Here is a 56334-nt window from a genome sequence, read left to right as displayed (position 1 = left end):
CGGCGTTCTGCACGACGAGGACGAGGACCTGCATGACGAGGCCGAGTCCGGCGCCGAAGACGAAGAAGCAGAGGCTCATCTCCCAGGTGGAGCTGGACGGGGTGAGCCGGTGGAGCAGGAGCAGGCCGGCGGCGGTGAGGGCGGTGCCCGCGAGCGGGAAGACCTTCCAGCGGCCGGTGCGGCTGACGATCTGGCCGGAGGCGGTCGAGGTGAGCAGCAGGCCGAGGACCATCGGCAGCATGTGCACACCGGACATGGTCGGGGTGATGCCGTGGACCACCTGGAGGAACGTCGGCAGGTAGGTCATCGCGCCGAACATCGCGAAGCCGATGACGAAGCTGATCACGGCGACGAGGCTGAAGGTCCTGACCCGGAAGAGTTTCAGCGGCAGCACCGGTTCCGCCGCCCGCCGCTCGACGGCGACGAACGCGATCAGCAGCACCACGGCGAGCACCGCCAGCGCGATGATCTGCACCGATCCCCAGGCCCAGGTCGTGCCGCCGAGGGACGCCACGAGGATCAGGCAGGTGGCGACGGAGGCGATGAGGAAGGTGCCGAGGTAGTCGATGGTGTGCTTCTCGCGGTGGACCGGGATGTGCAGCACGGCCGCGATGACGAGCAGCGCGACGACGCCGATCGGCAGGTTGATGTAGAACACCCAGCGCCAGCTGAGGTGCTGGGTGAAGAACCCGCCGAGCAGCGGCCCGAGCACGCTCGTCGCTCCGAAGACGGCGCCGAACAGGCCCTGGTACTTGCCGCGTTCGCGCGGTGTGACGAGGTCTCCGACGATCGCCATCGAGAGCACCATGAGCCCGCCGCCGCCGAGCCCCTGGAGAGCCCGGAAGCCGATGAGCTGAGGCATGTTCTGGGCCATGCCGCAGAGCGCGGAGCCGATCAGGAAGATGACGATCGCGGTCTGGAAGAGCTTCTTGCGGCCGTACTGGTCGCCGAGCTTGCCCCAGAGCGGTGTCGCCGCCGTCGCCGCCAGCAGGTAGGCGGTGACCACCCAGGAGAGGTGGTCCAGGCCGCCGAGCTCGCTGACGATGGTCGGCAGCGCGGTGGAGACGATGGTCTGATCGAGTGCCGCGAGCAGCATGCCGAGGAGCAGTGCGCCGATCGCCACCAGGACGGTCCGGCGGGACTGTCCCTCGCCGGGGACCACGGGCGGGCTCAGCTGCTGGGCCATGGGCGTCTCCTCGGTCCGCTGCGATCCACCGCAGCCCGATCCACTGCGATCTGCTGATCCACTACACCCCCATCCTGGCCGTTCTGCCCTGTTATGGCCTGCCGAGCGCCGCCCGTGGTCCGTCGCGGGCCGGTGGGGCATTGGGGTTCGCCGGAGCGGGCTGCATAATCGCAGGCAGTTCAAGGGGAGGGGACCCACGATGACCGGACACGCATGCCCGGAGTGCGGCAGACGGACGGCAGGCGAGCCCGGCACGGAGCACCGGGTGCCCTGCCGGTGCGGTACGGACACGGGCGCGCCGCAGCTCACCGGGGACGAGCTGCGCGCCGCCCGCTCGGCGGAGATGGCCGCGGCGGAGGACTTCGACCCGCTGCGGATCAGGCCGTACGTGACGCTGGGAGACGGCACGGGGCCGGAGGGCCGGGACGGCTCGGAGGGGCCGGCGCGGGACGCTTCGGGCGATGCCGCGACGACCATGCCGCTGCATCCGGGCGGTGGAGTGGATTCCCGTACGGGAGTGGGTGCGGGACCGGGACCGGGAGCCGGCGCGGACTCCCGTACGAGTGTGGGTACGGGCTCCGAGTCCGGTGCCGGGCCGGCCTTCGGTACGGGACCCACCTTCGGCGCGACCTCGGGCGTCCACGCCACCGCGCCCCCAGGAGCCGCCGATCCCGTGCAGCCGCGCCGCAGGCGTCCCTTCGCGGCCCTGGCCGTAGGCGCGGCCGTGGCGGCGGTGGTCGGGACGGCGGCCTTCGCCGGCGGGCTCTTCGACCGGGACGGGAGCCAGGACGAGGCGGTGCCGGAGGCGACCACGAGCGCCCCGGACACCGCGGACGAGCCCGCCGCCTCCGTGGCCCCGGCCCCGTCCACCTCCTCCGCCTCGGCCGCTCCGTCCCGTACCGCATCGGCCTCGCTCACCCCTTCCGCCTCCGCCTCCCCGTCACCTTCCGTCTCGCCCTCCGCCTCGAAGAGCGCCGAGCCGAGCCCGACCGCCTCCGCCACGGCGACGCCGTCGCCCGACGCGCCGTCCGCCTCGGCGACCGGTGAGGCGGCGCCGCCGTCCGACGCGCCGCCGGCCGAGCTGGCCCCTTCCTCGCTGCGGCGCGGCGACCAGGGCCCACAGGTGGCCGTGTTGCAGAACCGGCTCCAGGAGGTGTGGCTCTACCACGGCGACGCGGACGGGAACTTCACCGACCGGGTCGAGAACGCCGTACGGATCTACCAGTCGTACAAGGCGATCGAAGGCGATCCGGCCGGTGTGTACGGGCCGAACACCCGGCGCGCGCTGGAGGCGGAGACGAGCGGGCGAGGGCGCGGCTGACCGGTGGCACGGCGTTTCCGGGCCGGACGGGCCGGCGGGATTGGCTTTCCGGCCCAGGTTTTTGTATCTTCGTGGAACAAAGTAGCTCCCGCCCGCACTCCCTGACCGGCGGGCGGGGCTGCTCTGGTCCTCAGCACCGCCGTACCACCGCACCACCATCCCCCCGCGCTCTGGAGCCAGCCGATGTCGGCCACCGTCCTCACCGCAAGCGCCCTCCTCCTGGACATGGACGGCACCCTCGTCAACTCCGACGCGGTCGTCGAGCGCTGCTGGCGCCGGTGGGCGCTCGAGCACGGACTGGATCCCGAGGCCGCTCTCCAGGTGGTCCACGGCCGCCAGGGGTACGCCACGATGGCCGTCCTGCTCCCGGACCGCCCCGTCGAGGAGAACTACGCCGACAACCGCTTGATGCTCGCCGAGGAGACCGCCGACGTCGACGGCGTGGTCCCGGTCGGCGGCGCCGCCGCGTTCATGGCCACGATCGCCGACCTCCCGCACGCCTTGGTGACCTCGGCCGACAGCGCGCTCGCGACGGCCCGGATGGGCGCGGCCGCACTGCCGATGCCCGCCGTCCGCGTCACCGCCGAACAGGTCGGCGCCAGCAAGCCGGACCCTGAAGGCTTCCTCAAGGGTGCGGCGGAGCTGGGCTTCGGCGCGGCGGACTGCATCGTGTTCGAGGACTCCGAGGCGGGCATCGCGGCGGGCCGTGCGGCCGGTATGCGGGTCGTCGGCGTCGGCCCGCGCGCCGCGGCCCTGTCGCCGGACGCGCACGTCGAGGACCTGACGCGGATCCGGGTGGAGGCGGCCGAGGACGGCACGATCCGCCTGCACATCGGCGCCGCCTGAACCTCCACGAGCGCCGGCGCTCACGCCCGGTGCAGCCACCCGCGCGCGACCAGCTCCAGCACCACCGCGACGGCCACCACCTGCACCGCCATCAACGCCACCAGGACGAAGAGCTGCACGGCGCCCGCCTCCACCGGTGAGGCGCCGCCCAGCAGCATGCCCACGAACGCTCCCGGCAACGTGACGAGCCCCACCGTCCGCGTCTGGTCGAGCCCCGGCAGCAGCGCGTCCGACGCGGCCGGCCGTACGATCTCCAGCCGCGCGTCCCGGTCGAGCAGCCCGAGCGCCATTCCCGCCTCCACCTCCCCGTAACGGGTGGTGAGTTCGTCCAGCGCGCGCCGCCCGCCGAGCACGGTCGCGGTGAGCGCCCCTCCGATGAGGATGCCCGCCACCGGGATGAGCGCCAGGCCCCGGACCGGCACCAGCCCGGTGGCCAGCAGCAGCCCGACCACCGGCAGCGCCCCGGCCCCGATCGGCACGGCCGCCCACCACCAGGTGCGGTTACGGGTGAGGCGGCGGCCCGCCGTCCAGGCGGCCACGGCGAACATCAGCACCAGGAACCCGAGCAGCGGCCCCAGCCGCTGGGCCACCCAGCCGATCAGCAGCGAGACCGCGGCGAGTTGGGCCGCGGCCCGCACCCCGGCCACCAGGATCTCGCGCGACCGGCCCAGCCGGGCCCACGCGGCGACAGCGGCGGCGAGGACCGACAGGACGACGAGGACGACCCCGAGGGCCGGCGTGACCGGTAGCAGCACGAGGCAACGATAGAGCCGCCGAGTATCGCTCCGCCCTCCGCACCGAAGCACCCCGGAGCCCCTGGCCGCGCAACTCCCTTCACGCACCGGGCAGTCGGTTCACTCCCGCACGCCCCGTCACACCTCTTGATGTGACGTGCACATGTCGCCACTCTGTTACCTGACGCCCACCCCCAGGAAACCTGGCGCCGCCACGCTGGCCGGGCTCCACCCGCCGCCCGCCCAAGCACCCCCCACCCCAAGGGAGTTCGCATGTTCGGTATCTACGCGCGTCGCTCGGCCGTCGCCGCCGCCACCGCCACCCTCGCCGCCACCTCCGTCCTGCTCACCGCCCCGACCGCCCAGGCCGCCCTCCCCACCCCGGTCAGCGCGGCGACCGCGCGCACCTACCTCGGCCAGCTCACCGTCGGCGCCGAGGGCTCCTCCAGCGGCTACAGCCGCGACAAGTTCCCGCACTGGATCACGCAGTCCGGCGCCTGCAACACGCGCGAGGTCGTCCTCAAGCGCGACGGCACGAACGTCCAGCAGGACGCCTCCTGTGCCGCCGTAAGCGGCAGTTGGTACTCGCAGTACGACGGCGCCACCTGGAGCGCCGCCTCCGATGTGGACATCGACCACATGGTCCCGCTCGCCGAGGCCTGGCGCTCCGGCGCGAGCGGCTGGTCCAACACCCAGCGCCAGTCCTTCGCCAACGACCTGACGCGTCCGCAGCTCATCGCGGTCACCGACAACGTCAACCAGGCCAAGGGCGACAAGGACCCGGCCAAGTGGATGCCGCCGCGCGCCGCGTACAAGTGCACCTACGTCCGCGCGTGGGTCCACGTGAAGCACCACTACGGCCTGAGCGTGGACTCCGCCGAGAAGTCCGCCCTGCAGACGGCCCTGAACGGCTGCTGACCCCGCGACCCCGGCCGCTGGAACACGTGCGCCCTCCTCCGTCGTTCTGTACGTTACGGAGCCCATCCGTGACACAGGCGCTAGAAGGGCACGACATGGCCGAACTGCTGCTGGGGCCGCTGCTGCGGTACGTCGACTGGGAGTCCGGTTCCACCGCGACCGTCTGGGTCGAGGCGAGCCGTCCGTGCACGGTGGAGATCCGGTGCGCGGACGGTGCCTCGGGCTCGTCCGCGACCTTCGCGGTGGCCGGACACCACTACGCGCTGGTGGTCGTGGAAGGGCTGACACCCGGCACGACGACGGCGTACGAGGTGCTGCTCGGCGACCGGCGCGTGTGGCCGCCCAAGGACGCACGCCTTCCGCCGAGCACCATCACCACGCCTCCGGTGGGCGCGGCCGCGGCGGAAGGGCACGGCGTACGGATCTCGTTCGGCTCGTGCCGCTGGGCCGCGGCCCCGGGCGGCGGGAACGATCCGGTGGGCCCGGACGCGCTGGTCACCCTGGCCGCCCATCTCGCCGCCGACCCCGCCGCCGAACGGCCCGACGTCCTGCTCCTGATCGGCGACCAGGTGTACGCGGACGAGACGTCGACGGCGACGCAACGGAGGCTGGCGACACGGCGCGATCTGCGCGAGCCGCCGGGCACGGAGGTCGCGGACTACGAGGAGTACACCTGCCTGTACGACGAATCCTGGCGCGACCCCGAGGTGCGCTGGCTGCTCTCCACCGTGCCGAGCTGCATGATGTTCGACGATCACGACGTCATCGACGACTGGAACACCAGCGCCGCCTGGCAGGAGGACATGCGCGCCACGCCCTGGTGGCACGAGCGGATCGTGAGCGGGCTGATGTCGTACTGGGTCTACCAGCACCTCGGCAACCTCTCCCCCGCCGAGCTGGCGGCCGATCCGGTGTACGCCACGGTGACGGCCCTCCCCGACGGCACCGAGACGCTGCGGCGCTTCGCGGCGGAGACCGACGCGGATCCGGCCCGGACGCGCTGGAGTTACCAACGTGTTTTCGGCCGAGTACAACTGCTGATGGTGGACACCCGCGCGGCCCGCGTCCTGGCGGAGGAGCGCCGGGCGATGCTGGACGACGGTGAGGCCCGCTGGCTGCGCGAGCGCGTGCTGGAGGACCCCTCCGCGTACGACCATCTCCTGATCGGCAGTTCGCTGCCGTGGCTGCTGCCGCCGCTCGTCCACGACGTGGAGACCTGGGACGCGGCCCTGTGCGCGGGTGCTCGTGGTGGCCGCTGGGCGCGGATCGGCGAGAAGCTGCGCCGGGCGGCCGATCTGGAGCACTGGGCCGCGTTCCCGGAATCCTTCGGCCGGTTCACGGAGTTGCTCCGCCGCGTGGGGAGCGGTCCGGACGCTCCGGCGACGGTATGTGTGCTGTCCGGAGACGTGCACCACGCCTACATCGCCGAACCGCACTGGCCCGACTCCACTCCTGGCGGCGCCCCGGAATCCCACGTTCTCCAGCTGACGTGCTCGCCTGTGCACAACTCGGTCCCGCGCTCGATCCGGCTGGGCTTCCGCTTCGGCTGGAGCGGTGCGGGCCGGCGCCTCGGCCGGCTGCTGACCCGCCATGGGCGTACGGAACCGTCGCCGGTCACCTGGAGCAGAGCGGGCGGACCATGGTTCGGCAACCAGCTGATGACGTTGACCCTGGATGGCCGGAACTCTGCGCTGACATTGGTCCAGGCCAAGTCGGTCGGCGGCGACAACCAGCTCGTGAGTGTTCTTGAGCGTTCACTCACCCAGGAGACCTAGTCGACTTTCAGCCACGCGACAGAATGTTGAACTTGCAAGTACTAATGAGGTTTCCCTAACCTGAGGCGCTCAGTCGGTTCACGCCCCCACCCAGACCGAGGAGCCCACCCCCCATGACCCTTCACCTGAACAGAGCCCAGCCCTATGCGCTCGGCCTCTTCCGCTTCGTCGTCGGCCTGATCTTCGCCATCCACGGCGCCTCCAGCCTCTTCGGCGTGCTCGGCGGCCGCGATGTGACGGCCGGCACCTGGCCGGGCTGGTACGCCGCCCTGATCCAGCTGGTCTGCGGCACCCTGGTCGCGCTCGGCCTCGGCACCCGTATCGCCGCCTTCATCGCCTCCGGCTCGATGGCCTACGCGTACTTCGTGGTCCACCAGCCCGAGGCGCTCGCTCCGGTGGGCAACGGCGGCGAGACGTCGGCCCTCTTCTGCTGGGCGTTCCTGCTGCTGGTCTTCACCGGCCCGGGCGCGGTGGCCCTGGACCGCCTCTTCGGCTCGCGCACCGAGCACGCCCCGGCCGAGGACTCCCGCCACGAGCCCGCCACGCCGGTCTCGGTCTGAGGCTCGCGGGCCTGGCCCCGGACGGTACGGTGCCCCGCTCCCACGACCCGACGAGACGGTCGCGAGGGCGGGGCACCGCCGTACACCGTTGGCCTAGGACGAGAACGGCACCGTGAAGCAGGCCACCCGCTTGCCCGCGCCGCCCTGCGCGTCGTGCACGATCACCGACCGCGCCCCGCCGTCCCGGAACCCCCACTCGTGCCGGGCCTCCGCCTCACCGACGCCGTTCCGGTCGGTGCGGAAGTCCAGCCACACCTCGTTGACCGGGTCCGCGGTGGCGGAGGCGCGGTGCTGGTAGTGCGGCCCGGCCGAGGCGGGATCGGCCGCACAGGGCGAGGTGTGCACGTGCATCCCGTACGCACGGTTCGGGACGAGGCCGCGCAGCCGGGTGCCGACGCGGTGGCTGGTCCGGTCCGCGTACTGCGTGATCTCGATCCGCGCGGCGGCCGGTACGAGGACGGTGTCGTACGTCAGCGCGTCGGACGGGACGAAGGAGCCGGGCGGCGAGAACACCCCGTCGGCCCGCATCCAGAACCCGCCACTCCGCGAGGCACCGCCGACCGGGCCCGCTTCCGCCGTACCACCGGCGCCGGTGGTGTGGGCCGCGTGGCCTCCGCCGTCCGGAGCGGGCACGCCGTCCGGCCCGTCCGCCGCGCCGTGGGCGAGGGAGACGCCTCCGACGAGCATCACCAGGGCCGCCGCACCGACCAGGACCCTCCGCCGTACGCTCCCGGGCGCCCGCACCGACGAGACCTCTGCTGTCCCCGCTGTCTCCGCCATGCCTGCTGTCCTGTCCACCTGTGGCTCCTCGCTCGTGCCGGTCGCTTCGGCCTGCCTAACGCCCGTACCGCCGGCGAGGTGTACAGGACCCGCACAACATCACCCGACCCTGAGCCATCTGCGCGGAACCCTCACGCGTACGCTGTACAGCTGAACCTGCCGCCCATGCCGCTCCCCTGCGACGTCGCGGCGTTGACACGATCGGGGAGTCGACGGGTGCTTGAGAGTGTGGCCGCACTGACCAGCAGCCCATGGATCTACGTGGTGGTCGCGGCCTCGGTGCTCCTGGACGTCTTCCTCCCTCTGCTGCCCAGCGGTGTCCTCGTGATCACCGCCGCCACCGCGGCCGCCGCGGGCTCGACCGGCGTCAACGGTTCGGGCGACGCGACCGGTGAGGTGCCCTCGCTCGTCGTCCTCATCCTCTGCGCGGCCACCGCCTCGGTGCTCGGCGACCTCGTCGCCTACCGCCTCGCCTGGCGCGGCGGCGACCGGCTGGACCGGGCGATCGCACGCTCGCGCCGCCTCACCAAGGCGCAGGAACGTCTCGGCGCGGCGCTGAGCCGGGGCGGCGGGGCGCTGGTGATCATCGCCCGGTTCGCCCCTGCGGGCCGCTCGGTGGTCTCGCTCGGCGCGGGCGCCGCCCACCGCCGGAAGCGGGACTTCCTCCCCTGGTCCGCCGTGGCGGGCCTGGTCTGGGCGGGCTACAGCGTCGGGCTCGGCTACTTCGGCGGCCGGTGGCTCGGCTCGACCTGGTTCGGGACGGCCGTCTCGGTGCTGGCCCTGTTCATGGCGGGCGCGCTGGCGGCGTTCGTGGTGAAGCGCCCGAAGACGGCACCGGAGGCGGTGGCGGTTTCGGCGGAGGCACTGCAGGCATCCTCCGTACCGGCAGACGCATCCGGCTCCGCCGCCTCGGCCACCAGACCTCAGGCCGCGCCGGCCCCTGACGCGATTCCCGGCCGGCCGAACGGCCCCGCGCCGGTCACGTCACCGGCACCGGTCTCTCCCTGAGCCGTCACGCGCTCAGCTCTCGACGGCGCTCCGGGCGGCGGCCGAGCCCCGTATCTCCAGGCCGTCCAGCAACTTCATCGTGGCCTCGGTGATCTCGTCGACGGCACGGTCGAACACCTCCCGGTTGTGCGCGGCGGGCGCGCGGAAGCCGGACACCTTGCGTACGTACTGAAGGGCGGCGGCCCGCATGTCCTCCTCGGTGGCCTCTTCGGGGAGGGCGGGCGGGCGAAGGGTCTTGATGCTGCGGCACATGAGTCCAGTGTGGACCGCACCACTGACAACGGCCCGGCGTCGCGACCGGCTCAGCCCCTCCTCCCCTCCTCCCCTTCGACCCGCTCGATGACGGGGATCTCGTAACTTCCGTCGAGGACGGCGGCACCTGGCGTGTACATCCGCAGCATGGGCCGGAAGTCTCCGGCGGGCGCGGGGAGCCAGTTCGCCGCGTGGGCGAGGTCGGCGGGCCGGTCGTGGGAGAGGTGGAGAGTGAGCGAGCCGTCGTCGGCGTGGACGAGGCCGGACGTACGGTCTCCGATCGAGTAGCGGCGGGCCGTGTTGTCGACAAGGCGGTAATCCGGCGTGCTGTACATCGTCACCGACCAGAACGACTCCACGGGCGGCGGCTCCGGGAAGCGCAGGAGATAGGAGTGCGCCCCGTTCAGCTGCCGGCCCTCGCTGTCCTGGAAGGTCTGGGCGTACACCGCCTCGTACCCGTGGTTGCCCCACAGTCCGATCCGCGCGGCCACCGCGCGGGCCAGGTAGGAGGCGTTCCGGTCGGCGATGCGCCACTGCGGCGAGTCGATTGTGCCGACGCCGAAGTGGTCCAGGTTGTAGTCGAAGAGGTGCGGGTCCAGCTCCCAGCTCCCCGGCCTCCGCACCTCGCCGCCGCCCGTCCCGGCACGACTGACCCCCTCGACCCGGGCCCGCCCCCGCTCCAGCCCCTTGGCCAGCGCGTCGGCGAGTTCCGGGTCGGCGGCGACGTACGGCGAAGGCCCCTCCTCCAGCAGCCCGAGCGGCTGGAACCGGTCCTGGTACGCCTGGTCGGCCGAGGACGGCGGGAAGTCGGCCATCCACACCCGCAGCTCCTCGAAGAACCGCAGCTCCTCCGGTACGCCGGGCTCCGGCGCGGGCAGTCCGGTGGGGTGGGGCCTGCCGTCGAGCGGGGTGAGCGTGAGCCGCTCCTGGAGCGCTCGGACGCGTGGCAGGTCGCCGGGGCCGTCGCAGGCGTAGCGCCCGACGACGGTCACCACGGAGGTGGGTGCGTCGATGACCCCGCGCAGCCCGTCGGGGACGCTGCCGGCCCAGCCGGGCGGCACGATGAGCCACTCGCTCGCGCCGGTACCGGTGGCGCGCCGGCCGACGTACGCGAAGTTGTCCGTCCAGGCGTCGACGAACTGGAGCACGTAGTACGCGCCGCCGGTGTCGGGGACACGGAGGCGCAGCGGCCCGCCGGAGAGGTCGAGCTGGGCGATGGAGTAGACGGTGTCGTTGTTGACGGAGACGAACTCCGTACGGTGGTCGGCGAGGTGCTCGGAGTGGGCGAACCGGTTGAAGGGTTCGGCGGCCATCCCGCCGAACCCTTCACGGAGCGATCTCCCGACCATGGCGAGGTCGTACACCAGGGGGTATCCGTAGACGTACGCTTCGGCGGCGAGGTCCACGAGCTCCGTCCCCGCGCGGTCGGTCACCTCAGAGCACCGGCTTGGAGCGGTCGGTGCACAGGGCCCAGATGATGAAGACGTCGATGGCGATGGTGACGACGGCCCAGATCGGCGTGTACGGGAGCCACATGAAGTTGGCGATCAGGTTCAGCGACACGAGGACGATGCCCACGACCCGGGCCCAGGGCGCGCCCTTGAGGATGCTCAAGCCGACGAAGATCAGGAGCACGCCGAGGATCAGGTGGATCCAGCCCCATGCGGTGACGTTGAACTTGAAGACGTAGTCGTTGACGACCGTGTACACGTCGTTGGTGGCGATCCCCGCGATGCCCTTGATCACTCCGAGGACACCGTCGACGAAGAGCAGGAAACCCGCGAACAGCGTTCCGCCGCCGGCCCACGGATTACCGGCGTCGTCGCCGGGTGCGGCGGGGCGGGAGGTGCTGCCGGGCGTCGGTGCACTGGGCTGGGACATGAGAACTCCTCGGCCGGGCAGGCGCGCGCCTGCGATTTTGACCTGCGCTGATGGTGCGTGCAGATCAGCTCCGACGTTCCCTGCGACCGGCCCGGCCAGCCACTCGGACGCACCCGTTCGGGTGACGGCTCACGCGCACTCACCGGTTACGACTCAGTGGCCGGGCTCCAGGTGTCGAGGTCACCGCCGCGCCATTCGATCAGCCCCGGCCGGTCCAGCTCGACGGCCTCGTCCGGCCCCGGCGCGAACCCGGCGGCCCGCAACAACGCGGCCACCTCACCCCGCCCGTGCGCCAGCCCCACGATCTGCCCGTGCACGGTGACCCGCCGCGCTCCGGTCGCGGAGGGCGGGTAGACGATCACAGGCGGGTGGGCGGCCATGTCTCCACGGTGCCTTGGCGCTCGCGGGAGCGCATCCCGGGAGGACACGGCGGTGGTGGACCGGCGCCATCACGCCGCTCCGAAAAACGCCGAGCCTCTCGGCCGGAACGAGAGAGGATGAGCCATGGACCTGCGCATCCCTCGCCTGCGCCGCAAGCTGGCCGCCATCCCGCTCCAGCCGCTGCGCAGCCGCTCCTTCGGAGAAGAGCACCACATGTTCCGCTCCGGCCCGAAGCTGCCGGGAGCACGCGTCGCCGCGATCGAGGCCGAGCGCGGCATCGTCCTTCCCGATGCGTTTCGGCAGTTCGTCATGTACGTCGGCGGCTCGGGCGCGGCACCTTTCTACGGCCTCTTCCCGCTCGTGCGGTGTCGCCTGCTGGTCATGGAGCCGCTCGGAGAACCAGGAGCCCCCCGAGGCTTCGAACGAGCGGACGGAACGCCGGGCCCGAACGACCTCTTCCTGCACATCATCGAGATGGGCTGCACCGACGTCTGCGTCCTCGCGCTGACCGGCCCGCTGACCGGCCGCGTCCTCACCGGCAACAGCGACGGGCACTGGGGCCCCGACACCTCCCCCGCCACCGACTTCCTCGACTGGTACGAGAGTTGGCTCGACGGCATGAGCGACAGACGCACGGACAGAGCACTGGAACTCACCTCGCCCGGCTCTCCGCCCCCGTACCCGGCAATCACGGTCAGGGCCCGGTAGCCCCAGCCGACCGGGCAGCCGCCTGTCGCCCGTCTTCTACCGGCCGAGCAGCAACACCTCCGAGCCCACCGGCCGGAACCCGGCGGCCTGGAACGCCCTGATGCTGCGCGCGTTGCCCGCGGCCTGCTGCGACCAGAGAGGCTCTCCCTCGGGCACCAGGTGGCGGGCGGCGGTGGCCAGAGCCCGCCCGAGACCCCGGTGCCGGGCCTCCTCGTCCAGCTCGACGGCCACTTCCCAGCGCCCCGCCACCCCACGCCCGAGAACCAGCACCCCGCCGTCGACCGCCCACACCCGCACCCCGTCACGCCGCCTGCGGGCGCTGACCACCCGGGGATGAACGGGATCGGTGATCTCCCGCAGGTCCAGCGGAGGATCGCCGGGAAGAGCGGGCGCGACCGTGAGGAGGTCGATCGTGTCGGTGGTCCGGCCGGTCCGCTCCAGGAGCGCGTGCAGGAAGCGCGGGTGCATGGTGGCGGCCAGCGCGTCGCAGTCGAGGGACGCCAGGGTCGCGCGGACCCACGCGGGATCCTCGTCGGTGAACACCACCGAGTGCGCGGTGAAGGCGATCACCCCACTGTCCCGCCCACTCGGCGCCTCCACCACGGTGGTACGTCCGTCAGGCGCCGGAAACCGACCGCACGCGGCCCCGTCCAGGATCTCCGCGAGTGTCTGCCCCATACCTGTCCCTCTCCCCGCCCCTGCACGACTGCACGACTGCACCCACAGGAGCTGCCACCCATCATGGAGTACGTCCCGCGCCACGGTCCGCGGCGGGGGACGGGGACGTACGCGACCTGCGTCCATCGACAACTGGGGGAGGCGGCCGGTGATTGCTCAAGGGGTCAAGGTCACGGCGCGGTGCGACGAGTGCGGTGGTGTGCTGATACGGGACATGGGCCAGCGCATCGATCAGGGGCAGTTGTGGTGGGGTACGGACGGTTCCTGCTCCGCCTGCCCCAACGCCTGGTGCGAACAGGAAGCCTCCGGGGCAGCTCCTGAGGCGATCCGGCAGGCGTTACTCGCCGAATACGGCGCCGCCCGACTCCGCCTCGCGGAGCACGGTGCGAGCCTCGCCCCCGTACTGCGGGTCCTGCGGGAGGTGTTGGACCTGCCGCTCAGTGAGGCACGGGCGATGGCCGACACGCTCACGAGGACCGGCCTGCTCGGCACATGGGTCGAGATGGAGTTTTTCGCCGACGCGTTGCGACGCCGATCAGTGGCGACGACCGTCGAAACGGGGCTGACATGACGGTCGGAACGAGCCTGACACCGACCGGCCGTCGGCGCACCCCCACGGACCCGGCCGACACGCTCCCAGGCCCTACCGCACGCTCAACGGCGTCGCTCCGTACTGCCGTCCGCGCAGCCGACACAGGTCGTAGCCGCCGGCCGTACCTCCAGCCGAGCGGCCGGAATCGCCTCTCCGCACACCTCGCAGCGCCCGTAGCCGCCGCTCGCCAGCCTTTCCACGGCCAGGTCCAGCTCGGCCAGGTGCTCCCGCGCCTGCGCCAGCAGGGCGGCGACGTGGGCCCGCTCGAAGGCGGTGCTCGAACCCTCGGGGTCATGCTCGTCGTCGACGGCGACCAGGGCGTTCGCCTCGACGATCGCCTCGAAGTCACGGCTCAGCGCCGCCATGCGCTCGCTCGTGTCGGCGTGTTCCGCCACGAGCCGCTGCCATACCGCTTCCTGCTCGGACGGCGGGACATACGGATCACCACGGCTGTTCTCGGTCACCCACTCCACAACGCCGGGCCGGGAGCGCCCATTCCATGCCGCCCCTCGGCGGGTCCGCTACGAACCCTCGCTGAAGCGGACGGCCCAGGCGTAACCGCTCAAGGTGTCGTGCGGGACCTTCCGGACCTCTCTGACCTGGCAACCGTCGTGGGCGTACTTGAGCGCGAACCGGTCGAGAAGCTGCGCGTCGGTGAGTTCCTCCATGGACAGCGGCGCCCCGACCACGAGGTCCTCGTGGAGGACATCACCGGGTGCGGTGCCGTCCGAGCATGCCGAGCAGTGATGCGTTCTGGGTAGGGCCATACCGCCAGTGTGCGCCCTGCCCGGACACTCCGGTCACCATGGGAGGCCGCCCCCCGCGTGAGCACTGCGGAAACTCGTCCTCTGACGTCGTCGGAAGGGGGCCGGTGACGTCGTCGGAAGGGGGCCGGGCGGAGACCGCCGCTGCAACCGAGGCGCAGCGGCCGCCCGAAGCCGTGCCTGCCGGGTCTGGCCCGCTCCATCCGAAGCCGCCCTATCGGTTCACTCTGTTCCGGTCGGTGAGCGCCGGACGGCATCCAACCAGCACGTACACACCTGGGCCGACAGTTCGCACCCGGACGCGCCCTTGTGGCGCCCAGCTCTTCACAGCACGGTTTCGTTGAACGCCGCTCGGCGCTCAGGCGCCGGCCGGTTGGCCGACCTGATCACCAAGCCGAACGCTGATGACCGATCGCAACCACCTGCCGGAAGCAGACGCCGAAGGCCCTCAACCATGATCGGTTGAGGGCCTTCGTACTTCGCACTGGTGGGCGCGGACGGTTTCGAACCGCCGACATCTGCTTTGTAAGAGCAGCGCTCTACCCCTGAGCTACGCACCCGTGGATGAGGCAACAGCGTACATGGACCGGACCTCCCGCTCATAAACGGATCGGGAACCGCTCGGAGCGGCCCCGAACCGCAGGTACTGGTCGCGAGCGCTGGTCGCAAGCACCCGTCCGGAGGCGCGAGCGCCGGCCCCGGGCGGGGGTTAACCCCACCCCCGAGACGGTAGCCGTCCGGATGCCCCCGACCCGGCCCCGGTACATACGGTTTGCAGTACACCGGCAGCGACGGCCGGTGGCACCGTCCGGCTGTATCTCCTGGGGGACCGATCATCGTGGACATCCGTACCAGCGCACCGACTCGCACGCGCCGCAGGGCACCCGGCCGGCTGCTCGCCGTGGGGAGCGGGGCCACGCTGCTCGCGCTCGGTCTCGCCGGGTGCGGAAGCACCGACGTCGATGACGCGCCCGTGGAGCGCAAGTCGTTCGCGTTGCAGGGCAAGACGCTGACCATCGACGCCGAGGACTCGATCGTGACCCTCGTGCCGGCCGATGTGGACAAGGTCGAGGTCGAGCGGCAGGTCGACGGGTGGGTCGTGCTGGGGAGTGGGCCCGACCCCGTCTGGAAGATGGAGAACGACACCCTGACGCTCCGGGTGAAGTGCGACGCCATGATCAACAACTGTGCCGCGCGCCACGAGGTGAAGGTGCCCCGCGGCGTGACCGTGGCGGCCGAAGCGGACAACGGCCAGGTCACCGCGGCCGGGTTCGACACCCCGCTGCGGCTCTCCGCCGACAACGGCGACATCGTCGTACGGGACTCCGGCGGGCCGCTGGATCTCACGAGCGCCAACGGGTCGGTCCTCGCCGAGCGGATAGGCACCAAGTCCGTGGTCGCTCGCGCGGACAACGGCGAGATCCGGCTGGGGTTCAGCGGTGTGCCCGATCTAGTGGACACCGTCAGCGACAACGGGAGCATCGTCATCGATCTGCCGCAGGGCGGACAGAAGTACGCGGTGAACGCGAGCGCCGACAACGGCCAGGTCACCATCGGGGTGCCGCGCAGCGAGAGCAGCACCCATGTGGTGAAGGCCCGCAGCGACAACGGGGAGGTGAAGGTTCGAACGGCGAACTAGAACCGCGAACTATCGGGCCCGTGTGTTCGTCCTTACCTGGTGGGAGAATGTACCGACAGGGGCGGAACAGCACGGGAGAGGGATGTGACGGCGACACACACGCGGCCAGAGGCAGGAGCGGGTGGGAGTTCCGCCGTCGAGAGCGTTTCCGGTGCCCGGAACGGGGCCGGTGTCGAGGGCGGAGCCGGAGCCCGGTGTGAGGTCCAGGGGCGGCGAGCGCCTGGAAGACAGGCATGCCCGGCGGGCCAGGGACTCCGGGACGTTCTGGCCCTCGCGCTGCTGCCCGTGCCCCTGTTCGTCGCCACGCTGCCCGCCGCCTTCGCCGGGGGTGGGACGCGGCGGTGGTTCGGCGGGCGTGGGGAGAGCCAGCGTGCCGAGGCGCAGGCGGCCAGGGACGCGGCCGCCGAAGCCTTCTACGAGCTGGACACCGCCCAGCGTGACCTCAAGATCTCCATCGAGACGATCAACGCCGTCGACAACTCTCCGCGCGGCCGCAAGGCGGCGGAGGACTTCGCCGCACTGGGTCGGCGCATCGACGACGTCAGCCACGCCTACATCACCGCCGTCGACGCCCACGACCTGGACCGGGACGATCTGGAGCCCTCCGTCGCCGCCAGTGCCCGTACCGAGCTGACCCGGGCCAAGGACGATCTCGTACGGGTCAAGGGTGAGCTGGACCGGTTCGGGCAGGGGCTCGGGACGCTGCTGGGCAGTGCGGAGACCCAGCTCGCCCGGCTCGCCCCCGCTGTGGAGCGGGCCCGGCAGGCGCTGCTCGGGGCGAGCAACGCGCTCGATGCCGTACGGGCGGCGGGGCTGCGCGCCGATGAGCTCGCGGCCCGGCTCGCCGCCCTCGCCCCGGAGCTGACCAAGCTGAACCAGGGCGCGGGAAAGCACGGGGTAGCCGAGACGCTCCAGCGGGCCGATGTGGTCCTGCGCGACGCGGAGGCCCTGCGGGCGGAGGCGGAGCGGCTGCCGGAGCGGGCCGCCGAGATCGACCGGCGGCTGGTGTCGCTGCGGACCCGCGCCCAGGCCCTGACGACGCGGACGGGCTCGGTGGAGCCGGTCCTGAGCGAGCTGCGGCGGCGGTTCTCGGCCGCCTGCTGGCAGGACCTCCAGCCGGTGCCGGAGCAGGCCGCCGTCAACGTACGGCAGGCCGAGGAGAAGCTCGCGGAGGCGGCGAAGGCACGGGACGAGCAGCGCTGGGCGGATGCCACGTCCCGGCTCTCCACGGTCCGCGCCCTGCTCAACGCGGTCGACGAGGCGGTCTCCGCCGCCGGGGACCGGCTGCAGCGGCTGGACGCCGTGGCGAAGGACCCGCAGCAGGAGATCGAACGGACGCGGTTCGCCGTACGGGACGCGCAGCGCCTCGCCATGGCCGGCCGCCACACGCCCGATCCGCGGCACGCACGTCCGCTGGACGACTCCGTGGCGCGGCTCGACCGGGCCATCGCCGGTCTTGAGGGCCGCCACCCCGACTACTGGCACTTCCTGACCGAGACCGAGGCCGTACGGCAGACCGCGGCCCGGGTCGTCTCCGACATCCGCGAGGAGCGCGGCGCCGGGGCCTGAGCCCGCGCAGTCCCGGGTGGCCGGAGCCGTGCTTTTCCGAGCGGTCCGAGTCCGCGCTGCCTCGGGGGGCCGAAGGCACGCTGTTCGAAGGTGCCCGGAGCTATGCCGCGTACAGGGGCCCGCAGCCACGCCGCTCCAGGTGACCGTAGCCACGGGATCCCAAGTGGCCGCAGCCACGCCGCTCCAGGTGACCGTAGCCACGCGGTCCCAGGAGCCCGGAGCCACACCGCTCCAGGAGCCCGGAGCCACACCGCTTCAGGTGGCCGTAGCCGTCCGGCCGCGATGGCTCTAGCCTGAGGCCATGCCTCGCTATGAATTCCGCTGCCGCACCTGCGGAGACACGTTCGAACTCAGCCGTCCCATGGCCCAGTCCTCGGACCCGGCCTCCTGCCCGGCCGGCCACGACGACACGGTCAAGCTGCTCTCCGCCGTGGCCGTGGGCGGCGCCGCCGCGTCCGCACCCGCGCCGTCCAACGGCGGCGGGGGCGGAGGCTGCTGCGGCGGCGGTTGCTGCGGCTGAGCCCGACCGCGTAAACAGAGAAGGCAGAAGGAGGCCGCGCGCTACTTCCTGCGCGCGAGCGTCAGGCCGTCCGCGACCGTCAGCAGCACGCTGTCCATCCGGGCGTCGGCGGCCGCATGGTCGTTGAACTCCTTGATCGCCGCCGTCGACCCGGTGGCGTGCGGGTCCGTGACACCGCCGTGGAAGAGCACGTTGTCCACGGCGATGAGCCCGCCCTGCCGCATCCTGGGCACCAGCTCCTCCCAGTACGCGATGTAGCCGCCCTTGTCCGCGTCCAGGTAGGCGAAGTCGATGTGCGGCTCGGCGGGCATGGCGCTCAGGGTGTCCAGGGCCGGGGCGATGCGCAGGTCGATGCGGTCCGCGACGCCCGCCTTCTCCCAGGCCTCGCGCCCGTACGCCGTCCACTCCTCCGAGATGTCACAGGCGATCAGCGTGCCGTCGGCGGGCAGCGCCTGGGCCATCGCCAGAGCACTGAACCCGGTGAACGTGCCGACCTCCACCACGTGCCGCGCGCCCACCAGCCGGACGAGGAAGGCGAGCAGCGGGGCCTGCTCCTCGGCCGAGACCATGCCCGCGTGGTCGGGGAAGCGGGCGTGGGTGGTGTCCACCAGCTGCCGCTGGACCGGGTCCAGCGGCGGGTTGTGGGCCAGCATGTACGCGTACAGCTCGGGAGTGATCGTGGTCTCGTTGCCCTTGGTCATGGCTCCAGCCTTCCCCAACCCGCGCCGACCCGCAGCCGAACGCGCGGAGCCGGACTCACGCGGCCGAAGCCGTCAGGAACCGGCGCAGGATCTCCTCCCCCGCCGCCCCGCCACGCTCCTCCAGCGCCACGACGTGCGGGGCGCGCCAGTCGTGGTCGGCCAGTTCGCCGTGGCCGGGGCGCCAGCCGAGGTCGGCGGCGAGCAGCAGATCCGCGTCGAGGAGTGAGTCGCCGGCGGCGAGCGTGCGGGTGGCGCCGGAGCGACGGGCGACCTCGTTCATGGCGGCGCTCTTGGTGAGCGGCAACGGGACCGCGTAGATCTTGCGGCCCTGGAGCGAGACGGTCCAGCCGCGCTCCTGCGCCCACACGGCCAGCTCCTTCACCCACTCCTCCGGCAGCAGCGAGCGCTCGACGACCAGGTACGCGAAGAGGTTCTCGGCCACCCGCTCCTTGAGGAGCCAGGCCGGGTCGGCGGTGGTGGCGAGGTGGGCGCGGATCTCGGTGAGGGGGGCGCACTCGTCGGCGATGCGCGCCTCCACCTGCTGCTGCCAGTCACGGTCGGAGACGCCGTCGACCAGGATGTGGCCGCCGTTGGCGCAGATCGCGTACTGCGGTGCGGGGCCGGGGAGATGGATGCGGTGGTACTGCTCGCGGGTGCGGGTGGTGGTGGGGACGAAGACCGTGGAGCCGGCCACCTCGGTGAGGAGCGCGGCAGCCGTCTCGGTCATGTACGAGAGGGGCTTGTGGCCGTACACCTCGACGCAGAGCAGCCGAGGCGCCTCCGCGTCCGGCATCGACAGGTCGAGCGCGGCCGCCGAGTAGATCAGCGTACGGTCGAGGTCGCTCGCCACCAGCGTGGCCGACGAGGTGGCCGGTGAAGTCGCGCTCATGCGCCCTGCACCGCCTTGCCGTCCGCGCCCGTCGCGCCGCGCGTGAACCGCGGGTGGATCAGACCGACACAGCTGTACGGGAGGTCGTCGACCTCCTCGACCGGGACGCCGCGCTGTTCGGCCAGCAGCCGGATGTGGGTCAGGTCCGCGCCGGCGCCGCGCTTCGCGAGGATCTTCCACGGGACGCGGCGGAGCAGGACCCGGGTGGTCTCGCCGACGCCGGGCTTGACCAGGTTGACGTCGTGGATGCCGTACTCCTCGCTGATCCGCTCCACGGCCGCCCAGCCCTCCCAGGTCGGAGCCCGGTCGGCGGCGAGCAGCTCCTTGGTCTCCGCCGCCACCTGGTCCGCCACCTCGTCGAACCGCGCGGTCACCGCGGTCAGGAAGTCGCCCGACACGTCCGACTCCGCCAGCTCGCGGTAGAACTTCCCGCCGTGGAAGTCGTTCGGCCCGACCAGGTCGGCGCGGAGCACCGTACGGGAAATGAGGCCGGAGACCGTGGAGTTGAGGCAGGCCGAGGGGATCAGGAAGTCCTCGCGGGTGCCGTACGTACGGACGCAGCCGCCCGGGTCCGCGAGCACCGCGATCTCCGGGTCGAAGCCGACGGTCCCGCTCGACGCCTCGAACTCGCTGATCGCCGCCGCCAGTTCGCGGGTGATCGCGCCCTTCCCCGTCCAGCCGTCGACGAACACCACGTCGGCTGGGTCGTGATGGGCGGCGAGCCAGCGCAGCGCGGTGGTGTCGATGCCCCGGCCCCGCACGATGGAGATGGCGTAGTGCGGCAGGTCCAGGCCGTGCCGGTGGCTGGCCCAGTGGCGCATCAGGACCCCGACGGGCGTTCCGGCGCGGGCGAGCGAGACGAGGACCGGGCGCGGGCCGCGTTCGGCGAGGACCGTCTCGGTGACGGTGCCGACGGCACGGGCGATGCGCGCGGCGGAGGCGTCCAGCGCGGCCGTGAACAGGGCCTGGTACTCGGCGCTCGGCTGGTATTCCACGGGCAGCGACTCCGCGTAGTGTGCGCCGCCGCTCTGGATCGCCTCCTCGCGCTCCTCGGTCGGCGCCTCCAGCTCGGTGTCCGAGAGGTCCTGGAGCAGCCAGCCGACGTCCTCGGGGGCGTAACTGGAGAAGTCGGGGCCTCGGAGGGGCTCGGGCAGCACGGCGGGCTCCTGAACAGGTGTGGGGGTGTACGAGGGGACCACCGCGAGGATGACCTGGCCGGCGTGGGCCGCCAGGCGGGCCAGCAGGCCGTCGGGGGCGTGGAGCTCGGGAGTGTCGGCGGTGGAGTCGACGACGGCGACCACCGCGTCGAACCCGGCTCCCGCCACGTTGTACGCGAACCGGTCACCGGGGCCGTCCGCCGGACCGTCGTGGGCCGGGAAGACGAGGCGGGTGCGTATCGCGTAGCCGGGATCGTCGACGGCGAGGACGGGCGAGCGGGTGGTGGTGGAGTACCGGACCTCGGCGTCCGCGTCCAGCACCTCTTCCAGCGCGGTGCCCAGGCGCAGCGGCGCGTACATCAGCTCCTCGAAGCCGAGGACGAGAACGCGGCCGTGGCGGGCACCGCCGTCCAGCGCGTCCGCGATCCGCTCCGCCATCCTCGGAAGCGCCGCTTCGAGCGCTGCCCGGTGGCTCGGAGTGAAGCCGTGCCGGCCGCCGTCGGGGACCTCCGCCGGCCAGTCCAGGGCGATCCTGGTCACGGGGGCGACACCTGCGACAGCCTCGTCGACTCGGCCCGCCTGCTCCGCCTCCTGCGCCGCGACCAAGGCCTGGCCGCGTTCCAGTACGCCTTCGGGGAGCGTGACCGTGCCCGTGGAGCGGGTCACCAGGTCGACGCGGGCGCCGATCTCGGCGGCGAAGGCGGTCAGCCGGTCGCGATCGCCCGCCGAGCGCATGTCGACCAGCGCGACGATGACGTACCGGTCGCGCGGGTGCGGCTCGTGGAGCGCGCGGATGGTGTTGAGCACGGTGTTACCGGTGGAGAACTCGTCGTCGACCAGCACCAGAGTGGACGCCTCCGCTCCGTCGGCCAGCAGCTCGGGGTCCTCCGGCAGCAGCAGGTGCGAGGTGGCGTGCGAGTGGGCCTCCTCGAAGCCGCCCGCCTGCGCGACGCCCGCGACGGGCCGCCGGGTGGAGTGGAGGTACGGGGCATCCCGCAGACCGTCCGCGACGGCGTGGCCGAGGCCGGTGGCCGTCTCCGCGTACCCGAGGACGACCGCGCGGCGGGCCTCGTCCTCGCCGAGGAGCGCCCGTACACGCTCCCCGAGCCCGTATCCGGCCCCGTACACGACCGAAGGCTTCTGCGGCACGTGCTTGCCCAGCACGTTGGAGACGAGCAGGTGGGCCCGCTTGGGGTTGCGCCGCAAGGCGAGGCCCAACAGCTCCTGGAGCTCACCGTCGCCCTCCAGGGCCACTCCCAGCCGCTCGGCCACCCAGTCGCCCGACCACACCACGTCCACGGCCTCTTCTCTCCTGACGCGCCCGCTCATCGGTACGCGCTCACTACGCTCGGTCATCGGTGCACGCCGTCACGCGTGCTCACTTCGTCAGGCCGGCGGCCAGCAGGTCCACGAAGCCGACGTCCTCGCTCGCCACGCCGAAGACCTCGGCCCGCCGGAGTGTGCGCTCGGCCCAGGCCCGGTGGGGCTTCACTTCGTTCATCTTGTTCGTATACGCCGAGCGCAGCACCCCGCCGCCTTCGCGCTCGGGCCGCAGGATGTCCTGCGCGTCGGTGAACTCCTCGTGGCTGACCACGGAGAGTGCGTGGACGGGAGCCACGTGCGACGGATGGATGCAGGTCTTGCCGAGCAGGCCGTTGGCCCGGTCGAGCTCGATCTCGCGCAGCAGGCCGTCGAGGTCGTGCTCGATCAACGCAGTACGCAGCTCCTCGGCGCTGCCTTCCAGGAAGGGGCTGCGGCGCAGCTGGGGCTTGAACATGCGTTCCTGGCGGCGGAAGTACTCCCAGACCGGGCCGGTGATGGTGAAGCCGGTGCCGTCGGCCCGGCCCAGCACGTTGACGACGTCGGCGATGACGGAGCCGACGATCTGGACGTCGTACGCCGTCATGTCGGGCGCGCGGCGCAGTCCGTAGGCCGAGCAGAAGTCGGTGACGCCGAGCCGCAGCGCGAGCACGCGGTCCCGGTACTTGTCGACGGAACGCACGATGCCCTGGAGGACCTCGCCGCGCGTCTCCAGGTGGAGCAGCTCGGGCGATTCGAGGACGGGCATGGCGAACAGCCGCTGTCCGCAGGCGGCCTCGGCCTCCGCCAGGGCCTCCAGGAAGAGCCTGCCGCGCTCTTCGGTGAATTTGGGAAGTACAAAACCGGACAATGTCCGGACGGCCGTGCCGAGCCGGTCGACCAGGTCGGTGATCTGGCCCGGTTCACGGACCCGGACGAAGAGAAGCGGCAGCCCGGCGCCCGTGGCGTGCCGCTCCGCGAGCGTGGTGAACTGCCTGACCAGGTTGGCCTCGGCGTCGACCACCTCGGCGTCGTCGATCGAGTCCTCCAGGCACAGCACCATGGAGACGACACCGCGCCCGGCCTGCTTCATCACATCGTCGGCGAGGGTGGGCCGGGTGGCCGGTGAGTAGAGCGTGGCGCCCAGGGCGACGGAGAGCAGGCTCGCGGGCGAGGCCGCGGTGAACTCGCACGGCTCGCGGAAGAACAGGCCCTCCCGGGCAGCGGGCGATATATACCCGAAGTGACGCATGAGTTTTCCCCGAACTGCCTGACCGACCGGACAACGTATGGCCGGTAATAGTACGTACGGACGAGTGTCATCAGTTCCCGATATACATGAATTTCCGGTTACCCGCCCTTCACCCGGTCTCTGCTCGCGGTACCGTTCGGCCCTCCTCCTTCCCCTTCTCCGGCTCGGCACCGGCGCAACAGGACCGCAACAGGACCGGGTCTTTGCCGCCCCCCGCGTTGTCCGCACGTGCCGCCGGCAGGCAGGATGACGCCCATGACGCACACGATGCTGAAGGGCTCGAACGTCCCGGTCGACGCCATGGCCGTACGGGCCGTGCTGCGATGGACCCCGGGGACCGGCGTTCCCGATGTGGACGCCTCCGCTCTGCTGCTCGGGACCTCCGGCCGTGTGCGGTCCGACGAGGACTTCGTCTTCTACAACCAGCCCCGCCACCCGTCCGGGCTGGTCCGGCGGCTGCCGAAGCGCAGCGTCTCCGACGGGCTCACGGACACGATCGAGGCGGATCTCGGCGCGCTCGACCCGTCGGTGGACCAGGTGGTCATCGCCGCATCGTCCGACGGCGACGCCTTCCAGCGCGTTCCTGACCTGCGGATACTCCTTTTCGACGCCGCGTTCGCCGACGGCGAGCCGCTGGCCGTCTTCGATGTGCGGCCGGAGACCGGTGAGGAGACCGCGATCATCTGCGGGGAGCTCTACCGGCGCGGCGAGGGGTGGAAGTTCCGGGCGGTCGGCCAGGGCTATCCGACCGGGCTGATCGGGCTCGCCACCGCCTTCGGGATCTCGGTCGACGATTCGGAGGCCGGGGGCGGCTCGGAGGAGGGCCCGACCGGAGCCACTCAAGCTCCCGCGCACGCCGTCTCCGATCCCGCCGCGCCCACGCACGCCGCTTCCGCGCCGGGCCCCGACTCCCAGGCCACCGTCCTGCACCGGCAGCCCGCCTACGGCTACCCGCCGCCCGTCGCACCTCCGGCCGTGCCTCCGGTGCCCGCCGTGCCCGTGCCGCAGCCCGCCTCGAACGTCCAGCCCGCGTACGGCTACCCGCAGGCGGCCGGTGCGCCGCCCGCGTACGGCTATCCGCAGCCGGCCGCGGCCGCCGCCCACGCGCCCGACCCGCACTTCGTCCTGCCTCCGCAGGGGCCGCAGTTCATCCGGTCCTGAACTCATCCGGCCCGGGGGTTCAGGTCCGGGACTTGTAGCCGCGTCCCCACTGCATGCCGTAGCCGTAGAGCCGGTCCAGCTCGGACTGGAATCCGTAGACGAACTTCACCTCGCGCCGCACGATCAGCTCGCCCTTGACGTTCTCCACGGTGAACACCGCGCAGGAGCGGGCCTGCGGCGCGCGCTCGTCGAGTTCGATCTCGATGCGAGGGCCGTTGCCCGGGTAGAGCGTGATCTTGGCGTGCGTACGGTCGAACGCGGGCGTCCGGTCGTAGATGTAGACGAAGAAGAGCAGCCGCTTGAACTGGTCGCGCTGGTCGAGGTTGACGTAGACCGTCTCGCCGGAGGGTGCGCCGAAGCGGTCGTCCCCGCTGAGCCGGATGTAGGGCGGGCTGTTCAGATCGCCGATCAGATTGCCCAGCGGCTGGACGACCCCCTTGGTGCCGTCCGCCAGCTCGTACATGCAGCCGAGGTCCAGGTCGACGTTGACGACACCCTGGGTGTGCGCCTGCACGACCTCGGGCTGGAAGAGTTTGAGCGGGCGCCGCAGCATGCCGCTCTGGCGTGAGCGGCCTTCGATGTCCGACGTACGCATCCGCCAGGACAGGTTGACCCTCAGGTTGCCCGAGAGGGCGCCCTGTTTGCTGAGCGAGACCGTGGCATTGCGTTTCGAGAGCACGATGGCGCTCGATGTGCCGTTGCCCGAGTCGAACTGTGCCGCGCGCGCCGGCCACAGGCCGTCGAAGAATCCCATCCCAACCCCCACCTGTTTTCCCGACCTGCTACCCGCTGCCGCGGGCCCTAGCACACCACTGCGGGGCGGCCACCGGGCCGGGTCCGGGAGAGTCCCGGAGAGCCGTCGCCGTGTGGGCCGCCCCGCAGAGAGCGTTCCTCAATCCTTACCGGGTCACACCCCGGAGCGGACTTCGGCCTTGGAACCGGCACTTCCGCCGATGTCCCCGTGGCCTCCGCCCGAGGCGGCGATGGCCTTGTTGCGGCGGAGCGAGGACCAGAAGGAGAGACCGATCAGGACGACGCCGATCAGGCCGGTGATGATCTCGTTGATCTCGTACTGGATGGTGACCAGCAGGATGACCGAGAGCGCGCCGATCGCGTAGTGCGCGCCGTGCTCCAGGTAGACGTAGTCGTCCAGCGTGCCTTGGCGGACCAGGTAGACGGTGAGTGAACGGACGTACATCGCGCCGATACCGAGGCCGAGGGCCATCAGCACGATCTCGTTGGTGATGGCGAAGGCGCCGATGACGCCGTCGAACGAGAAGGACGCGTCCAGGACTTCCAGGTAGAGGAAGAGGAAGAACGCGGCCTTTCCGGCGAGAGCGACGCCGGTGACGGGCTTGCCCTTCTTCCTGGCCTCTTCCTCGGCCTCGTGTTCGCGCTCCTCCTCCTCTTCGAGCTTGCCCTCGAAGAATCCGGAGAGCCCGCCGACGATGAGGTAGGTGATCAGACCGGCGATACCCGAGAGCATGACGGTCGACGCCTTGTCCACATGCCCGCCACCGTGCTGGTGGGCCTGGGTCGCGAAGGTCATGGCGCTGATCATCAGCACGATCAGCGCGACGCAGACCGACAGCTTGTCGACCTTGCCGAGCTTGGCGAGCGGGCGCTCGATCCAGCGGAGCCACTGGATGTCACGGTCCTCGAAGATGAAGTCGAGGAAGATCATCAACAGGAACATGCCACCGAAGGCGGCGATCGACGGATGGGCGTCCGTCACCAGTTCCTTGTAGCGCTCGGGGTCGTTGAAGGAGAGGTCGATGGCCTCGATCGGCCCGAGCTGGGCGCTCACGGCCACGATCACGACGGGGAAGACCAGTCGCATACCGAAGACGGCGATCAGGATGCCGACGGTGAGGAAGATCCTCTGCCAGAAGGCATTCATCTTCTTCAGGATTCCGGCGTTGATCACCGCGTTGTCGAAGGACAGCGAGATCTCCAGGATCGTCAGGATCGCGACGATGCCGAATGCTTGCCACCCCCCGTAGAAGAAGGCTGCGACCAGGCCGAGCGCGGTCACCGCGAACGACCAGCCGAAGGTTTTCAGAACCACTGGTACCCCATCGTGTTATGTAAGGGTCTCCCCCGGTGTGTACGGGGCTCCCCCGCGCCGTGCGCGGCGTTACGAAACGTTGACGCCGAAGTCTAGAGCGATGCCGCGCAGCCCCGACGCGTACCCCTGACCGACTGCACGGAATTTCCACTCACCCTGATAACGGTAGAGCTCGCCGAAGATCATCGCGGTCTCCGTGGAGGCGTCCTCGCTCAGGTCGTAGCGCGCCAGCTCCTGGCCGTCGGCCTGGTTGACCACGCGGATGAAGGCGTTGCTGACCTGACCGAAGGCCTGGCCCCGGTTGTCCGCGTCATGGATGGAGACCGGGAAGACGATCTTGTCGCAGTGGGCGGGGACCTGGTCGAGGCGGACGATGACCGACTCGTCGTCGCCGTCGCCCTCACCCGTCAGGTTGTCGCCGGTGTGCTCGACGGAGCCGTCGGGGCTGGTGAGGTTGTTGTAGAAGACGAACCACTCGTCGCCGAGCACCCGGCCCGACCGGCACAGCAGCGCGCTGGCGTCGAGGTCGAAATCGGCTCCGGTGGTGGAGCGTGCGTCCCAGCCGAGCCCGACCAGCACCTGTGTGAGGTTGGGTGCGACCTTGGAGAGGGAGACATTGCCTCCCTTGGCGAGTGTGACGCCCATGTGTGTCCTCCCCGAGTCGTGGAAACGCTGACGGGCGCTTTCGACACCCGCGGTCGGGCGTCGAAAGCGCCCGGTTGAGCGCGTCCGGCGCCGCACAGGGCGGCGCCGGACGGGGTGGTGCGTGGGCGCGGCGCCGCGCACCCGGTCCTGCTGGGGCGTGCGAGTGCTCAGACGTTGACGCCGAAGTCCTGCGCGATGCCGCGCAGGCCCGAGGCGTAGCCCTGGCCGATGGCACGGAACTTCCACTCGGCGCCGTTGCGGTAGAGCTCGCCGAAGACCATCGCGGTCTCCGTCGAGGCGTCCTCGCTGAGGTCGTAGCGGGCGAGCTCGCTGTTGTCGGCCTGGTTCACCACGCGGATGTACGCGTTGCGGACCTGGCCGAAGCTCTGCTGACGGCTCTCGGCCTCGTAGATCGAGACCGGGAAGACGATCTTGTCGACGTCGGCCGGGACACCGGCGAGATTCACCTTGATGACCTCGTCGTCGCCCTCGCCCTCACCGGTGAGGTTGTCACCGGTGTGCTCGACGGAGCCGTCGGGGCTCTTCAGGTTGTTGAAGAAGACGAAATTGCCGTCCGCCGCGACCTTGCCCTCGGCGTTCGCCAGCAGCGCGCTGGCGTCGAGGTCGAAGTCGCCGCCGGTGGTGGTGCGGGCGTCCCAGCCCAGACCGACGATGACCGCGGTCAGGTTGGGCGCGGCCTTGGTCAGCGAGACGTTGCCGCCCTTGCTGAGGCTGACTCCCACGAGTCCTCCAGTAGTTTTCTCAGGGGCCGGCAGACACCAGCGTCCCCGTCGTTCGTTGGCATCGGATCAACGATTGGATCCTAGTGACCGGTTCCCGGCCAAAACAGGCTTTTGGCCGGGCGTCGCCAGGAGATCGACTCAGAGCGCGTCGAGCGCCTTGATGTAGTCGTTCAGGTCACGCGCGTCCGGCAGGCCGTTGACGACGCTCCAGCGGACGGTGCCGGCCTTGTCGATGATGAAGGTGCCGCGCACCGCGCAGCCCTTGTCCTCGTCGAAGACGCCGTACGCCCGTGAGGTCTCGCCGTGCGGCCAGAAGTCGGAGAGCAGCGGGTATTCGAGGCCCTCCTGCTCGGCGAAGACGCGCAGGGTGTGGATGGAGTCGTTGGAGACGGCGAGCAGCTGGGTGTCGTCGTTCTCGAAGCGGGGCAGCTCGTCGCGGAGCGCGCACAGCTCACCCGTGCAGACGCCGGTGAAGGCGAACGGGTAGAAGAGCAGCACCACGTTCTTCTCGCCGCGGAAGTCCGCGAGCCGCACGGTCCGGCCGTGGTTGTCCTTCAGTTCGAAATCCGGGGCCTCGGTGCCGACCTCGATCGCCATGGAACACGTATCCCTTCCGCCGCTTCCCACTTCTCGCTTCCCGGTTCGGCTGATACGAATCCCTGCGCACGCGTCCGGCCGTCCGGGTGACTCCCACCCTACGCACGGCCGGCGGAGCACGTACGAAGGCCCCCGGCAGCGCGTAAGCGCCGTCGGGGGCCCCGGGTGGTCCTGCGAGTGGTTCAGCGCTTGGCCTTGGCCCCCTTGGGGGTGGCCAGACGGCTTCCCGTCCAGTCCTTGCCCGCGCTGATGCTCTTGGTCTGGGCGAGACCGGCCGTCTGGGCAGCCTCATTGATGTCGCTCGGCTCGACGTATCCGTCACGGCCGGTCTTCGGCGTCATCAGCCAGACCGTACCGCCGTCCTCGAGCAGACCGATGGCATCCACCAGCGCGTCCGTAAGGTCGCCGTCCTCGTCGCGGAACCAGAGCAGGACGACGTCTGCGACATCGTCGTACTCCTCGTCGACGAGTTCCTGGCCGGTAGTGGCCTCAATGCCCTCACGGAGCTCCAGCTCGACGTCGTCGTCGTAGCCGATCTCCTGGACCACCTGTCCGGGCTCGAACCCCAGGCGTGCTGCCGGGTTGGTCCGCTCCTCCGCGTGGTCCGCGGTCGCGCTCACGGGATGCCTCCTGATCATGTCTTCGGAAAATGCTGCAGCCACGCGCGTGCGCGGGGCGTAGGCCGTAGTCCACACGGGCCCGGCGAATCGCGCAAGTACCCGGCGTACGAGACCGCCTAAACGGTGACGTTCCCTGCCACGTCACCGCGGGCTCCGGCAAGTCTCTCCGGGGCCTGGGCCTGTCCCTCCGGGGCTCCGCAAGGTCACCCCATCCGTTTACGTCCTTCCTCAGCTTATGCCGTTTCGCTCCGGCAATCGGAGTCGAACAGCCTTTGGGAACGCTTGGACGGCTTGGGCGTAAGGTTGCGGTTTGCCCGTACCCCGCCGCGTACTGCCCATACTCGTGCCCCGCCGGAGAAATTTCGGAACCTCGGAGTTACCCCACGGTAGAGATGACGTCCGGGCCCTCGCGGTAGCACGATGGAGGCGGCGCACACACAGTTGACCCGGGGGTACGTTCCCCGTAACAGACCCCGCAGAGCACCACCGAACAGCGAAGGAACAGTGTGGCTTCCGGATCCGATCGCAACCCGATCATCATTGGCGGCCTTCCGAGCCAGGTCCCGGATTTTGATCCCGAGGAGACCCAGGAATGGCTCGACTCCCTCGACGCCGCCGTCGACGAGCGAGGCCGTGAGCGGGCCCGCTACCTGATGCTCCGGCTCATCGAGCGCGCGCGCGAGAAGCGCGTCGCCGTGCCCGAGATGCGCAGCACGGACTACGTGAACACGATCGCCACGAAGGACGAGCCGTTCTTCCCCGGCGACGAGGAGATCGAGCGCAAGGTCCTCAACGCGACCCGCTGGAACGCGGCCGTGATGGTCTCGCGGGCCCAGCGCCCCGGGATCGGTGTCGGCGGCCACATCGCCACCTTCGCCTCCTCCGCCTCGCTCTACGACGTGGGCTTCAACCACTTCTTCCGCGGCAAGGACCAGGGCGACGGCGGCGACCAGATCTTCTTCCAGGGACACGCGTCCCCGGGGATCTACGCCCGCGCGTTCCTGCTGGACCGGTTGAGCGAGGCCCAGCTCGACGCCTTCCGCCAGGAGAAGTCGAAGGCGCCGAACGGTCTCTCCAGCTACCCGCACCCACGGCTGATGCCGGACTTCTGGGAGTTCCCGACCGTCTCGATGGGCCTCGGCCCGCTCGGCGCGATCTACCAGGCGCGGATGAACCGCTACATGGAGGCGCGCGGCATCGCCGACACCTCCAAGTCGCACGTGTGGGCCTACCTGGGCGACGGCGAGATGGACGAGCCCGAGTCGCTGGGCCAGCTGTCCATCGCCGCCCGCGAGAACCTGGACAACCTGACCTTCGTCGTCAACTGCAACCTGCAGCGCCTGGATGGCCCGGTGCGCGGCAACGGCAAGATCATCCAGGAGCTGGAGTCGCAGTTCCGGGGCGCCGGCTGGAACGTCATCAAGCTGGTCTGGGACCGCTCCTGGGACCCGCTGCTGGCGCAGGACCGCACGGGCATCCTGGTCAACAAGCTGAACACCACGCCGGACGGCCAGTTCCAGACGTACGCCACCGAGACCGGCTCGTACATCCGTGAGCACTTCTTCGGTGACGACCCGCGGCTGCGCGACATGGTCAAGGACATGACCGACCAGCAGATCCTGCACCTGGGTCGCGGCGGCCACGACCACCGCAAGGTCTACGCGGCCTACGCGGCGGCCAAGGCGCACAAGGGCCAGCCGACCGTAATCCTCGCGCAGACGGTCAAGGGCTGGACGCTGGGGCCGAACTTCGAGGGCCGCAACGCGACCCACCAGATGAAGAAGCTCACGGTCGAGGACCTCAAGAGGTTCCGCGACCGGCTGCACATCCCGATCACCGACAAGCAGCTGGACGAGGGCTATCCGCCCTACTACCACCCGGGCCGCGACTCGGAGGAGATCCAGTACATGCACGACCGCCGCAACAGTCTGGGCGGCTACGTGCCGACCCGGGTGGTGCGCGCGAAGCCCCTGCCGCAGCCCGAGGAGAAGACGTACGCGGCTGCGAAGAAGGGTTCGGGTTCGCAGTCGATCGCCACCACCATGGCGTTCGTCCGCATCCTGAAGGACCTCATGCGGGACAAGGAGATCGGCAAGCGTTTCGTGCTGATCGCGCCCGACGAGTACCGCACGTTCGGCATGGACGCGTTCTTCCCGAGCGCGAAGATCTACAACCCGCTGGGCCAGCAGTACGAAGCGGTCGACCGCGATCTGCTGCTCGCGTACAAGGAGTCGCCGACGGGCCAGATGCTGCACGACGGCATCTCCGAGGCGGGCTGTACGGCCTCGCTGATCGCCGCCGGTTCGGCGTACGCGACACACGGCGAGCCGTTGATCCCGGTGTACGTCTTCTACTCGATGTTCGGGTTCCAGCGCACCGGTGACCAGTTCTGGCAGATGGCCGACCAGCTCTCGCGCGGTTTCGTGCTGGGGGCGACCGCCGGGCGTACGACGCTGACCGGTGAGGGCCTCCAGCACGCGGACGGCCACTCGCAGCTGCTCGCCTCGACCAACCCGGGCTGTGTCGCCTACGACCCGGCCTTCGGGTACGAGATCGCGCACATCATGCAGGACGGGCTCCGCCGGATGTACGGCGAGGCCAACGAGGACGTCTTCTACTACCTCACCGTCTACAACGAGCCGATCCAGCACCCGGCCGAGCCGGAGAACGTCGACGTGGACGGCATCCTCAACGGTGTCTACCGCTTCAAGCAGGGCGAGGCGGGCGAGGTCCCGGCGCAGATCCTGGCGTCCGGTGTGGCGGTCCCGTGGGCCGTCGAGGCGCAGAAAATCCTCGCCGAGGAGTGGAACGTCAAGGCGGACGTCTGGTCGGCCACCTCCTGGAACGAGCTGCGGCGCGAGGCCGTGGACGTGGAGCGGTACAACCTGCTCCACCCGGAGGAGGAGCAGCGCGTCCCGTACGTGACGAAGAAGCTGGAAGGGGCCGAGGGCCCGTTCGTGGCGGTCTCGGACTGGATGCGTTCGGTGCCGGACCAGATCGCACGCTGGGTGCCCGGCACCTACCAGTCGCTGGGCGCGGACGGCTTCGGCTTCGCCGACACCCGTGGTGCGGCGCGCCGCTTCTTCCACATCGACGCGCAGTCGATCGTCCTCGCGGTGCTCACCGAGCTCGCGAAGGAGGGCAAGATCGACCGGTCGGCCCTGAAGAAGGCGCTGGACCGTTACGACCTCCTGGATGTGGCCGCGGCCGATCCGGGCGCGGCGGGCGGCGACGCGTAGCAGTAGAGGCGTTGCAGGGATCCGAAGGGCGGTGACGCGCGTGCGTCGCCGCCCTTCGGCGTGACCGGACGCTAGTTCTCCCAGATCTTGAACGCCCTCACCTGGTACGGGGAGCGGGGCAGCCAGGTCCCGCCGCCCGGGTACGTCTCGAACTCACCCGTCTCCTGGCATTCGGCCGACTGGTAGGTGGTGACGGGCCGGCCGGTGCGGTTGGCGAGGGACTGCGCGTCACCGCCCTTGGGGAGCGGGGTGCAGCTCTCGATGTCGACGGTGGAGAGTTCGTACGTCTGCCTGGCGCCGGTGAAGTCGGGCTTCTTCCAGAGGCAGAGCCGGCCCGCCTCGCAGGAGCCGAGCCGGACGTCCGAGGCCGCGGGCACGCTCGCCCGGGAACGGTCCTGGGCCAGCGCCTGCGGGATGAGCGCGGTGAGTGCCGTGACGGCCAGGCCCGCGGCGAGAACGGTCGTACGGTTCGTGCGCGTGGTCGTACGCATGGTGGATCAACCCCCGTGGTCGTGCGCAGCCCCTGTCGTGGCGCGGCGCTGTCCTGACCACCCTGACCAGCGGAGCGGCGCCGGCGGAAGAGGGAGACGGCCCACACCACCCTGATAGGCGACAGCCCCGCCGAAAGGATTCGGCGGGGCTGTGGTGTGCGCTGTGTTGACGCCTGGGGGCCTAGATGTGGCCGACTCCGGCGCCTGCCTCGGCGTTCGCGCCGCGCTTGGTGAGGGTGGCGACCAGCGCGGCGACCGTGGCGACGACGCCCGCGACGGTGAAGGCCAGGCCCATGCCGGACATGAACGTGTCGTGGATGACGCCGCCGATCGTGTCGATGACGTCCGGCGTCATACCGGGAGCCTTGGAGAGCGCGTCGACCGGGACCATGCCGAACTCGGCGGCCTCCTCCAGCTTCGGGTCGGGCGTGCCGGGCAGGCCGGCGTCCGTCCAGTTGGCGGCGAAGTCGGAGCTGACCTTGGAGGACATGACCGCGCCGAGGACGGCGGTGCCGAGCGCACCACCGACCTGCATGGCGGCCTGCTGGAGGCCGCCGGCCACGCCGGAGAGCTCCAGGGGCGCGTTGCCGACGATGACCTCGGTGGCGCCGACCATGACCGGGGCCAGACCGCAGCCGAGCAGGGCGAACCAGAGAGACATGACGAAGGTGCCGGTGGACTCGCTGAGCGTCGTCATACCGAACATCGCGGTGGCCGTGCAGACCATGCCGCCGACCAGCGGGACGCGGGGGCCGAACTTGGTGATCAGCAGACCGGCGACCGGCGATGAAACGATCATCATGGCGGTCAGCGGCAGCAGGTGCAGTCCGCTGTCGACCGGGCTGAGGCCGTGGACGCCCTGAAGGAAGAACGTCACGAAGAAGAGGCCACCCATGAAGGCGAACGCCATCAGCACCATAAGGACGGCGCCGGCCGTCAACGGGATGGACCGGAACATCGCCAGCGGAACGAGCGGCTCGCGTACCCGCGTCTGCCAGAGGCCGAAGGCGAGAAAGAGCGCGAGCGCGAGGCCGAGGAAGAACCAGGTCCATGCGCCGCCCCAGCCCCAGGACTCACCGGCCTTGATGATGCCCCAGATGAGGGAGAACATCGCCCCCGAGAGCAGCACGATGCCCAGGATGTCGAAGGAGCGCGGCGCGTTGGCGGCGCGGTGGTCCTTGAGGATCACCAGGCCGAAGACGAGCGCCAGGATGCCGACCGGCACGTTGATGAAGAAGACCGACTGCCAGCTGACGTGCTCGACGAGCAGACCGCCGACGATGGGGCCGCCCGCGGTGGACGCGCCGATGACCATGCCCCAGATACCGATCGCCATGTTCAGCTTCTCGGCGGGGAAGGTGGCCCGCAGCAGGCCGAGTGCGGCCGGCATCAGCAGAGCGCCGAAGAGGCCCTGGAGCACCCGGAAGAGGACGACCAGGCCGATCTCCTCGGAGAAACCGATCGCGGCGGAGGAGACGGCGAAGCCCGCGATGCCTATCAGGAAGGTCTGGCGGTGGCCGAAGCGGTCACCGAGCTTGCCCGCGGTGATCAGGGCGACGGCCAGGGCGAGCAGATAGCCGTTGGTGATCCACTGGACGTCGGCGAGTGTGGCGCCGAGGTCCCGCTGGATCGCGGGGTTCGCGATGGCGACGATCGTGCCGTCGAGCGCGACCATCATCACGCCGATGGCGACGGCGAACAGGGTCAGCCAGGGGTGGCCGCGAAGCCCCTTGGCCGCGGCGGGTACGGGGCCGTCTTCCGGTTCCCGCGGCGCCTTCTCGACGGTGGTCTGACTAGTCATACGCGGAGACTAGTGACAGCCGCTGACAGTTGACAAACGCATTCAGTGGACAGTAGCTGTCGCGTAGCTCACAGGTAAGCTGACCAGGACAAACGAGGGAAAAGAGGACTGGTACGTGACCCATGGGCAGAGAGCCGCGACCCGGCCCGGACTGCGTGAGCGCAAGAAACAGCGCACCCGCGACGCCCTGTTGCGCGCCGCCCTGGAACTCTTCACCACTCAGGGGTACGAGCGGACCACCGTCGACGAGATCGTCGAGGCGGTCGATGTCTCCCAGCGCACCTTCTTCCGCTACTTCGCGAGCAAGGAGGACATCACGTTCGCCGTACAGGAGATGGTCGAGTCCCGCTTCATCGCGGAGCTGCGCCGGCGCCCTTCCTGCGAGGCTCCCTTCGAGGCCATGCGGCGGGCGGTGCTCTGCGCCTGGAACAGCATCGGCGAGGCGATCGAGGAGGTCATCACGGTCGACCTCCATATGCGGACCTACCAGATGATCGAGTCGACCCCTTCCTTGCTCGCCGCCCACATGCGGCGCGGAATCGCTCTGGAGAACCAGATCGCTCAGCTGATCGCGGAGCGCGAGGGACTCGACGTGAGGAGGGATCCGCGGCCGCGGGTGGCCGTCGCCGCCTTCTCCGGGGTGATGCGGGTGACCGGCCAGCTGTGGGGCCAGGGGCACGATCCGAGCGTGGAGGCGCTCCGCGACCTCACGGAGGAGTATCTGGACCAGCTCGTCCCGGCGCTGGCGGGCGCCTGGCGTCAGGCGGAGTGACCACCGGCCGCAACCCGACGGCGAGACGGGAGCGGGCAGCGGCGAACAGAGGGCGGCCAGTAACCGTCTGTGAAGAAGTTCGGTTGAATCCTCTGCAGCCGGGTGACGTACCTCACCTGAATCACGGTCATACGCGCGTGTCTCCTAGGGTGTGGCTCAGTGACTTCTTTCGACTCCTCCCCCACCTTGACCGCATGGCGCGCGCTGCTCGCCGTAGCGGTCGTGTTCGTGATGCTGGCGACCACGGGCTGGTCCGCCATACGGGATCACCACACCGAAGGAGAGCGCGAGCTGGCCCTCGCCTCCTGGGCGCGGGACCGGATAGCGGGCCGTTCGCTGCCGGAGGTCGGGGCTCCGGCCTACCGGACGGCTCACTTCTTCGCCACGCTCACCTCGGGTCAGCAGCTCGCGCTCGCCGACAAGTACCCGTCGGTGGTAGGGAACCTGAACGGCGTCCCGGTCACGCTGCGCTACCACGCCAACCGGCTGGCCCTGAAGCGGGCGACGGCCGTCGAGAAGCGGCGCACGTACGACGAGGCGCTCTCGCCGGACGGCCGCGGCGAGGCGGCCCGGCGGATGGCCAGATTCCGGTCGATGCTCGCGAAGGACCGGCAGGTTCTGGCGTTCGACCCGTCCGGGCGGGGCCGCGCCGCTGAGGTCTTCGGCGACCTCGAACAGGCCGCGCGGGTCTCCGTCGTCGTCCCGGGCGTCGACACCGACCTCCTCACGATGGAGCGGAGACACCGCGTCAACTCCGCGTCCATCGGCATGGCGAAGTCCCTGTACGGGGCCGAGCGCGCCGCCTCTCCCGGAACGCGCACCGCCGTCATCGCCTGGGCCGACTACACCGCGCCGGCCGGTCTCGGCATGGACGCGGCGCTCGGCGTGCTCGCGGCGGAGGGTGCCCTGCGGCTGAACGCGCTGGTGAAGGCGTTGCCCGGCACGTCCGCGGTTTCGCTGTTCTGCCACAGCTACGGCTCCGTGGTGTGCGGCGTGGCCGCCGACAAGGCGCCCGACCGGGTGGCCGACATCGCCGTCGCCGGATCTCCCGGCATGCGGGCCGAGAGCGCCGCGCGGCTCGATACCGACGCCCGGATCTGGGCGATGCGGGACCGGAACGACTGGATCCGGGATGTCCCGCACCTGGAGTTCGGCGGCATCGGCCACGGCGCCGACCCGGTCGACCCGGCGTTCGGCGCCCGGCTGGTCTCGGCGGCCGGAGCGGCGGGCCACAGCGGCTATTTCGAACCCGGCACCGAGAGCCTCGGCAACTTCGCCGCGATCGGCGTCGGCGCATACGGATCGGTCCGCTGCGCAACCGCCGATGGCGCTTGCCACCGTGGTATTTCCGGCGAACGGGAGAGCTGACGCGCGTAGAGCCGCGTGACAAGCCGATTAATTGGGACTTACGCCGAGGGGGGACGTGTGAGCCTGTGCCGCATACGATGAGGCACATGGGTGATGTGCTGGCCGGAATTCATGCCACCTGGGAGTTCGACACCGACTCCGTGCTCATCCGCTTCGAACGGGGTATCCGCACGCCGAAGCTCCTGCAGAGCCTGCGGGAGCGCCGCATCCCGCATGCTGCGCTGTCGTCGGTGACGCTGACCCCGGGCAAGCGGGACACGGTGGTGCTGCGTGTCGTGCCGAGACCGGGTGCCGATCCGCTCCTGGAGGCTGCCGCGGGGCAGCTGAAGGAGGGGTGTGACCCCTACCGCCTGGTGCTTCCGGCGGAGCGGGAGCTGCTCGCGGAGTATTACGCGGACGAGCTGCGGTCCTGTCTGGGCCCCGCGTCCGAGGAGCCCGCCGACCGGTTCATGGTCTCCGCCCCCGAGGCGCCGATGCAGTTCAAGGCGTACGACGGGCGGGCCGCCTTCGACGGGGAGCGGGTCTCCTTCCGGTGGTTCTGGACGGGAGCCTCCAGCGCGAAGTGGAAGGCCGGTGACCAGACGTACCGGGTGAGCGAATTGGCCGGAATCGAGTGGCGCTCCCCCGAGGCCCCGGACGGCTACCTCCGGCTGGTGCCGCGCGCGGCCGTACCGGCTGACCACCGCACCGGCGGCAGCCTCGGCGACCTGCACGGGCCCGTCACTCCTGGCCTGGAGGCGGCCGGCATGGCCGCGAACGGCGCTCCGGCCACCGTGAGCCGCGTCCCGGCGGACCAGGATCCGGCGGCGGTCGTTTTCGGCCTCGGGTACGGGCCGGTGCACGAGTCGCTGCCCTTCGCCGCCGCCGTACTGGAATCCGTACGCCGGACCCAGAGCGCACCGGCCGTCCCGGCTCCGGTCCTCGTGAACGCCGGGCGGCGCGACCCCGCGGACATCGCCGAGCGGATACATCACCTCGGCGAACTGCATCAGGCGGGGCTGGTGACGGACGACGAGTACAGCGCGAAGAAGGCCCAGCTGCTCGCGGAGCTGTGAGACCCCGTACCGGAGTATCAGGAGGCGGCGGACTGTTCACCACTCCGGTATGACGCCCGGGAGGCGCTCCCGCTCCTAGGCTGACCCCGTCATGTCCACCACCTCCGCCGGGCCTCCGCCGCCCGCCGACGGCCTGCTGAGCGCCGCCCGCCGCAATCTGCGCGAGCTCGCCCACGGGCTGTCCCACGCGTCCCATCCGTCCACGCCGCTGCTGGCCGACGCACCGAAGCTGTGGCAGCGGCTCCTGCCGTATGCCGTGGTCCTGGCGCTGGCCGCGACCTTCATCCCGGTCACGATCACCGTGCTGAGCGGCCAGTACGGTGTGCCCGGCGCGCTGGCCGGGGCGCTCGGCGTTGCCCAGGCGGCGCCGCTGCTGATGCTGGCCCACCGGCCCCTCCAGGCGTGGTGGATCATCTTCCCGGCCGACATCCTGGGCGCGCTGGTGCTGCTGGCGCAGCCCGCCGAGCGGCACGACGTCTGGCCGTGGATCCCGCCGGTGATCGTCGCCTACCTCTTCCTGCTGCTGGCGCTCGGGCTGCGCGAGACGCGGCGGACCGTGATAGCCGTCTGGGTGGCGACGGGCGCCGCCGGAGCCGTGCTGCACCTGATCGCGCCGGACCGCAGCAGCGGCAGCGCCCTGCTCCTGACGATCCTGGGCGCGGTGGTGCTGTTCGTCGGCGGTGCGGTACGGGAGAGAGGCGTGGCACAGCGCCGGCTCGCCGAGCAGGAGACGATCAGCGAGGCCGAGCGGGCCCAGCGCACGCTGCTGGAGGAGCGGACCCGGATCGCGCGCGAGCTGCACGACGTGGTCGCGCACCACATGTCGGTGATCACCGTGCAGGCCGACTCCGCCCCGTACCGGATCAGCGGGCTGTCGAAGGCCGCCGAGGAGGAGTTCACGGCCATCGCGGCGGCCGCGCGGGAGTCGCTGGGCGAGATGCGGCGGCTGCTGTCGGTGCTGCGCAGCGACGGCACGGACGGCGACCGGGCTCCGCAGCCGGGCCTGGACCGGCTCCAGCAACTGGTGGAGGCGACGGTACGGGCGGGGCTGCCGGTGGAGTTGTCGCTCGCCGCCGAGCTGAGCGGGGGCCGGAGCAAGGACCCGGGCTCGGGGCCGGGTCCGGGGCGGGCCGAGGTGCCGCCGGCCGTGGATCTGTCGGCGTACCGGATCGTGCAGGAGGCCCTGGCCAATGTGGTGCGGCACGCGCCGGGGGCCCGCACCCGGGTCCTTGTCGCGACGGACACCGGCCACCTCGTCGTGCTGGTCGTCAACGGGCCTGCAGCTACCCGCAGTTCACCGCTGGAGACGAGCGGGACCGGGCACGGGCTGGTCGGGATGCGCGAGCGCGTACGGTTGACCGGCGGCACGCTGCACACCGGCCCGCTGCCCGACGGCGGGTTCCGGGTCGCGGCCCGGATACCGCTGCCCCCGCCCGCCCCGCCCGCCGCCGCACCAGCCGGCCCCTTGTCTCCGGAGGACCTGTGACCATCCGCGTGATCATCGTCGACGACCAGGCCATGGTGCGGGCGGGGTTCGCGGCGCTGCTGGCGGCGCAGAGCGACATCGATGTGGTGGGCGAGGCGGCGGACGGCCGGAAGGGAGTCGAGGTCAGCCGCCACCAGCATCCGGATGTCGTCCTGATGGACGTCCGGATGCCGGAGATGGACGGACTGGCCGCCGCTCACGAGCTGTTGAACCCGCCGATCGGGGTGGTGCACCGGCCGAAGGTGCTGATGCTGACCACGTTCGACGTGGACGACTACGTGTACGAGGCGCTCCGCGCCGGGGCCTCCGGGTTCCTGCTGAAGGACGCCCCGCCCGCCGATCTGATCGCCGCGGTACGGGTGGTGGCGGCCGGCGACGCGCTGCTGGCGCCTTCGGTGACGCGGCGGCTGATCGCGGACTTCGCGACGCAGCGGCCCTCGGGCGCGACGCGCGGTAAGCAGGCGCTACGGCTCAACGGGCTGACGCCGCGCGAGACTGAGGTGCTGGAGCTGATCGCGCGGGGGCTGTCGAACCAGGAGATCGCGGGTCGGCTGGTGCTGGCCGAGCAGACCGTGAAGACGCACATCGGCCGGGTGCTGGCCAAGCTGGACCTCCGGGACCGGGCACAGGCGGTGATCTTCGCGTACGAGTCGGGGCTGGTGACACCGGGGGACGCGGGGGCGTAGGGCCTGGCCCTCCCTCACCCCCTACTCCAGTAGCACCTCGCAGTTGGCACTCCGGTGTGACGCCCCCTCACCCACCGTCTTCCTACCTTCCTCCCGGTCGCGCCGATCGGTGCGGCGGCAGAGAGGGAGGGCACGATGCGCCGATACGCGAGGACCGTGGTCGCGTTCGCACTGGCGACGAGCGTGGTGACGGGGACGGCGGGCTGGGTTTCGGAGGATGCGCAGCAGGCGCTGACCGGGCCGCCGCCGGGCATCACGTCGTGGCGGGCGGACCGCGTGCTCGGAGCGGAGCTGCCCGATCCGGAGCGCGTGAGTCCTGTCGAAGTCGCCGCATTCTTCGACGGGTTGAGCAGGCGGGAGCGTCAACTCCTCCTCGTACGGCACGCCTCCGTCGTCGGCAACCTCGACGGCACGCCGCTGGAGCTGCGTTACCGCGCCAACGCCTTGGCGCTCGCCACCGCCGACGACCCCCGCTACCGCTCGCTCGCCGCGCCCGGCCGCCAGATCCTCGCGTTCGACCCACGCGGGCGCGGCCAGGTCGCCGAGGTCTTCGGGGACCTGCGCACCGCGCGCCGGGTCTCGGTGGTGGTGCCCGGCTCCGACAACGACGCCGGGACCTTCGACCGGAAGGTCGCCGCCCACGGCGCCCCGCCCGGCATGGCAAGGACCCTGCATCAGGCGGCCGGTGCGGGCACCGCCGTCATCGCCTGGGCCGGATACACCACCCCGGTCGGTGTAGGCGTCGACGCCGCGACCGGGCGCCTCGCGGAGGCGGGCGCCGAGCGGTTGGAGCGGTTCATCATGGGGCTGACCGCCGACGGACTGCCCGAACCGGCCGTCTTCTGCCACAGTTACGGCTCCGTCGTCTGCGGCCTCGCCGCCCACCGCCTGCCCGCCACCGACCTGGTGGTCCTCGGCTCGCCCGGCATGCGGGCCGACGATGTGGAAGCGCTGCGCACACGGGCCCGGGTGTGGGCGGCGAAGGCCCCGACCGACTGGATCGACGACGTGCCGAGTGTGCGGTTCGCGGGCCTAGGGCACGGCACGGACCCCACCGACCTGGCGTTCGGGGCCCGCCGCGTCCCGGCCGGCGACGCCGAGGGGCACGCCGGGTACTTCGCCCCGGGCACGGAATCGCTGCGGGTCTTCGCGGGGATCGCGCGAGGAGCCGCCGCCGGGGAAGGTGCGGCCCGATGAGGACGACTTCCTCCCGTACGCGCCGGCTCGCCGTCCGCGTGGACGCCGCCACCCCCGCCCACCGGGACCGGGCCATCGACGGCCTGCGCGCACTCGCACTGCTCGCCGTACCGCTCGGGCACTGGATGCTCGGCGGTTTCCGGCTCGACGCGGACGGGCTGCACAACGCGAGCCCGCTCTCCACGTTCGGAGCCTTCGCCCCGCTCAGCTGGGTGCTCCAGATGCTGGGGATCTTCTTCCTGGTCGGCGGGTACGCCTCGGTCCTCTCCTACCACCGCCGGCCCTCCACCACGGCCGCCTGGCTGCGCGGGCGGCTGGTCCGGCTCGGCAGGCCGGTGCTGGGGGTGGCCGCCGTCTGGGCGGTGCTGCTGGCCGCGCTGTCCTGGCTCGGTGTGCCGGGCGACACCTTGCGTACGGGGTCGACGCTGGTGATCCAACCGCTCTGGTTCGTCGGCGTATACACGGTGGTCACCACCCTCACCCCGCTCTGTGTCCGCCTCGCGCGGCGGCTCGGCGGGTGGGCCGCGCTGCCGCTGCTGGGGTCGGTCGCGGTGGTGGACTTCCTGCGGTACGGGCCTCTAGCCGACGGGATGCCGTCCTGGCTGAGCGTGCTGAACATCCTGCCCGGCTGGCTCTTCGCCTACCAGCTCGGCGTCGCGTGGGGCGAGGGCCGGATAGGTAAGCGGGGTGCGCGGCTGTTGCTCGTCGGGGGCGGAGCGCTCTTCGCCGTGCTGCTGCTGGCCTTCCACTATCCGGCGTCTATGGTCGGCGTGCCGGGCGAGGTGCGGACCAACTCCCACCCGCCGTCGCTGCTGGTGGTGGCATTGGCGGCGGCCCAGAGCGGAGCCGCGATCCTGGTGCGGGACCGGTTCGGGCGGTTGTTGCGCAGACCGCTGCTGTGGGCGCCGGTCGTGGTGGTCAACCTGTCGGCGATGACCATCCTGTGCTGGCACCAGAGCGCGATGCTGGCCGCCGCCATACCGGCCTCGGTGCTCGGCGACGGTACGGCGGCGGTGGCTGGGCTGACGACCGGGCCGGACACGGTGGGCTGGATCTTGGCGCGGCTCGTGTGGCTGCCGGTGTTCGCGGGACTGCTGGTGCTGATCGCGCGGTACACCCGCCGCTTCGACGCCCCGTGGCAGGCGGGCACCCGCGCCGCCAACGTCCGCCGCGCGCTGGCGGGGCTGCTGGCGGCGGGGTTCGCGGTGTTCGCGCTGGGGCTGGCGTGAGGGGGCCCGGGCCGTTGGTTCCGATGAACTTCATGAACCACGTGATGACCATGAGCCGGCCCTCCGGCCCATCGCCGCACCTACTCCCGCGCCGCCGACGTAAGGCTCATGTCCGGGTAGCGGTCCCCCGCCACCCGGCCCGCGATCGGCTCCAGCAGGGCCAGCTCCTCCGTCGTCAGCGTCAGCCGGGTCGCCGCCGCGTTCTCCAGGAGGCGGCTGCGCTTACGGGTGCCGGGGATCGGGACCACCGTCAGGCCGTGCACCCGGGCCCGCTGCTGCACCCAGGCGAGCGCCACCTGTGCGGCCGTCACCCCGCGAGCGGCGGCGATCTTGTGGACCGGCTCCAACAGGGCCGCGTTGGTGCGGGCGTTGTCGCCGGTGAAGCGGGGCTGCTGCTTACGGAAGTCGCCCTCGGACAGGTCCTTGCCCGCGTCGGTGAAGGACCCGGTGAGGAAGCCCCGGCCGAGCGGCGAGTACGGCACGAGCGTGACGCCGAGTTCCACCGCCGCGCCGAGCGCGCTCTTCTCGACGTCCCGGCTGAAGAGGGACCACTCCGACTGGAGCGCGGCGATCGGGTGCACGGCGTGCGCCTCGCGCAGCTCGGGGCCGGTCACCTCGCTCAGCCCGATCTGCTTGATCTTGCCCTGCTGGACCAGCTCCGCCATCGCGCCGATCGATTCGCCGAACGGGACGGCCGGGTCGTGGCGGTGCATGTAGTAGAGGTCGATGACGTCGGTGTTCAGCCGGCGCAGGCTCGCCTCGACGGCGGTCCGGATGTACGCCGGGTCGTTGCTCACGCCCCGGTAGCCGGGGTCGTCGGAGCGCATCAGCGCGTATTTGGTGGCGAGAGTGATCTCGTCGCGGTGGGCGCGCACGAAGGGGGCGAGGAACTCCTCGTTGGCGCCGCGGCCGTAGACGTCGGCAGTGTCGAAGAACGTGACGCCGGCTTCCAGGGCCGCGTCGAGGGTGTCGCGGGCGGAGCGCTCGTCGGTGTCACCGTAGAACTCGCTCATGCCCATGCAGCCGAGCCCTTGGACGCCGATCGTCGGCCCGCCGTCGCCGCCCAGCCGGACGGTTTCGATGGGCGCCATCTCGTTGTCGGTCATCAGGCGCTGTGCCTTTCCGGCGCCGTGCGGGCGCCCGCGTAGAACTCGATCTTGTGGTCGAGGACGGCGAGGGTGTCGTGGAGCTCGGCGATCCGCGTGATCACATCGCGGCGGGTCGACTCCAGCAGCTCCTGCCGCTGCTCGAAGGTGGACTCGCCCTCGCGGAGCAGCTCCGCGTACCGCACCATGTCGGCGACGGGCATCCCGGTCAGCCGCAGTTTGCCGACGAAGACCAGCCAGTCCAGGTCGCGGTTGGAGAAGCGGCGCTGGCCGGTGTGCGAGCGGTCGACGTGCGGCATCAGCCCGATCCGTTCGTACCAGCGCAAGGTGTGCGCGGTGAGCCCGGTGAAGGCGACGACCTCGCTGATCGTGTAACTGTCCTTGCCGGTGGGCCGGGGATGCGGCTTGGGCATGGCCGTACAGGCGTTCACGCCGGAAGTATCTGAGGAGGGCTGTGGCTGTGCGCTGGTCGCGGGGGTGCTCCGGGACGTTCCGTCGATCACCGTCATGCCCTCCACGCTAAATCCTTGGAGTGCACTCGAAGCAAGGAGAAACAGTGCTCAGAGTTCTTCCTCGGCCCGGGTGAGGGCGTCGGTGATCAGGCGGGTGGCGAACTCCCGGTCCTCGGCGATGCGGTTGATGTGCTCCGCGAGCAGGAAGCAGGTGGCCTCCAGCGGGGTCATCTCCGCCTCCGTCCACTTCCCGTACTGCTGGCGCCACAGGCTCGGGCTCAGGCCGGTGCCGGCGGCGATGACGAGACCCGCCATGGTGGGGATCGCCTCGGGGCGGATGCTCTGGGTCATCACGCGCATCGAGGCCACGAGCGGAGGGACCACGTACTCGATGACGTCCTTGTCGTGCTCCTCGTGCGCCTGGCGCAGCCAGGTCATGTACATGTAGATGAGAGTGCAGGCGCCGTCCAGCAGGTCATGGACGCTGCGCGGACCCATCGAGCTGGTGAAGTGCTTCATCAGCTCGCGCTGTTCGGCCCTGTCCTCGCTTTCGCTCGCACCCTCGTAGATGCTCCTGAGCCGGGAGTCGATCATCAGCAGCGCGGCGCCCACGTCGCCGGCGGGAGCGTGCTGGGGGCCGCAGGGCGATGACATGGTTGACACGGGAAGCCTCCTAGTCCGGCTGCGGTGCGCAGCGCTTCGCCTCCGCACAGTAGTCGGCCCAGGGGGCGGGAGTTGGCGACTTCGTCACCTTTCGGACGCGGTACGGGTGCTGCCTGCGCGAACGTTAGGCTCGGGCCCATGGAGAGCTTGCGGATCATCGACACCTGGCCCGTCCCGACCGCGGCGGCCGCCGTCGTACGGGCGGACGGCACCGTCCTCGGTACGCACGGGCCGACCGCGCACCGCTTCCCCCTCGCCTCGGTCACCAAGCCGCTCGCGGCCTACGCGGCGCTCGTGGCGTACGAGGAGGGAGCGGTCGAGCTGGACGAGCCGGCCGGGCCCGAGGGCTCCACGGTCCGCCACCTCCTGGCCCACACCAGCGGCCTCGCCTTCGACGAGCACCGGGTGACGGCCCCGCCCGGCGAGCGCCGCCTCTACTCCAACGCGGGCTTCGAGGTGCTGGGCGACCACATCGCGAAGGCGTCGGGCATTCCGTTCGCGGAGTACCTGCGCCAGGCCGTCCTGGAGCCGCTCGGCATGACGTCCACGACCCTGGACGGCTCACCCGCCCGCGACGGCGTCTCCACCGTGGACGACCTGGTCCGCTTCGCCGCCGAGGTCCAGGCCCCGCGCCTGCTCGACCCGCGTACGGTCCTCGAAGCCCAGAGCGTGGTCCACCCGGGCCTCAAGGGCGTCCTGCCGGGCTACGGCCACCAGAACCCGAACGACTGGGGCCTCGGCTTCGAGATCCGCGACGCCAAGTCCCCGCACTGGACAGGCGCTTCCTCCTCCCCGGCGACCTTCGGCCACTTCGGCCAGTCGGGCACGTTCCTGTGGATCGACCCGGTGGCCGGGGTGGCCTGCGTGGCACTGACGGACCGGGCCTTCGGGCCGTGGGCGGCGGAGGCGTGGACGCCGTTCACGGACGCGGTTCTCGCCGAACTGTCCTGAACCGGCTGCCGCCCAACTCGGGCGGCGTCAGGCGCTCGAACCAGACGGTCTTCCCGCTGCCGTCCCATGCTTGACGATGCCCCAGGCGTCGGCGTCGGCGTCGGCGTCGGCGTCGGCGTCGACCAGGATGAGCCCCGGCCCCGTCGTCCAGCGGGGTCACCGGTGATGGCGAGGGGGGGCATGGCCGGACTACTGTCCGCCCCTTCCGCCGCGTCGACGAGGAAGAGCAGTTCCCAGGCCTTGAGGTAGAGCCGCAGGACGCGACGTAGATGCCCGGCCGAGTGCTCGCCCAGGGTGAGGTCGGCGCGGCGGACGGGCTCCCCGGGATTCCTCCAGGGACACGTACAAACGCTCGAACCCGACGCTTCGCTCCGCGTCTGACGAGCTGACCTACCTCGATGAACACAACAATATTGCCGTAAGTTCACTTGAGCACGATCTTCCCTGCAGCCATGACACTGGCGCTACCAGCGCTGACGAGCTTCGAGACCTGGGCTCGGCCGTCAGACTCACCTGCCGTGCACCGACTCTTGGCCAAGCAGTTCTCCATATTTCCAAGGGTTCCCTTGAGGGCAGCCTCGCCAGCATTTTTGACACCGCCCCCTCCCCACTTATGACCCGCGAGACCTGAACTCGCCGGTCTTGTTGATCTGGCCCGACCCACCCCACGGTAGGAACGCATTCAGTTCTCCAGGTGCGCCATGGAGGGCCTTCTCAGCAGCTTCCTCCACCCCTGCACCGCCGGTTTTCCCCTACGCCATCACCAAGGCACGGTCGGCAGCCGTATCACGGCCGCGAATCAATACGAATTATTTCGGCACATTAACCCTTAACGGGTGGGTGAGCTTCCCGCTCGATCGCGCCTGCTCGTTACTCAAATCCTCAGCACAATTTCCACACGCTTCACACAATAATCTCGCACCGGGCCGCAAAGCCGTAAGTCTCGCCCTACCGCCGAACAGTGACAGGCCGAGCGACCTTACGATACGCAACGAAAGGCATAATGTCTGGAATCTAGCACTTGAGCAGCATGTGCAACATATTTGCCACTAGCTCCCCATCCCGTGCGGGGGTGAAGTTCTGCGACACGTATCGATTCGCAAGGGAAAGCAACCGACCACCTCGACCAGCACCCTGCTTGTGCTTTAATTCAAAAAAGAACGGGGCTTGCGCTCCCCGCTTCCCAGAGAGACACATGAGAGAAACCTGAATCCTTAAGGCAATTCCAGCCACATCATCGATCGCAGCGGTGATCGCATGTCCGCGCGTCGGACGCATCCAGCGTCGCCAGAGCCTCACCGCAAACCCTCTCTCGCCGCAACATACGGCCGAGGAGGCGCCGTCTGCGGTGAAGGAGGACTAGGTAGACGTCAAGGCCGGCAACACAATTCCGGCTGTGCCTGCTTGATTGTTTTTCATTCATGGACCATTAAACGTGAATTTCATTGACGGGCGGCAATCCAGGGAGTACCAGCGCCCTGCGGTCATGTCTCTTGCTCCAATCATTTTCCACCCATCAGGAAGACCCCATGCAACTCAGTTCGTCACGCGGCTCACGGGTCTGGCCCTTGCTGGCTGCGACCACCTCCATAAGCCTGCTCACCTTCGCTTTCCCCGCCCAAGCCATTGTAGGTACGCCGGTCGCCGACAAGTCCTACGGATTTGCCGCGAAGATCGAGATCGGCGAGGGAGACCTCGATCGCTCGTGCACCGGGGCTCTCGTCGATGTTCGGTGGATCCTCACAGCAGCAGCCTGCTTCACGAACGGGACCAGTGAACTCAAGTCAGGGAAACCTGGCGTGAAGACCACCGCTATCGTTGGTCGCACCGATCTCCAGGGGTCGGGCGGGCAGAGCCGCGAGGTCGTGAATCTGGTTCCCCACGGTTCACGTGGTCTGGTGCTGGCCCGTCTGAACACTCCTGTTACCGGAATTTCTCCGGTTGCGCTGGCCAAACAGGCCGCCGCTGCAGGCAATGTGCTGACGTCCGTAGGTTATGGGCGAACCAAAACCGAATGGGTGCCCAACAAGCTCCACTCCGGTTCCTTCACGGTCAACAGCGTTTCCGAGGACGCCGTCAACATCGTCGGAAACGGTGCGGGCAGCGCGATCTGCAAGGGGGACGCGGGTGGCCCCCTGCTCCGTGGAACGGGCGGTGCTGTCGAGCTTGTCGGTATCAGCACTGCTTCCCGGCAGGGCGGGTGCTTCGGAGAGACGGAGACCCGCACCGATGCCGTTGGTGCGCGCACGGACGGCCTGAGCCAGTGGGTCGCCGAAGCGGTCACGGGAGCCAGTGACTTCAACTGCGACGGGCAGCGCGACGTCGCGATCGCCGACCCCGACGCCGCGGTGAACGGTGCTGCGAAGGCCGGACGTGTGCAGCTGGTCCACGGCGGCGGCAAGGGCAACGCGGAACTGTCCCAGGCGCTGCCGGTCTTCTCCGGTTCCGCGGAGGCGAACGACCGCTTCGGCGGTTCGCTGGCGACGTTCGACCACAACCTCGACGGCTGCACCGACCTCGCCGTCGGCGTCCCCGGTGAGTCGATCGGTACCCAGGCCGGGGCCGGCGGTGTCCACATCGTCTACGGTTCGCCCGCCGGGCTCGGCAACGGCAAGGCGACGGTGAACCTGATCCAGGGCTCCGGCAGCGGCGCTCTGGCGGGGATGGGTGCGGAGGCGGGTGACCGGATGGGCGAGGCCATCGCCGCCGGGACCACCATCGCCGGTGTTCCGTACCTGGCGATCGGCGTGCCGGGCGAGGACGGTTCCGGATTCACCAACGCCGGTGCCGTGGTGTACCTGCACGGCACCGGGCTGACCAATGTTCTGATCAACCAGGACTCCGACGGCGTGCCCGGGGCGATGGAGAGCAACGACGAGTTCGGCGCCTCGCTCGCCGGGTCGCCCCAGCACCTGGCCATCGGCTCACCGGGAGAGGCGATCGGCAGCCTGGCCAGAGCCGGCGGTGTGGCCGTTTTCAACCACAAGCTGAACAGCGCCAAGATTCCCACGGGTCTCGCCGGGCTGGACCAGGATCTCGCCGAGATCCAGGACGGGTCCGAGGCCGGTGACACGTTCGGGTTCTCACTCAGCATGATCGCCTACCGGCCCAACGCGGCCGCGACCGGTACCGAGTCCCTGCTCGTCATCGGCATCCCGGGTGAGGGCACCACCACGGTCGACAACACCGGTCGTATCGATGTCGTCCGGCTGACTCCCACCGGCTTCAGCCAGCTGTCCGGAATCCACCAGGGCACCACGGACGTCTCCGGCTCCAACGAGGACGGCGACCGCTTCGGGCACACGGTGTCCGCCGTCACCACGAACCCCTCAGCGGTGAGCACCGCCACGAACACCCTGGTGGCGGTCGGAGTTCCCGGTGAAGACATCGGCACCGCGACGGACGCGGGAGGCATCATGACGTTCGGGCTGCTCGGAGCGCCGGGTGACTCCGACACCACCGTTCACCCGGGCCTCATGGGCCTGCCCGGTGCCCCGGTGACGGGGGAGAAGGTCGGCAGTGCGGTCACCGCCACCGGCACGCACCTCTACATCGGTGTCCCCGACGGGCCGACGGCTTACGGCCGCGCACACACCCTGCCGTTGGCGAACGCCATCGCCGGAGGCAGCGAGCCTGTCGTCACGTACGAGCCCGGCAAGGACGGACTCCCGGCGACCGGGCAGCGTTTCGGCGCCGGCATGCGCTGACTCCGCACCGCGGACAACAGCACCTTCCGGCCCCGGGAAACGCCGGTGGCGTTTGTCGGGGCCGTCCCCTGCCCAGCCGGAGTGATCAACCTCCTTCTCTCCCTTTCCTGAAAGAGACCTTTCGTGCGTCGTACTCTTCTGATCCTTGTGACCGCCGTGCTGGCGATCGTCGGCATCACGGCCGCAGCACCCGCACAGCCTGCCGTGACCAAGGTGGCGACGGCCGTGAAGGCCGAGGCCGTCACTCAGCAGTACGGGTCCCACCCCCGCCAGCGCCTGGACATCACCTGGAATCCGTCGCCCGCTCCCCGCCCGGCAGTCGTACTGATCACCGGCGGCTCCTGGTACACCCACGCCAGCTGGGCGACCAATGCGAAGCAGTTCGCCAACCAGGGCTTCCAGGTCTTCATCATGAATTACCGCCTCAACTTCGAAGCGGCCTGGCCCGCTCAGCGCGACGATGTGGCCAGTGCCGTGAAGTGGGTGCGTGACAACGCCGGCCGGTACGACGCCGACCCGGACAACGTTCTGATCGTGGGTTCGTCCGCCGGTGGGCAGCTGGCCACGGACGCCGCCACCCGCGGCACCAACGCCCTCGGTCTCAAGGGCGCCGTGGCTCTCTCCCCGGTCGCCTCGCCCTACCGGGCCTGGCAGGACGGCAACACCTCCACCGATGCCAGGATCCGCAAGCTCCGCGACAACGCCGCCATCCTGGCCCGCTGCTACCCGGACCCCGCCGACAACTCCACCGCCTACCGGGAGACCGGCTGCTGGGACACCTGGCGCGACATGGAGTCCAAGAACGCGGCAAGCAAGGGCGACGCACCGATGCTCCTGCTCCACTCCGACGGCGACTTCGTGCCCCCGGTGCACTCCACCGAGCTGGAGGCCGCCGCGAAGGCCGCAGGCGTTCCCGCCTCGGACGTGACCACGCGCATCGTCACCGGTTCCACCGCCCACGGGCAGGCCGTACTGGGCACTCCCGGCATGTTCGACACGGTCGTGTCCTGGCTCAAGGCCCGCACCTCCTGAGGCAGCTCCGCGGCTCCTCCTGAGACTTGAGGAGCCGTCAGGCGTACAGCTATTTCCCCACCTTCTCCAAGGAGCAGCAGATGAGTCGGCGTGCCCGAGCCGAACACACCGCCACCCGACAGCGTGCCCGCGTCGCGGTGGCCATCCTGGCCATGAGCGGTCTCGGCGCGGTGGTCTGGCCCGGGGCCGCCCAGGCGGCGCCCGGTGCGGCCACGGCGAGTCGATCCGACTTCGACAACGACGGATTCGACGACCTGATCGCCGGTGTCCCGCAGGCATCCTCCGCGGCCGGGCAGGTGTCCATCCTTCCCGGGAGCGGCAACGGCCCGTCGTCCACCGGGCTGAAGGTCATCACGCAGAGCAGTTCCGTTCCGGGTTCGCCCGAGCCCGGTGACCGCTTCGGCGCGGACGTCGCGTACGGGGACGTCGACGGCGACGGCCTCACCGATCTCGCCGTCGGATCTCCGGGCGAGGCGGACAGCGTGCACAAGGAGCGCGGCAACGTCATCGTCCTGACCGGCAGCAGCCGGCTCACCCAGGGCGACTACTTCACCACCGCCAACGACGACCCCCGCGACCCCACCGGGGCACGCCTCGGCACAGCGGTCGCGATGGGAGACATCACCGGTGACGGCCTGGACGACGTCGTGGGCGTCGGCCCGGGCGCCGGAGGCTCGGGCGGCTGGCTGGTATGGCGCGACAGCGCCACCAAGAAGGCCACCACCCTGCGCCTCACCTTCGAAGACCTCAACCATGTCGACGTCACGGCCGGCGACTTCAACGGCGACGGCTTCGACGACGTCGCCGTCACCACCGTCGATCGCCATGGACAGGCGAGAGCGTACGAATACCAGAGTGCCGGCCAAACCGGCCTCACCTACGCCATGGCCATCCAGATGGGCGCGGGCCGCACCATAGACTCCGGAGACATCAACCAGGACGGCCGGGACGACATCGTCGTCGGCCAGCCCTCCTCGCCCGAGGTCGCCCCTGCCTACGACCGCACCATCGGTGGCCAGGTCACGGTCAAGCTCGGCCAGGACTACGGCCTCTACTACCGCGGCCACACCACCTCCATCAGCCAGTCCACCCCCAACGTGCCCGGAGAAGCCGAGGAAGGCGACGCGATGGGCTCATCGGTCACCCTGCGCGACCTCGACGGTGACAAGACCCTCGACATCGTCACCGGCCTCCCCGGCCAGGACTCCACCGCCAACGGAGTCACCAGCGGCGACGCCGGAAGCGTCCTCCTCCTCCACCTGTCGACCACAGCCGACGGCATCGCGCTCACGTCCGCCACCAGCCTCAGCCAGGGCACCGGCGGCATCGGAGGCGCCGGCGAGCCCGACGACCGGCTGGGCAGCGCGGTCACCGCAGGCCACTTCACCGGAAACGGCACCACCGGCCTCGTCCTCGGAGCCTCCGGCGAGAACAACGGAGACGGCACCATGGTCTACCGCACCGTCACCGGCACCGCCACCTTCCTCAGCAGAAGCATCGCGGGAACTCCCACCGGAGGTCGGCTCGGCAGCGTCCTCACATCCTGACCGGACTCCGTGAGGTCCCGCTGCCGGTGTGGGAGCTCAGCCCGCCAGCTCCCACACCAGCAGCTCCGCCGCATCCGCCACCGCGGCCGCCTCCAGCCCCTCCGCGTCCGTGACCCGGGCCGCGTCACCCGGCCCCAATTCCTCACCGCCCAGCGCGACTCGGCCCCGCACCACATGCACGTACAGGCGTACGGCGTCCGGCAGCGCCGTGCGCTCGCCGCCGGTCAGCCGCCGCACGTGCAGCATCGCGCCGGCCGCGGGCACGGCGTACGGGGTCGAGTCGGCGATGCCGGGGACGACCGTGTACGAGGGTTCGCCGCCGGATTCCAGAGGGGCCAGCCACATCTGGAGGAAGGTCAACGGGGCCTCGTCGTCGTTGCGTTCGACGTGGCGGACTCCGGCGGCGGCGCTGAGGTGGGCCAGGTCTCCGGCCCGTACGACGGTGGAGTGACCGGCCGAGTCACGGTGGGTCAGCTCGCCCTCCACCACCCAGGTGACGATCTCCGTATGGCTGTGCGGGTGCTCGTCGAAGCCCGCACCGGCGGTGAGGCGCTCTTCGTTGCAGGCCAGAACCGGGCCGAAGCGGAGGTTGCCGGGGTCGTAGAAGGGGCCGAAGGAGAGGGCGTGCCGGGTCGTGATGCCTGCGTCCGGCTCGCCGCCCCGGTAGCGGTCCTCGGACCGGTGTACGGAAATCACCCGGCCACGGTAGCCCGGTGGCCCCTTTTCCGGGAGCGGCGACCACCGGACCGCGTGCTCCCGTACGGACCGGGCCGCGTGGTCCGGTACGCAACGGCCCGGACACCCCCGTACCGACCAGTAGGCGAGACCCTCGCCCCACCCCGCCGATCCACCGGCCCGATAAGGCAGTCTTGTCCTCGTGCCCCGACCCGATCCTGAGCATTCCGCCGCCCACGACGCCCACCTGCATGCCGCGACCCTGAAACGGCTGGAGCAGTCCTCCGGCCGGCTGGCCGCGAACGCGATTGCCCGCATGGACGAATCGCTGCCGTGGTACCGGGCGATGCCCCCGGAGAACCGGTCCTGGATCGGACTGGTCGCCCAGGCCGGTATCGCGGCGTTCACCGAGTGGTTCCGGCATCCGGAGACCCCGCAGGCCATCTCGACCGATGTGTTCGGCACGGCCCCGCGTGAGCTGACCCGGGCGATCACGCTGCGGCAGACCGTCGAGATGGTGCGGACGACGATCGAGGTCATGGAGGCCGCGATCGAGGAGGTGGCGGCGCCGGGCGACGAGTCGGTGCTGCGGGAGGCGCTGCTCGTCTACGCGCGGGAGATCGCCTTCGCCACCGCCCAGGTCTACGCCCAGGCCGCCGAGGCCCGCGGTGCCTGGGACGCGCGGCTGGAGTCGCTCGTGGTGAACGCGGTGCTCTCCGGCGAGGCGGACGAAGGGGCCGTGTCCCGGGCCGCCGCGCTCGGCTGGAACTCGCCCGAGCACGTCTGCGTCATCCTCGGCACCGCGCCAGACGGCGACAGCGAGCTGACCGTGGAGGCGATCCGGCGGGCCGCCCGGCATGCCAAGCTCCAGGTCCTCACCGGCGTACTCGGCAACCGGCTCGTCGTCATCGCCGGCGGCAGCGACAACCCGCTCCAGGTCGCGAAGGGCCTGATCGGGCCGTACGCGGCCGGGCCGGTCGTCGCCGGACCGGTCGTGCCGGACCTGCTGGCGGCCACCCGGTCCGCACAGGCCGCGGCGGCCGGGCTGAAGGCCGGCCTGGCGTGGCAGGACGCGCCGCGTCCGGTGCTGGCGGACGATCTCCTGCCCGAGCGCGCGATGGCCGGGGACCCTGCCGCGCGGGACCAGTTGGTGGAGGAGATCTACAGACCGCTGGAGGAAGCCGGTTCGGCGCTGCTGGAGACGCTGAGTGTCTATCTGGAGCAGGCGAGCAGTCTGGAGGGGGCGGCGCGGATGCTTTTCGTCCACCCCAACACCGTGCGCTACCGGCTACGACGTGTGACCGACGTCACCGGCTGGTCACCCTCCGATGTCCGCTCCGCGTTCACCCTGCGGATCGCCCTGATCCTGGGGCGCTTGGCCGCGGCGGATCCTCAGTCCTAGACTTTTGTCGGACTTCAACAATTCCCCTGACGGTTCTTCGTCCCTGTCCCCACGGGCGTACGGGGCCGTCCACAAGAGAGAGTGTGAGGGTGCTCGTACTCGTCGCTCCCGGCCAAGGCGCTCAGACGCCCGGCTTCCTGACTCCCTGGCTCGACCTCCCCGGTGCCGCCGACCGCATCGCGGCGTGGTCCGACGCCATCGGGCTCGACCTTGCCCACTACGGCACGCAGGCCGACGCGGACGAGATCCGCGACACGGCCGTCGCCCAGCCGCTCCTGGTCGCCGCGGGCCTGCTCTCGGCCGCCGCCCTGGACGCGCCCTCCCCCGACGTCGTCGCGGGTCACAGCGTCGGTGAGATCACCGCCGCCACGATCGCCGGTGTCATCGACGACGAGGCGGCGCTCCGCTTCGTCCGGACCCGTGGGCTCGGCATGGCCGAGGCCGCCGCGGTCACCGAGACCGGTATGGCGGCCCTGCTCGGCGGCGACCCCGCCGTCACGGTCCCGCACCTGGAGAAGCTCGGCCTGACGCCCGCCAACGTCAACGGCGGCGGCCAGATCGTCGCCGCCGGCACCGCGGCCCAGATCGCCGCCCTGGAGGCCGACAAGCCCGAAGGCGTACGCCGGGTCGTCGCGCTGAAGGTGGCCGGCGCGTTCCACACGCACCACATGGCCCCGGCCGTGGAGAAGCTCCGCGCGGCCGTCGGGGACCTCACGGTCACCGACCCGGTCGTGCGGTACGTGTCCAACGCCGACGGACACACGGTCGCCACCGGCACCGAGGTCATCGCCCGGCTGGTCGGCCAGGTCGCCAACCCGGTCCGCTGGGACCTGTGCATGGAGACCTTCCAGGAGCTCGGCGTGACCGCGCTGGTCGAGCTGAGCCCCGGCGGCACCCTCACCGGACTCGCCAAGCGGGCGCTGCCCGGTGTGAAGACGCTCGCGCTCAAGACCCCCGACGACCTCGACGCCGCCCGCGCGCTCATCTCCGAGCACGCAGGCGCCTAAGGAGCCCGAGCATGTCGAAGATCAAGCCCAGCAAGGGCGCCCCGTACGCGCGCATCCTCGGGGTCGGCGGCTACCGTCCGACCCGGGTCGTGCCGAACGAGGTGATCCTCGAGACGATCGACTCCTCCGACGAGTGGATCCGCTCCCGCTCCGGCATCGTCACCCGCCACTGGGCCTCCGACGAGGAGACCGTGGCGATGATGTCGATCGAGGCGTCCGGCAAGGCCATCGCGGACGCGGGCATCGACCCCGAGCAGATCGGCGCGGTCGTCGTCTCGACCGTCTCGCACTTCAAGCAGACCCCGGCCGTCGCCACCGAGATCGCCCACAAGATCGGCTCGGGCAAGCCCGCCGCCTTCGACATCTCGGCCGGCTGCGCGGGCTTCGGCTACGGCCTGACCCTCGCCAAGGGCATGATCGTCGAGGGCTCGGCGGAGTACGTCCTCGTCATCGGCGTGGAGCGGCTCAGCGACCTGACCGACCTGGAGGACCGCGCGACGGCCTTCCTCTTCGGTGACGGCGCGGGCGCGGTCGTCGTCGGCCCCTCGCAGGAGCCGGCCATCGGCCCGACCGTGTGGGGCTCCGAGGGCGACAAGTCCGAGACCATCAAGCAGACGGTGTCCTGGAACGAGCTGCACATCGGCGACGTCTCCAAGCTGCCGCTCGACTCCAAGGGCGAGATCAAGTTCCCGGCCATCACGCAGGAGGGCCAGGCGGTCTTCCGCTGGGCCGTCTACGAGATGGCGAAGGTCGCCCAGCAGGCGCTGGAAGCGGCCGGGATCTCACCCGAAGACCTGGACGTCTTCATTCCGCACCAGGCCAACATGCGGATCATCGACTCGATGGTGAAGACCCTGAAGCTGCCGGAACACGTCACGGTCGCCCGTGACATCGAGTCCACCGGCAACACGTCCGCCGCCTCGATCCCGCTCGCGATGGAGCGGCTCCTGGCGACCGGTCAGGCGAAGAGCGGCGACACCGCGCTCGTCATCGGCTTCGGGGCGGGTCTCGTCTACGCCGCGACGGTCGTTACCCTCCCCTAGGCACCCCGGACCTTCCGGTCCGTACGCACGAACCCTGAAGAAACCCACCGAAGGAGCGCCAAGATGGCCGCCACGCAGGAAGAGATCGTCACCGGTCTCGCCGAGATCGTCAACGAGATCGCCGGTATCCCGGTCGAGGACGTCCAGCTGGACAAGTCCTTCACCGACGACCTGGACGTCG

Annotated in this window: 54 protein-coding genes and 1 tRNA gene (2 of these 55 cut by a window edge); 28 read left to right on the top strand and 27 right to left on the bottom strand. The window is 70.6% G+C overall.

Features of this window, described 5'->3' with window-relative positions; all coding sequences use genetic code 11:
• A protein-coding gene (locus tag ABZ267_RS14065; protein WP_356752326.1) for an MFS transporter crosses the window boundary here: on the bottom strand, positions 1-1186 show its 5' portion. The gene continues 905 nt to the left of window position 1, outside the view; the window shows 1186 of its 2091 coding nt (coding positions 1-1186); it begins with the start codon at positions 1184-1186; the stop codon falls past the left edge of the window.
• 199 nt (positions 1187-1385) lie between these two features.
• Here ABZ267_RS14065 and ABZ267_RS14060 point away from each other — a divergent pair, with 199 nt between their 5' ends.
• Positions 1386-2507: a peptidoglycan-binding domain-containing protein gene (locus ABZ267_RS14060; RefSeq protein ID WP_356752324.1), complete on the top strand. Its 1122-nt coding sequence runs from the start codon at positions 1386-1388 to the stop codon at positions 2505-2507.
• 183 nt (positions 2508-2690) lie between these two features.
• A complete protein-coding gene (locus ABZ267_RS14055; protein ID WP_356752322.1) occupies positions 2691-3353 on the top strand; it encodes an HAD-IA family hydrolase in 663 nt (220 codons plus the stop codon).
• Between the two features lie 20 nt (positions 3354-3373).
• Here ABZ267_RS14055 and ABZ267_RS14050 read toward each other — a convergent pair whose 3' ends face one another.
• Positions 3374-4108 (bottom strand): ABC transporter permease, encoded by a 735-nt coding sequence (locus ABZ267_RS14050; RefSeq protein WP_356752320.1) that lies wholly within the window; start codon positions 4106-4108, stop codon positions 3374-3376.
• 252 nt (positions 4109-4360) lie between these two features.
• Here ABZ267_RS14050 and ABZ267_RS14045 point away from each other — a divergent pair, with 252 nt between their 5' ends.
• From ABZ267_RS14045 to ABZ267_RS14035, 3 genes are all read left to right on the top strand, one after another.
• Positions 4361-5005, top strand: a complete 645-nt coding sequence (locus ABZ267_RS14045; RefSeq protein WP_356752318.1) for an HNH endonuclease family protein — start codon at positions 4361-4363, stop codon at positions 5003-5005.
• Positions 5006-5100: 95 nt separating this feature from the next.
• Positions 5101-6780, top strand: coding sequence for an alkaline phosphatase D family protein (locus ABZ267_RS14040; RefSeq protein ID WP_356752377.1), 1680 nt, complete (start codon positions 5101-5103; stop codon positions 6778-6780).
• A 113-nt stretch (positions 6781-6893) separates the two neighbouring features.
• Complete coding sequence (locus ABZ267_RS14035) at positions 6894-7340, top strand: DoxX family protein (RefSeq protein ID WP_356752316.1); 447 nt, start codon at positions 6894-6896, stop codon at positions 7338-7340.
• Positions 7341-7433: 93 nt separating this feature from the next.
• On the opposite strand, the gene ABZ267_RS14030 is transcribed toward ABZ267_RS14035, so the two are convergent.
• Positions 7434-8138 (bottom strand): superoxide dismutase family protein, encoded by a 705-nt coding sequence (locus ABZ267_RS14030; protein WP_356752314.1) that lies wholly within the window; start codon positions 8136-8138, stop codon positions 7434-7436.
• Between the two features lie 198 nt (positions 8139-8336).
• On the opposite strand from ABZ267_RS14030, the gene ABZ267_RS14025 reads away from it, so the two are divergent.
• On the top strand, positions 8337-9128 hold the full coding sequence (locus ABZ267_RS14025) for a VTT domain-containing protein (protein ID WP_356752312.1): 792 nt from the start codon (positions 8337-8339) through the stop codon (positions 9126-9128).
• A gap of 12 nt (positions 9129-9140) precedes the next feature.
• Here the strand turns inward: ABZ267_RS14025 and ABZ267_RS14020 are convergent, their stop codons facing one another.
• The 4 genes from ABZ267_RS14020 to ABZ267_RS14005 form a co-directional block, all read right to left on the bottom strand.
• Positions 9141-9380, bottom strand: a complete 240-nt coding sequence (locus ABZ267_RS14020; protein WP_356752310.1) for a DUF2277 domain-containing protein — start codon at positions 9378-9380, stop codon at positions 9141-9143.
• A 50-nt stretch (positions 9381-9430) separates the two neighbouring features.
• Positions 9431-10813, bottom strand: a complete 1383-nt coding sequence (locus ABZ267_RS14015) for a DUF1254 domain-containing protein (protein WP_356752308.1) — start codon at positions 10811-10813, stop codon at positions 9431-9433.
• Position 10814: 1 nt separating this feature from the next.
• The gene (locus tag ABZ267_RS14010) at positions 10815-11261 is read right to left on the bottom strand and encodes a hypothetical protein (protein ID WP_356752306.1); all 447 of its coding nucleotides are present in this window, start codon (positions 11259-11261) and stop codon (positions 10815-10817) included.
• 146 nt (positions 11262-11407) lie between these two features.
• Positions 11408-11641 (bottom strand): hypothetical protein, encoded by a 234-nt coding sequence (locus ABZ267_RS14005; RefSeq protein WP_356752304.1) that lies wholly within the window; start codon positions 11639-11641, stop codon positions 11408-11410.
• A gap of 124 nt (positions 11642-11765) precedes the next feature.
• On the opposite strand from ABZ267_RS14005, the gene ABZ267_RS14000 reads away from it, so the two are divergent.
• Positions 11766-12350, top strand: a complete 585-nt coding sequence (locus ABZ267_RS14000) for an SMI1/KNR4 family protein (RefSeq protein WP_356752302.1) — start codon at positions 11766-11768, stop codon at positions 12348-12350.
• A 36-nt stretch (positions 12351-12386) separates the two neighbouring features.
• Here the strand turns inward: ABZ267_RS14000 and ABZ267_RS13995 are convergent, their stop codons facing one another.
• Positions 12387-13028, bottom strand: coding sequence for a GNAT family N-acetyltransferase (locus ABZ267_RS13995; protein WP_356752300.1), 642 nt, complete (start codon positions 13026-13028; stop codon positions 12387-12389).
• Positions 13029-13176: 148 nt separating this feature from the next.
• Here ABZ267_RS13995 and ABZ267_RS13990 point away from each other — a divergent pair, with 148 nt between their 5' ends.
• The gene (locus ABZ267_RS13990; RefSeq protein WP_356363439.1) at positions 13177-13599 is read left to right on the top strand and encodes a hypothetical protein; all 423 of its coding nucleotides are present in this window, start codon (positions 13177-13179) and stop codon (positions 13597-13599) included.
• Between the two features lie 83 nt (positions 13600-13682).
• Here the strand turns inward: ABZ267_RS13990 and ABZ267_RS13985 are convergent, their stop codons facing one another.
• The 3 genes from ABZ267_RS13985 to ABZ267_RS13975 form a co-directional block, all read right to left on the bottom strand.
• A complete protein-coding gene (locus tag ABZ267_RS13985; RefSeq protein WP_356752297.1) occupies positions 13683-14084 on the bottom strand; it encodes a TraR/DksA C4-type zinc finger protein in 402 nt (133 codons plus the stop codon).
• 57 nt (positions 14085-14141) lie between these two features.
• Entirely contained in the window at positions 14142-14387 is a 246-nt protein-coding gene (locus tag ABZ267_RS13980; RefSeq protein ID WP_356752295.1) for a hypothetical protein, read from the bottom strand.
• Between the two features lie 482 nt (positions 14388-14869).
• Positions 14870-14944, bottom strand: a tRNA-Val gene (locus ABZ267_RS13975).
• A gap of 278 nt (positions 14945-15222) precedes the next feature.
• On the opposite strand from ABZ267_RS13975, the gene ABZ267_RS13970 reads away from it, so the two are divergent.
• The 3 genes from ABZ267_RS13970 (at position 15223) to ABZ267_RS13960 (ending at position 18112) form a co-directional block, all read left to right on the top strand.
• Positions 15223-16023: a DUF4097 family beta strand repeat-containing protein gene (locus ABZ267_RS13970; RefSeq protein WP_356752293.1), complete on the top strand. Its 801-nt coding sequence runs from the start codon at positions 15223-15225 to the stop codon at positions 16021-16023.
• A gap of 264 nt (positions 16024-16287) precedes the next feature.
• Entirely contained in the window at positions 16288-17592 is a 1305-nt protein-coding gene (locus ABZ267_RS13965) for a hypothetical protein (RefSeq protein WP_356752375.1), read from the top strand.
• Positions 17593-17893: 301 nt separating this feature from the next.
• Complete coding sequence (locus ABZ267_RS13960) at positions 17894-18112, top strand: zinc ribbon domain-containing protein (RefSeq protein WP_029394866.1); 219 nt, start codon at positions 17894-17896, stop codon at positions 18110-18112.
• Between the two features lie 41 nt (positions 18113-18153).
• On the opposite strand, the gene ABZ267_RS13955 is transcribed toward ABZ267_RS13960, so the two are convergent.
• The 4 genes from ABZ267_RS13955 to ABZ267_RS13940 are packed head-to-tail and all read right to left on the bottom strand — an operon-like array spanning position 18154 to position 23410.
• The gene (locus ABZ267_RS13955; RefSeq protein WP_356752291.1) at positions 18154-18813 is read right to left on the bottom strand and encodes a class I SAM-dependent methyltransferase; all 660 of its coding nucleotides are present in this window, start codon (positions 18811-18813) and stop codon (positions 18154-18156) included.
• Between the two features lie 55 nt (positions 18814-18868).
• Entirely contained in the window at positions 18869-19702 is an 834-nt protein-coding gene (locus ABZ267_RS13950) for an HAD family hydrolase (RefSeq protein ID WP_356752289.1), read from the bottom strand.
• Entirely contained in the window at positions 19699-22188 is a 2490-nt protein-coding gene (locus ABZ267_RS13945; protein WP_356752373.1) for a phosphoribosyltransferase, read from the bottom strand. Before ABZ267_RS13945 ends, ABZ267_RS13950 begins: the two co-directional genes overlap by 4 nt.
• A 49-nt stretch (positions 22189-22237) precedes the next feature.
• Entirely contained in the window at positions 22238-23410 is a 1173-nt protein-coding gene (locus ABZ267_RS13940; RefSeq protein WP_356752287.1) for an HpcH/HpaI aldolase/citrate lyase family protein, read from the bottom strand.
• A gap of 255 nt (positions 23411-23665) precedes the next feature.
• Between ABZ267_RS13940 and ABZ267_RS13935 the strand changes: the two genes are divergently transcribed.
• Positions 23666-24571: a TerD family protein gene (locus tag ABZ267_RS13935; RefSeq protein ID WP_356752285.1), complete on the top strand. Its 906-nt coding sequence runs from the start codon at positions 23666-23668 to the stop codon at positions 24569-24571.
• Between the two features lie 19 nt (positions 24572-24590).
• Here the strand turns inward: ABZ267_RS13935 and ABZ267_RS13930 are convergent, their stop codons facing one another.
• The 6 genes from ABZ267_RS13930 to ABZ267_RS13905 form a co-directional block, all read right to left on the bottom strand.
• A complete protein-coding gene (locus ABZ267_RS13930) occupies positions 24591-25325 on the bottom strand; it encodes a Tellurium resistance (protein WP_356752283.1) in 735 nt (244 codons plus the stop codon).
• Between the two features lie 153 nt (positions 25326-25478).
• Positions 25479-26639, bottom strand: a complete 1161-nt coding sequence (locus ABZ267_RS13925; protein ID WP_356752281.1) for a DUF475 domain-containing protein — start codon at positions 26637-26639, stop codon at positions 25479-25481.
• A gap of 69 nt (positions 26640-26708) precedes the next feature.
• A complete protein-coding gene (locus ABZ267_RS13920; RefSeq protein ID WP_070203934.1) occupies positions 26709-27284 on the bottom strand; it encodes a TerD family protein in 576 nt (191 codons plus the stop codon).
• A 167-nt stretch (positions 27285-27451) separates the two neighbouring features.
• Positions 27452-28027, bottom strand: coding sequence for a TerD family protein (locus ABZ267_RS13915; protein ID WP_018511706.1), 576 nt, complete (start codon positions 28025-28027; stop codon positions 27452-27454).
• A gap of 138 nt (positions 28028-28165) precedes the next feature.
• A complete protein-coding gene (locus ABZ267_RS13910) occupies positions 28166-28624 on the bottom strand; it encodes a peroxiredoxin (RefSeq protein WP_356752279.1) in 459 nt (152 codons plus the stop codon).
• A gap of 182 nt (positions 28625-28806) precedes the next feature.
• Positions 28807-29244 (bottom strand): DUF3052 domain-containing protein, encoded by a 438-nt coding sequence (locus ABZ267_RS13905; protein ID WP_018486931.1) that lies wholly within the window; start codon positions 29242-29244, stop codon positions 28807-28809.
• A gap of 506 nt (positions 29245-29750) precedes the next feature.
• Between ABZ267_RS13905 and aceE the strand changes: the two genes are divergently transcribed.
• Positions 29751-32483: a pyruvate dehydrogenase (acetyl-transferring), homodimeric type gene (aceE, locus tag ABZ267_RS13900; protein WP_356752278.1), complete on the top strand. Its 2733-nt coding sequence runs from the start codon at positions 29751-29753 to the stop codon at positions 32481-32483.
• A 71-nt stretch (positions 32484-32554) separates the two neighbouring features.
• Here aceE and ABZ267_RS13895 read toward each other — a convergent pair whose 3' ends face one another.
• Both ABZ267_RS13895 and ABZ267_RS13890 read right to left on the bottom strand, forming a co-directional pair.
• Entirely contained in the window at positions 32555-32974 is a 420-nt protein-coding gene (locus tag ABZ267_RS13895; protein WP_356752276.1) for a peptidase inhibitor family I36 protein, read from the bottom strand.
• A 181-nt stretch (positions 32975-33155) separates the two neighbouring features.
• Positions 33156-34775 (bottom strand): MFS transporter, encoded by a 1620-nt coding sequence (locus tag ABZ267_RS13890; RefSeq protein WP_356752274.1) that lies wholly within the window; start codon positions 34773-34775, stop codon positions 33156-33158.
• A 115-nt stretch (positions 34776-34890) separates the two neighbouring features.
• Here ABZ267_RS13890 and ABZ267_RS13885 point away from each other — a divergent pair, with 115 nt between their 5' ends.
• The 7 genes from ABZ267_RS13885 to ABZ267_RS13855 all read left to right on the top strand — a co-directional run bounded on the left by ABZ267_RS13885 (position 34891) and on the right by ABZ267_RS13855 (position 42568).
• Positions 34891-35547: a TetR family transcriptional regulator gene (locus ABZ267_RS13885; protein ID WP_356752272.1), complete on the top strand. Its 657-nt coding sequence runs from the start codon at positions 34891-34893 to the stop codon at positions 35545-35547.
• Positions 35548-35706: 159 nt separating this feature from the next.
• The gene (locus ABZ267_RS13880; protein WP_356752270.1) at positions 35707-36915 is read left to right on the top strand and encodes an alpha/beta hydrolase; all 1209 of its coding nucleotides are present in this window, start codon (positions 35707-35709) and stop codon (positions 36913-36915) included.
• Between the two features lie 86 nt (positions 36916-37001).
• Positions 37002-37970, top strand: a complete 969-nt coding sequence (locus tag ABZ267_RS13875; RefSeq protein ID WP_356752268.1) for a DUF4429 domain-containing protein — start codon at positions 37002-37004, stop codon at positions 37968-37970.
• A gap of 91 nt (positions 37971-38061) precedes the next feature.
• Entirely contained in the window at positions 38062-39456 is a 1395-nt protein-coding gene (locus ABZ267_RS13870; RefSeq protein WP_356752266.1) for a histidine kinase, read from the top strand.
• Positions 39453-40142 carry a response regulator transcription factor gene (locus tag ABZ267_RS13865; protein WP_356752264.1) on the top strand — a complete coding sequence of 230 codons (690 nt, stop codon included), beginning with the start codon at positions 39453-39455 and terminating at the stop codon, positions 40140-40142. The genes ABZ267_RS13870 and ABZ267_RS13865 overlap by 4 nt, the downstream gene beginning before the upstream one ends.
• A gap of 135 nt (positions 40143-40277) precedes the next feature.
• A complete protein-coding gene (locus ABZ267_RS13860) occupies positions 40278-41339 on the top strand; it encodes an alpha/beta hydrolase (protein WP_356752263.1) in 1062 nt (353 codons plus the stop codon).
• Positions 41336-42568, top strand: a complete 1233-nt coding sequence (locus ABZ267_RS13855) for an acyltransferase (protein ID WP_356752261.1) — start codon at positions 41336-41338, stop codon at positions 42566-42568. Before ABZ267_RS13860 ends, ABZ267_RS13855 begins: the two co-directional genes overlap by 4 nt.
• A gap of 80 nt (positions 42569-42648) precedes the next feature.
• On the opposite strand, the gene ABZ267_RS13850 is transcribed toward ABZ267_RS13855, so the two are convergent.
• The 3 genes from ABZ267_RS13850 to ABZ267_RS13840 are packed head-to-tail and all read right to left on the bottom strand — an operon-like array spanning position 42649 to position 44780.
• On the bottom strand, positions 42649-43674 hold the full coding sequence (locus ABZ267_RS13850; protein WP_356752259.1) for an aldo/keto reductase: 1026 nt from the start codon (positions 43672-43674) through the stop codon (positions 42649-42651).
• Positions 43674-44183 (bottom strand): MerR family transcriptional regulator, encoded by a 510-nt coding sequence (locus tag ABZ267_RS13845; RefSeq protein ID WP_356752257.1) that lies wholly within the window; start codon positions 44181-44183, stop codon positions 43674-43676. The genes ABZ267_RS13850 and ABZ267_RS13845 overlap by 1 nt, the downstream gene beginning before the upstream one ends.
• A gap of 51 nt (positions 44184-44234) precedes the next feature.
• Positions 44235-44780, bottom strand: coding sequence for a hypothetical protein (locus tag ABZ267_RS13840; RefSeq protein WP_356752371.1), 546 nt, complete (start codon positions 44778-44780; stop codon positions 44235-44237).
• Between the two features lie 147 nt (positions 44781-44927).
• On the opposite strand from ABZ267_RS13840, the gene ABZ267_RS13835 reads away from it, so the two are divergent.
• The 4 genes from ABZ267_RS13835 to ABZ267_RS13820 all read left to right on the top strand — a co-directional run bounded on the left by ABZ267_RS13835 (position 44928) and on the right by ABZ267_RS13820 (position 52026).
• Positions 44928-45740 (top strand): serine hydrolase domain-containing protein, encoded by an 813-nt coding sequence (locus ABZ267_RS13835; RefSeq protein ID WP_356752255.1) that lies wholly within the window; start codon positions 44928-44930, stop codon positions 45738-45740.
• A 1529-nt stretch (positions 45741-47269) separates the two neighbouring features.
• Positions 47270-49447 carry a trypsin-like serine protease gene (locus ABZ267_RS13830; RefSeq protein WP_356752254.1) on the top strand — a complete coding sequence of 726 codons (2178 nt, stop codon included), beginning with the start codon at positions 47270-47272 and terminating at the stop codon, positions 49445-49447.
• Positions 49448-49570: 123 nt separating this feature from the next.
• Positions 49571-50479, top strand: a complete 909-nt coding sequence (locus ABZ267_RS13825) for an alpha/beta hydrolase (RefSeq protein ID WP_356752252.1) — start codon at positions 49571-49573, stop codon at positions 50477-50479.
• An 80-nt stretch (positions 50480-50559) separates the two neighbouring features.
• On the top strand, positions 50560-52026 hold the full coding sequence (locus ABZ267_RS13820; protein ID WP_356752250.1) for an FG-GAP-like repeat-containing protein: 1467 nt from the start codon (positions 50560-50562) through the stop codon (positions 52024-52026).
• Positions 52027-52062: 36 nt separating this feature from the next.
• Here ABZ267_RS13820 and ABZ267_RS13815 read toward each other — a convergent pair whose 3' ends face one another.
• The gene (locus ABZ267_RS13815; RefSeq protein WP_356752248.1) at positions 52063-52722 is read right to left on the bottom strand and encodes a pirin family protein; all 660 of its coding nucleotides are present in this window, start codon (positions 52720-52722) and stop codon (positions 52063-52065) included.
• A 181-nt stretch (positions 52723-52903) separates the two neighbouring features.
• Here ABZ267_RS13815 and ABZ267_RS13810 point away from each other — a divergent pair, with 181 nt between their 5' ends.
• From ABZ267_RS13810 to ABZ267_RS13795, 4 genes are all read left to right on the top strand, one after another.
• Positions 52904-54103, top strand: a complete 1200-nt coding sequence (locus ABZ267_RS13810; protein ID WP_356752246.1) for a helix-turn-helix domain-containing protein — start codon at positions 52904-52906, stop codon at positions 54101-54103.
• 89 nt (positions 54104-54192) lie between these two features.
• Positions 54193-55110 carry an ACP S-malonyltransferase gene (locus ABZ267_RS13805; protein WP_356752244.1) on the top strand — a complete coding sequence of 306 codons (918 nt, stop codon included), beginning with the start codon at positions 54193-54195 and terminating at the stop codon, positions 55108-55110.
• A gap of 11 nt (positions 55111-55121) precedes the next feature.
• Positions 55122-56153: a ketoacyl-ACP synthase III gene (locus tag ABZ267_RS13800; protein ID WP_356752242.1), complete on the top strand. Its 1032-nt coding sequence runs from the start codon at positions 55122-55124 to the stop codon at positions 56151-56153.
• Positions 56154-56216: 63 nt separating this feature from the next.
• Positions 56217-56334, top strand: the 5' end (the start) of a protein-coding gene (locus ABZ267_RS13795; protein WP_014045780.1) for an acyl carrier protein. Its footprint extends 131 nt past the window's final position; the window shows 118 of its 249 coding nt (coding positions 1-118); the start codon lies at positions 56217-56219; the stop codon falls past the right edge of the window.

This window comes from Streptomyces sp. NPDC006174 (assembly GCF_040614075.1).
Taxonomy (GTDB): Bacteria; Actinomycetota; Actinomycetes; order Streptomycetales; family Streptomycetaceae; genus Streptomyces.
This window is presented reverse-complemented; position numbering and strand designations above follow the sequence as displayed.

Bases quoted from the DNA above. Each gene is read 5' to 3' on its own strand.
- ABZ267_RS14045 (WP_356752318.1), top strand. From the start codon at position 4,361: ATGTTCGGTATCTACGCGCGTCGCTCGGCCGTCGCCGCCGCCACCGCC.
- ABZ267_RS13910 (WP_356752279.1), bottom strand. From the start codon at position 28,624: ATGGCGATCGAGGTCGGCACCGAGGCCCCGGATTTCGAACTGAAGGAC.
- ABZ267_RS13955 (WP_356752291.1), bottom strand. From the start codon at position 18,813: ATGACCAAGGGCAACGAGACCACGATCACTCCCGAGCTGTACGCGTAC.
- ABZ267_RS13930 (WP_356752283.1), bottom strand. From the start codon at position 25,325: ATGGGATTCTTCGACGGCCTGTGGCCGGCGCGCGCGGCACAGTTCGAC.
- ABZ267_RS13950 (WP_356752289.1), bottom strand. From the start codon at position 19,702: ATGAGCGCGACTTCACCGGCCACCTCGTCGGCCACGCTGGTGGCGAGC.
- ABZ267_RS13850 (WP_356752259.1), bottom strand. From the start codon at position 43,674: ATGACCGACAACGAGATGGCGCCCATCGAAACCGTCCGGCTGGGCGGC.
- ABZ267_RS14055 (WP_356752322.1), top strand. From the start codon at position 2,691: ATGTCGGCCACCGTCCTCACCGCAAGCGCCCTCCTCCTGGACATGGAC.
- ABZ267_RS13855 (WP_356752261.1), top strand. From the start codon at position 41,336: ATGAGGACGACTTCCTCCCGTACGCGCCGGCTCGCCGTCCGCGTGGAC.
- ABZ267_RS13935 (WP_356752285.1), top strand. From the start codon at position 23,666: ATGACGCACACGATGCTGAAGGGCTCGAACGTCCCGGTCGACGCCATG.
- ABZ267_RS14040 (WP_356752377.1), top strand. From the start codon at position 5,101: ATGGCCGAACTGCTGCTGGGGCCGCTGCTGCGGTACGTCGACTGGGAG.
- ABZ267_RS13845 (WP_356752257.1), bottom strand. From the start codon at position 44,183: ATGACGGTGATCGACGGAACGTCCCGGAGCACCCCCGCGACCAGCGCA.
- ABZ267_RS13940 (WP_356752287.1), bottom strand. From the start codon at position 23,410: ATGCGTCACTTCGGGTATATATCGCCCGCTGCCCGGGAGGGCCTGTTC.
- ABZ267_RS13890 (WP_356752274.1), bottom strand. From the start codon at position 34,775: ATGACTAGTCAGACCACCGTCGAGAAGGCGCCGCGGGAACCGGAAGAC.
- ABZ267_RS13870 (WP_356752266.1), top strand. From the start codon at position 38,062: ATGTCCACCACCTCCGCCGGGCCTCCGCCGCCCGCCGACGGCCTGCTG.
- ABZ267_RS14060 (WP_356752324.1), top strand. From the start codon at position 1,386: ATGACCGGACACGCATGCCCGGAGTGCGGCAGACGGACGGCAGGCGAG.
- ABZ267_RS14000 (WP_356752302.1), top strand. From the start codon at position 11,766: ATGGACCTGCGCATCCCTCGCCTGCGCCGCAAGCTGGCCGCCATCCCG.
- ABZ267_RS14005 (WP_356752304.1), bottom strand. From the start codon at position 11,641: ATGGCCGCCCACCCGCCTGTGATCGTCTACCCGCCCTCCGCGACCGGA.
- ABZ267_RS13840 (WP_356752371.1), bottom strand. From the start codon at position 44,780: ATGTCATCGCCCTGCGGCCCCCAGCACGCTCCCGCCGGCGACGTGGGC.
- ABZ267_RS14020 (WP_356752310.1), bottom strand. From the start codon at position 9,380: ATGTGCCGCAGCATCAAGACCCTTCGCCCGCCCGCCCTCCCCGAAGAG.
- ABZ267_RS13895 (WP_356752276.1), bottom strand. From the start codon at position 32,974: ATGCGTACGACCACGCGCACGAACCGTACGACCGTTCTCGCCGCGGGC.
- ABZ267_RS13995 (WP_356752300.1), bottom strand. From the start codon at position 13,028: ATGGGGCAGACACTCGCGGAGATCCTGGACGGGGCCGCGTGCGGTCGG.
- ABZ267_RS13800 (WP_356752242.1), top strand. From the start codon at position 55,122: ATGTCGAAGATCAAGCCCAGCAAGGGCGCCCCGTACGCGCGCATCCTC.
- ABZ267_RS13960 (WP_029394866.1), top strand. From the start codon at position 17,894: ATGCCTCGCTATGAATTCCGCTGCCGCACCTGCGGAGACACGTTCGAA.
- ABZ267_RS13820 (WP_356752250.1), top strand. From the start codon at position 50,560: ATGAGTCGGCGTGCCCGAGCCGAACACACCGCCACCCGACAGCGTGCC.
- ABZ267_RS13875 (WP_356752268.1), top strand. From the start codon at position 37,002: ATGGGTGATGTGCTGGCCGGAATTCATGCCACCTGGGAGTTCGACACC.
- ABZ267_RS13860 (WP_356752263.1), top strand. From the start codon at position 40,278: ATGCGCCGATACGCGAGGACCGTGGTCGCGTTCGCACTGGCGACGAGC.
- ABZ267_RS14010 (WP_356752306.1), bottom strand. From the start codon at position 11,261: ATGTCCCAGCCCAGTGCACCGACGCCCGGCAGCACCTCCCGCCCCGCC.
- ABZ267_RS13835 (WP_356752255.1), top strand. From the start codon at position 44,928: ATGGAGAGCTTGCGGATCATCGACACCTGGCCCGTCCCGACCGCGGCG.
- ABZ267_RS14035 (WP_356752316.1), top strand. From the start codon at position 6,894: ATGACCCTTCACCTGAACAGAGCCCAGCCCTATGCGCTCGGCCTCTTC.
- ABZ267_RS13945 (WP_356752373.1), bottom strand. From the start codon at position 22,188: ATGAGCGGGCGCGTCAGGAGAGAAGAGGCCGTGGACGTGGTGTGGTCG.
- ABZ267_RS13980 (WP_356752295.1), bottom strand. From the start codon at position 14,387: ATGGCCCTACCCAGAACGCATCACTGCTCGGCATGCTCGGACGGCACC.
- ABZ267_RS13830 (WP_356752254.1), top strand. From the start codon at position 47,270: ATGCAACTCAGTTCGTCACGCGGCTCACGGGTCTGGCCCTTGCTGGCT.
- ABZ267_RS13920 (WP_070203934.1), bottom strand. From the start codon at position 27,284: ATGGGCGTCACACTCGCCAAGGGAGGCAATGTCTCCCTCTCCAAGGTC.